At 39.1% G+C, this 57,671-nt stretch carries 42 protein-coding genes (2 of these 42 cut by a window edge); 31 read left to right on the top strand and 11 right to left on the bottom strand.

Features of this window, described 5'->3' with window-relative positions; translation table 11 throughout:
- From ruvC to J5A56_RS10380, 4 genes are all read right to left on the bottom strand, one after another.
- Positions 1 to 370: the 5' portion of a crossover junction endodeoxyribonuclease RuvC gene (gene ruvC / locus J5A56_RS10365; protein WP_021673027.1), read on the bottom strand. 206 nt of this gene lie to the left of the window's left edge; the window shows 370 of its 576 coding nt (coding positions 1-370); the start codon lies at positions 368 to 370; the stop codon falls past the left edge of the window.
- Between the two features lie 18 nt (positions 371 to 388).
- The gene (locus J5A56_RS10370; protein WP_021673028.1) at positions 389 to 1,033 is read right to left on the bottom strand and encodes an MBL fold metallo-hydrolase; all 645 of its coding nucleotides are present in this window, start codon (positions 1,031 to 1,033) and stop codon (positions 389 to 391) included.
- 66 nt (positions 1,034 to 1,099) lie between these two features.
- Complete coding sequence (gene rsmG / locus J5A56_RS10375) at positions 1,100 to 1,723, bottom strand: 16S rRNA (guanine(527)-N(7))-methyltransferase RsmG (protein ID WP_021673029.1); 624 nt, start codon at positions 1,721 to 1,723, stop codon at positions 1,100 to 1,102.
- Positions 1,724 to 1,775: 52 nt separating this feature from the next.
- Positions 1,776 to 2,546 (bottom strand): RsiV family protein, encoded by a 771-nt coding sequence (locus tag J5A56_RS10380; RefSeq protein WP_021673030.1) that lies wholly within the window; start codon positions 2,544 to 2,546, stop codon positions 1,776 to 1,778.
- 76 nt (positions 2,547 to 2,622) lie between these two features.
- Between J5A56_RS10380 and J5A56_RS10385 the strand changes: the two genes are divergently transcribed.
- The 30 genes from J5A56_RS10385 to J5A56_RS10530 all read left to right on the top strand — a co-directional run bounded on the left by J5A56_RS10385 (position 2,623) and on the right by J5A56_RS10530 (position 45,215).
- On the top strand, positions 2,623 to 3,246 hold the full coding sequence (locus J5A56_RS10385) for an HAD family hydrolase (RefSeq protein WP_021673031.1): 624 nt from the start codon (positions 2,623 to 2,625) through the stop codon (positions 3,244 to 3,246).
- Positions 3,247 to 3,356: 110 nt separating this feature from the next.
- Entirely contained in the window at positions 3,357 to 4,175 is an 819-nt protein-coding gene (panB, locus tag J5A56_RS10390; RefSeq protein WP_021673032.1) for a 3-methyl-2-oxobutanoate hydroxymethyltransferase, read from the top strand.
- 166 nt (positions 4,176 to 4,341) lie between these two features.
- Complete coding sequence (locus tag J5A56_RS10395) at positions 4,342 to 5,517, top strand: MFS transporter (RefSeq protein WP_021673033.1); 1,176 nt, start codon at positions 4,342 to 4,344, stop codon at positions 5,515 to 5,517.
- A 409-nt stretch (positions 5,518 to 5,926) separates the two neighbouring features.
- Positions 5,927 to 6,877, top strand: a complete 951-nt coding sequence (gene ftsY / locus J5A56_RS10400) for a signal recognition particle-docking protein FtsY (RefSeq protein ID WP_021673034.1) — start codon at positions 5,927 to 5,929, stop codon at positions 6,875 to 6,877.
- Positions 6,878 to 6,981: 104 nt separating this feature from the next.
- Entirely contained in the window at positions 6,982 to 8,283 is a 1,302-nt protein-coding gene (rimO, locus tag J5A56_RS10405) for a 30S ribosomal protein S12 methylthiotransferase RimO (RefSeq protein ID WP_021673035.1), read from the top strand.
- Between the two features lie 100 nt (positions 8,284 to 8,383).
- On the top strand, positions 8,384 to 8,677 hold the full coding sequence (locus J5A56_RS10410; RefSeq protein ID WP_021673036.1) for an HU family DNA-binding protein: 294 nt from the start codon (positions 8,384 to 8,386) through the stop codon (positions 8,675 to 8,677).
- Complete coding sequence (locus J5A56_RS10415; RefSeq protein ID WP_021673037.1) at positions 8,670 to 10,028, top strand: HU family DNA-binding protein; 1,359 nt, start codon at positions 8,670 to 8,672, stop codon at positions 10,026 to 10,028. Before J5A56_RS10410 ends, J5A56_RS10415 begins: the two co-directional genes overlap by 8 nt.
- Before the next feature lie 201 nt (positions 10,029 to 10,229).
- Positions 10,230 to 11,225: an AAA family ATPase gene (locus J5A56_RS10420; protein ID WP_021673038.1), complete on the top strand. Its 996-nt coding sequence runs from the start codon at positions 10,230 to 10,232 to the stop codon at positions 11,223 to 11,225.
- Positions 11,226 to 11,275: 50 nt separating this feature from the next.
- Positions 11,276 to 12,148 (top strand): DUF58 domain-containing protein, encoded by an 873-nt coding sequence (locus tag J5A56_RS10425; RefSeq protein ID WP_021673039.1) that lies wholly within the window; start codon positions 11,276 to 11,278, stop codon positions 12,146 to 12,148.
- A complete protein-coding gene (locus J5A56_RS10430; protein ID WP_021673040.1) occupies positions 12,145 to 13,188 on the top strand; it encodes a hypothetical protein in 1,044 nt (347 codons plus the stop codon). The genes J5A56_RS10425 and J5A56_RS10430 overlap by 4 nt, the downstream gene beginning before the upstream one ends.
- A 19-nt stretch (positions 13,189 to 13,207) precedes the next feature.
- Complete coding sequence (locus J5A56_RS10435; protein WP_021673041.1) at positions 13,208 to 14,164, top strand: vWA domain-containing protein; 957 nt, start codon at positions 13,208 to 13,210, stop codon at positions 14,162 to 14,164.
- A 57-nt stretch (positions 14,165 to 14,221) separates the two neighbouring features.
- The gene (locus tag J5A56_RS10440; RefSeq protein WP_036920402.1) at positions 14,222 to 15,217 is read left to right on the top strand and encodes a VWA domain-containing protein; all 996 of its coding nucleotides are present in this window, start codon (positions 14,222 to 14,224) and stop codon (positions 15,215 to 15,217) included.
- 4 nt (positions 15,218 to 15,221) lie between these two features.
- The gene (locus tag J5A56_RS10445; protein WP_036920421.1) at positions 15,222 to 15,911 is read left to right on the top strand and encodes a tetratricopeptide repeat protein; all 690 of its coding nucleotides are present in this window, start codon (positions 15,222 to 15,224) and stop codon (positions 15,909 to 15,911) included.
- 10 nt (positions 15,912 to 15,921) lie between these two features.
- On the top strand, positions 15,922 to 18,465 hold the full coding sequence (locus J5A56_RS10450; protein WP_036920422.1) for a BatD family protein: 2,544 nt from the start codon (positions 15,922 to 15,924) through the stop codon (positions 18,463 to 18,465).
- A gap of 38 nt (positions 18,466 to 18,503) precedes the next feature.
- Complete coding sequence (locus J5A56_RS10455; protein WP_036920423.1) at positions 18,504 to 19,199, top strand: phosphatase PAP2 family protein; 696 nt, start codon at positions 18,504 to 18,506, stop codon at positions 19,197 to 19,199.
- A gap of 9 nt (positions 19,200 to 19,208) precedes the next feature.
- A complete protein-coding gene (locus J5A56_RS10460) occupies positions 19,209 to 20,480 on the top strand; it encodes an S-adenosylmethionine:tRNA ribosyltransferase-isomerase (RefSeq protein ID WP_021673046.1) in 1,272 nt (423 codons plus the stop codon).
- A gap of 187 nt (positions 20,481 to 20,667) precedes the next feature.
- Positions 20,668 to 21,888 carry a DUF2027 domain-containing protein gene (locus J5A56_RS10465; protein WP_021673047.1) on the top strand — a complete coding sequence of 407 codons (1,221 nt, stop codon included), beginning with the start codon at positions 20,668 to 20,670 and terminating at the stop codon, positions 21,886 to 21,888.
- A gap of 16 nt (positions 21,889 to 21,904) precedes the next feature.
- Positions 21,905 to 23,872, top strand: coding sequence for an NAD(+) synthase (locus tag J5A56_RS10470; protein WP_021673048.1), 1,968 nt, complete (start codon positions 21,905 to 21,907; stop codon positions 23,870 to 23,872).
- Positions 23,869 to 24,381, top strand: coding sequence for a hypothetical protein (locus J5A56_RS10475; RefSeq protein WP_021673049.1), 513 nt, complete (start codon positions 23,869 to 23,871; stop codon positions 24,379 to 24,381). Before J5A56_RS10470 ends, J5A56_RS10475 begins: the two co-directional genes overlap by 4 nt.
- A gap of 631 nt (positions 24,382 to 25,012) precedes the next feature.
- On the top strand, positions 25,013 to 27,589 hold the full coding sequence (gene gyrA / locus J5A56_RS10480) for a DNA gyrase subunit A (protein ID WP_021673051.1): 2,577 nt from the start codon (positions 25,013 to 25,015) through the stop codon (positions 27,587 to 27,589).
- A 198-nt stretch (positions 27,590 to 27,787) separates the two neighbouring features.
- Entirely contained in the window at positions 27,788 to 29,050 is a 1,263-nt protein-coding gene (locus J5A56_RS10485) for a tetratricopeptide repeat protein (protein ID WP_021673052.1), read from the top strand.
- Between the two features lie 82 nt (positions 29,051 to 29,132).
- Entirely contained in the window at positions 29,133 to 30,245 is a 1,113-nt protein-coding gene (locus J5A56_RS10490; RefSeq protein WP_021673053.1) for a tetratricopeptide repeat protein, read from the top strand.
- Positions 30,242 to 31,447 (top strand): hypothetical protein, encoded by a 1,206-nt coding sequence (locus tag J5A56_RS10495; protein WP_021673054.1) that lies wholly within the window; start codon positions 30,242 to 30,244, stop codon positions 31,445 to 31,447. Before J5A56_RS10490 ends, J5A56_RS10495 begins: the two co-directional genes overlap by 4 nt.
- Positions 31,448 to 31,449: 2 nt before the next feature.
- Positions 31,450 to 32,763, top strand: a complete 1,314-nt coding sequence (locus J5A56_RS10500) for a DEAD/DEAH box helicase (protein WP_021673055.1) — start codon at positions 31,450 to 31,452, stop codon at positions 32,761 to 32,763.
- A 207-nt stretch (positions 32,764 to 32,970) separates the two neighbouring features.
- Positions 32,971 to 34,041, top strand: a complete 1,071-nt coding sequence (serC, locus tag J5A56_RS10505) for a 3-phosphoserine/phosphohydroxythreonine transaminase (RefSeq protein WP_021673056.1) — start codon at positions 32,971 to 32,973, stop codon at positions 34,039 to 34,041.
- Positions 34,042 to 34,124: 83 nt separating this feature from the next.
- Positions 34,125 to 35,042, top strand: coding sequence for an NAD(P)-dependent oxidoreductase (locus J5A56_RS10510; RefSeq protein ID WP_036920425.1), 918 nt, complete (start codon positions 34,125 to 34,127; stop codon positions 35,040 to 35,042).
- An 87-nt stretch (positions 35,043 to 35,129) separates the two neighbouring features.
- Entirely contained in the window at positions 35,130 to 36,377 is a 1,248-nt protein-coding gene (locus J5A56_RS10515; RefSeq protein ID WP_021673058.1) for a DUF1015 domain-containing protein, read from the top strand.
- 20 nt (positions 36,378 to 36,397) lie between these two features.
- On the top strand, positions 36,398 to 36,991 hold the full coding sequence (locus J5A56_RS10520; protein ID WP_021673059.1) for an IMPACT family protein: 594 nt from the start codon (positions 36,398 to 36,400) through the stop codon (positions 36,989 to 36,991).
- Between the two features lie 669 nt (positions 36,992 to 37,660).
- The gene (locus tag J5A56_RS10525) at positions 37,661 to 42,805 is read left to right on the top strand and encodes a translocation/assembly module TamB domain-containing protein (protein ID WP_021671341.1); all 5,145 of its coding nucleotides are present in this window, start codon (positions 37,661 to 37,663) and stop codon (positions 42,803 to 42,805) included.
- The gene (locus J5A56_RS10530; protein ID WP_021671342.1) at positions 42,792 to 45,215 is read left to right on the top strand and encodes a BamA/TamA family outer membrane protein; all 2,424 of its coding nucleotides are present in this window, start codon (positions 42,792 to 42,794) and stop codon (positions 45,213 to 45,215) included. Before J5A56_RS10525 ends, J5A56_RS10530 begins: the two co-directional genes overlap by 14 nt.
- Positions 45,216 to 45,663: 448 nt before the next feature.
- Here J5A56_RS10530 and J5A56_RS10535 read toward each other — a convergent pair whose 3' ends face one another.
- The 5 genes from J5A56_RS10535 to J5A56_RS10555 all read right to left on the bottom strand — a co-directional run bounded on the left by J5A56_RS10535 (position 45,664) and on the right by J5A56_RS10555 (position 53,526).
- Positions 45,664 to 46,149: a dihydrofolate reductase gene (locus J5A56_RS10535; protein WP_021671343.1), complete on the bottom strand. Its 486-nt coding sequence runs from the start codon at positions 46,147 to 46,149 to the stop codon at positions 45,664 to 45,666.
- Between the two features lie 192 nt (positions 46,150 to 46,341).
- Positions 46,342 to 47,136: a thymidylate synthase gene (locus J5A56_RS10540; protein ID WP_021671344.1), complete on the bottom strand. Its 795-nt coding sequence runs from the start codon at positions 47,134 to 47,136 to the stop codon at positions 46,342 to 46,344.
- Between the two features lie 69 nt (positions 47,137 to 47,205).
- A complete protein-coding gene (locus J5A56_RS10545) occupies positions 47,206 to 48,609 on the bottom strand; it encodes a methyltransferase RsmF C-terminal domain-like protein (protein WP_021671345.1) in 1,404 nt (467 codons plus the stop codon).
- Between the two features lie 5 nt (positions 48,610 to 48,614).
- Positions 48,615 to 50,708 carry an OmpA family protein gene (locus J5A56_RS10550; protein WP_021671346.1) on the bottom strand — a complete coding sequence of 698 codons (2,094 nt, stop codon included), beginning with the start codon at positions 50,706 to 50,708 and terminating at the stop codon, positions 48,615 to 48,617.
- Between the two features lie 109 nt (positions 50,709 to 50,817).
- Positions 50,818 to 53,526 carry an endonuclease MutS2 gene (locus J5A56_RS10555; RefSeq protein ID WP_021671347.1) on the bottom strand — a complete coding sequence of 903 codons (2,709 nt, stop codon included), beginning with the start codon at positions 53,524 to 53,526 and terminating at the stop codon, positions 50,818 to 50,820.
- A gap of 800 nt (positions 53,527 to 54,326) precedes the next feature.
- On the opposite strand from J5A56_RS10555, the gene J5A56_RS10560 reads away from it, so the two are divergent.
- The gene (locus tag J5A56_RS10560) at positions 54,327 to 56,345 is read left to right on the top strand and encodes a TonB-dependent receptor plug domain-containing protein (protein ID WP_196801650.1); all 2,019 of its coding nucleotides are present in this window, start codon (positions 54,327 to 54,329) and stop codon (positions 56,343 to 56,345) included.
- 194 nt (positions 56,346 to 56,539) lie between these two features.
- On the opposite strand, the gene J5A56_RS10565 is transcribed toward J5A56_RS10560, so the two are convergent.
- Entirely contained in the window at positions 56,540 to 57,139 is a 600-nt protein-coding gene (locus tag J5A56_RS10565) for a Crp/Fnr family transcriptional regulator (RefSeq protein ID WP_021671349.1), read from the bottom strand.
- 27 nt (positions 57,140 to 57,166) lie between these two features.
- On the bottom strand, positions 57,167 to 57,671 hold the 3' end of the coding sequence (lepA, locus tag J5A56_RS10570; protein WP_021671350.1) for a translation elongation factor 4. The gene runs 1,277 nt beyond the window's last position; 505 of the gene's 1,782 nt are visible here — the last part of the coding sequence; its start codon lies beyond the right edge, outside the window; the stop codon is at positions 57,167 to 57,169.

Genomic DNA, 57,671 nt, shown 5'->3' on the forward strand with positions numbered 1-57,671 from the left:
CATTTCCTGTGATTGCCATTTTAATTTTCAGTGGCGCATACTCTTGAATAGGGACATCATGGTTGATGGCTGCTGCAATGGCGACACCTTGTGCACGTCCGAGTTTTAACATTGACTGAACATTCTTTCCGAAGAAAGGTGCTTCGATGGCGACTTCATCGGGTAAATATTCATCAATAATACCAGTTACCCGCTCAAATATTCTACCTAATCGGAGATATACATCACACTCCTTACGCATGTCAATGACCCCCATTACAACAAGTTCGGCTTTGTTCCCGCAGACACGTAATACACCATATCCCATGACATTCGTGCCAGGGTCGATGCCGAGTAGTATCTTTTCAGGTTGTGAACTTTTTGTTTTCATCTTGTGGGGATATTTGTTTTAACGGTCCATGTAAGGGTTATGAGCAAGCTCGAAGCCGATAGAAGTCTGTGGACCATGTCCTGGATACACAACTGTCTCATCAGGTAACTGCGCAAGTTCTCGAAGACTACTGATAATCTGGAACATATTTCCACCTGGGAAATCGGTGCGTCCTATACTTCCTTTGAACAATGTATCGCCAGTGAAAAGGACATTTTCTTCTGCACAATAAAAACATACAGACCCACCAGAATGTCCTGGAGTACGCATTACCTTGAAAGTGTGAGAGCCAAAAGATATTGTTTGGTTCTCTGCTAACTTCAATTCGCCTGCTGGTAAGTCATTGTTCAGTTCCATTCCAAGCATTTGTGCTGCGGCCTGCTTAGGATTGTTCATAAAGACAGCATCACCCTCTGCAACCTCAGGTTGAAGATTAAAGGCTGCAAGTAGAGCTGCATCACCAAAGTGATGGTCAAGGTGTCCATGAGTGCCAAGGTTATGAACAGGAGTAAGTCCTTCTTCTTTGATATAATCAATGATTGCGTTTCTTTCGCTTTCAGTAAGTGCACCGCAGTCAATGATAACACATTCTTTGGTCTCGTCGCTGACAACGTAACAGTTTTCTTGGAGAGGGTTTACCTCAAAAGTATGGATGTTAAGCATAAGTGAAATTCGTGTGTGTAATGGTTGATAATTGAGATATGTTGTGCTATTAGCGTGTGAACAGAGTTATCCTGGTACGTAAATAAGGTATTTCTCCTTAAACCACTCTTCGTCAAACCATTGTGATAATTCGGTTTTCTCAGCAATGTTCTTGTATGTTTTTAATTCTTTATCAAGGTTGCCACCTTTCAAAACAATGACACCATTTGGTAAGACATTATGCTGATCTGTTGCAATATTCTTCTTAATTATCTTCATCAAATCAGGCAATGGCATAACAGCACGTGATACAATAAAGTCAAACTTACCTTTCTCCTCTTCTCCACGTATGTGAGCTGGGAGGACATTGTCAAGTCCGATAGCATCTGCAACTTCTTGTGCCACTCTTACTTTCTTTCCTGTACCATCAATAAGTTTGAAGTTAGCTTCAGGGAAGAAGATGGCAAGTGGAATACCAGGGAAACCGCCACCAGTACCAAAGTCAAGAACATTAGTACCCTCACGGAAGTTTATGCATTTAGCGATTGCCAATGAGTGAAGGATATGATGCTCATAAAGATTATCAATGTCTTTGCGTGAAATGACATTGATTTTAGCATTCCAATCATGATATAAAGCATCGAGTGCTGCAAATTGTTCTTCCTGTTTTGGAGTGAGATCGGGGAAGTATTTCTTTATTATTTCAATCATAATCTTTTTGTATAGGGATTAGTGGGGGGGTAAACGGAGTGAAAAGATCAAGTTAATTGTCAATAGCCACTCTAACTTCTTTCTGATTGATTTCGCCAGGTGTATAGATAAACACCGTTGAGTCATCAGTGAGGATGAAGTTTTCTGTAGGGTAGGGGTCTATACCAACAAAATAACCTTTTGCTTGTAACCCTGTTATATCGTCGTTTTCAAGATCCTCTCGGTCAGCTATGCGCGCAACAATTTCCTTTGTTAGCTTTTCTTTGTAGTCATCACCAAACTGCTCCTGCAGCGTGATAAGATGTCCATTTTGTGGATTGAAGTTCCGTACAATCGTATATTTTGTTAGCTGTCCGTTACCATTATTGATGGCAATATGAGATAGCGCAGTAATGTAATTACCCACAGCTGCTCTTAATTCAGTTTTAATAGTTAGCTCGCCGATAAGTCGACTCTTATCTTTCTCTCTTTGACGAACAAGTTGTGCAATCTCCATATAATCCTTTATGTACTTACGCACAAAGGCTGGGATAGCAGTTTGAGGCGTCAGTTTGTTGCTATTAATAGCGAAATAGTCTGGCTGTAAAAGCCCCATTCTCAGTAAAGAATCGTTGACAGCAGCATAATTTTTCCCTTTCAGATAGGTGAAATCAACATGCACGTGGCATTGTATTGCATCTGAAAGACGTGCTATAGTGTCTACAGAAGCCACAGCTGTCTGTATGTCCAACTTCTTTGGTGCTGATGTTTTATGTCCACAACTGCTCATAAAGAGCATTAAAATTGTGGAAAAAACAAATGTTGTAAATAACTTCTTTGTCATATATAGTCGACAAAGTTACGAAAAGTTTTTGTAACTTTGCATTATTATATAATAACAATATTTAATTGAGGATAGAATGGTAAAAGCTTGTCTGTTTGATTTGGATGGAGTAGTGTTTGATACAGAACCAATATATACGAAGTTTTGGCATAATGTTGGTGTAAAATATTGTCCGACTATCCCTAATTTTGCTCATGACATAAAAGGACAAACATTGGTGCAAATCTATGATAAATACTTTGCGGGAGAAAAAGATAAGCAAGAAGATATTACTAAGGATTTGAACGACTTTGAACGTAACATGCCTTTCGTTTATATCGCAGGCTTTGAAGACTTTGTAAAAGGATTAAAATGTAAAGGCATAAAGACTGCCGTTGTCACAAGTTCTAACCTTGAGAAGATGCAAAATGTTTATAATAAGCATCCTGAGTTCAAAGGATATTTTGATAAGATTCTTACCTCAGAGGACTTTGTAGAGAGCAAGCCATCTCCAGATTGTTATTTCAAGGCAGCTGCTCGTTTGGATGTACCTCTTGAAGAGTGTATTGTCTTTGAGGATAGTTTCAACGGTTTACAATCTGGTATTGCTTCAGGAGCACGCGTAATAGGGCTTGCAACTACCAATTCTATAGCTGAAATAGAACCATTTACAAAGGAGGTAATTACTAATTATGATGGTTTTACTTTGTCAGACCATTAAAAAGGAGTAACTTTGCAGCCCAAAACAAATAATCAAGGAGGTAAGATTAATGATATCAATATGTAAAACAGACATTGAATAGTCTTACACTTTGAATTATAAAATTGATTATGGGATATTTAACAACAGATAAGAAGAAAGTAACTGCAAAGACATTATTAGAAATGAAGGCTGCTGGTGAGAAGATTACTCAGATGACAGCCTATGACTTTACGACAGCAGGAATTATTGATGCTGCAGGAATCGATAGTATTCTTGTTGGCGACTCTGCATCGAACGTAATGGCAGGTAATCAAGATACTACACCAATTACCATTGATCAGATGATTTACCATGCCCGTTCTGTTGTACGTGCATGTCAGCATTGTCTTGTTGTTTGTGATATGCCATTTGGGTCTTATCAGGTGAGTCGTGAGGAGGGTATTCGTAATGCTATTCGTGTTATAAAGGAGACAGGTGCTGGTGCGCTTAAAATGGAAGGTGGAAAGGAGATTGTAGATACTGTTAAAGGAATTGTTGATGCAGGCATACCAGTTATTGGACACCTCGGTCTTACTCCACAGAGTATCCATAAGTTTGGTGGTTATGGTCTTCGAGCAAAAGATGAAGCAGAAGCTGAGAAGCTCATAGAAGATGCACTGGCACTTGATGAAGCTGGTGTCAGTGCAATTACCCTTGAGAAGGTTCCAGCAACGTTGGCTACTAAGGTAACATCAATGGTTAAAGCTGCCACAATTGGTATCGGTGCTGGTAATGGTACAGATGGGCAGGTACTTGTTTATGCTGACGCTCTTGGTATGACGCAAGGTTTCAAACCTAAGTTTCTTCGTCACTTTGCCAATGTCAACAAGTGTATAACAGATGGTGTACAAGAGTATATCAAATGTGTAAAGGATATGAGTTTCCCTTCGGAAGCAGAGGCATATTAATATTTGTTTGACGTAAAAATACATGGTTTAAGATTAATTTATAAGTGAAGTATGTGTCATATAATCTAAATAAGGGCAAACTTAGTTTTTCCATCCATAATTAGATTGTTTTACATATTTCAGTGTTATAACTCATAACTATATAATTCAGGCTAATATAGAAATTATGGACACTCAAAATATACCTGTTCACGTACGATTATGGAATAAGCATTTTTGGTTGTTGGCAATGGCTAATCTCTTGTTAGTCATGTCTTCCTATATACTTGTTGCTACCATCCCTTTACGTATGGTAGATAGGGGGTATTCTATGTCTCAAATTGCTTTGGTAATGGGTATTTTCTTTATTGGAATATATCTTTTTGGTAGTCTTTCTGGCTATCTTGTCCAACGCTATCGCCGTAAAAAAGTGTTTAATGTCTCAACATTATTATTGTTGGCTGTTACAGGTATGCTTTATTATTTGAGCAATTTACCTTATAACTCCTTCGATTATACATTACTTGTAGTACTTCGTTTTATACAGGGAGCTTTCTATGGACTTTCACAACTTGTACTTCTTAGCACGTTGATTATTGATACCGTAGAGGCTGTCCATAGGACAGAAGCAAATCATGCTGCTACATGGTTTGGTCGTTTTGCGATTTCTCTTGGTCCTTTAGCTGGAATCATGGTGTATCAAACGATGAATTTTGCTTCAGTACTTCTCTTATCTTGTATCTGTTTGGGCGTTTCTTTTGTTTTTGTCAACCTAATAAGGTTCCCATTTCGTATGCCAAGTGAGGATTTCTCTCGTTTTTCTTGCGACCGTTTTCTCTTGAAGGGTAGTCATTGGCTTTTTATTAATGTAGCCCTTATTACGATAGTCGTTGGAGTCCTATTGAGCATAGAACACTCTCCGCGCTTTTTTGGAATGTTGATGGTCGGTTTTGTTATTGCAATTCTTGCTGAACGTTTTGTCTTTGCAGATGCCGACCTTCGTAGTGAGGCAACGACAGGAATGATCGTAATTGGAATAGCTATCCTTCTCATGATTACGCGTAGTCAGGAAAGCGTTAGTTATGTTGTTCCAATTCTTATTGGTTTTGGTGTAGGATTAATAGGTAGCCGATTCTTACTCTTCTTTATTAAGATGTCTGATCACTGTCAGCGTGGAACCAGTCAGAGTACGTTTTTACTTGCTTGGGAAACGGGTATCGGTACAGGATTATCCCTTTCTTATGGATTATTTAGCCTTGAGCAACCGCTTATCTTGTGGCTCTGTCTTGGAATCTTAGCCGTCTCGTTGATACTATATGATACATTTATCCATAGCTGGTATGTAAAGCATAAGCATCGATAATTTTACTTAAAAAACGCTATTAAGATTCAATTGATAACCAGTATATTATAGCGTTGAGAAGGCTTGATAAGCCTCTGAAAAAGTATTAGTAGCCGTACAAACAAGCATTACTTATACATTAAGCAATGCTTGTTTGCATCAATAGGAGGTCTATATTGTAAAGTGATTAGTGCTTAGCACCACTTGTGTTTACTAATCGCACCATTGGTGCATACCATTCACACCATTGGTGCTAAGCACTAACACATTCGTAAAGAACAATAAAAAAACACTTTTTGGGTCATTCTTGTGAGTATAACTAATGCATGTGGAAAATGATAGTTGAGCAACACTAATTTATATTGTGATGTAAAGCAAATTTGCTTTTTCGTCAACTTTTTATTATCTTTGCAACAAATTAGCTAATTATATGGGATTATTCGATTTATTCGCAAAAAAGAAGAAGGAAACGCTTGATAAAGGTCTTGAGAAGACAAAAGAAAATGTCTTCTCGAAATTGGCGCGTGCAGTGGCTGGAAAGTCAAAGGTTGATGACGAGGTGTTGGACGACCTTGAAGAGATTCTTGTTACATCTGATGTTGGCGTAGACACAACTATCAAGATTATCCGCCGTATCGAGGAGCGTGTTGCTCGTGATAAGTATGTTTCTACAAGTGAACTAAATGGGATTCTAAAGAGTGAGATTACTGCATTACTCACAGAAAATAATACTGGTGATAATGGTGAATGGACATTACCAGAAGATACACATCCTTACGTAATTCTTGTTGTTGGTGTTAATGGAGTAGGAAAGACCACGACGATTGGTAAACTTGCCTGGCAGTTTAAGCAAGCAGGAAAGAAAGTCTACCTTGGTGCAGCTGATACATTCCGTGCTGCAGCTGTTGAACAGATTCAGATTTGGGGTGACCGCGTAGGTGTTCCTGTTATCAAACAGCAGATGGGAGCTGACCCTGCGAGTGTGGCTTTTGATACGCTGCAGAGTGCTAAAGCTAATGGTGCAGATGTTGTAATTATTGATACGGCCGGTCGCTTACACAATAAGATAGGCTTGATGAATGAGCTGAAGAAGATTAAGGATGTAATGAAGAAGGTTGTTCCAGAGGCTCCACATGAGGTTTTATTGGTACTTGATGGAAGTACCGGACAGAATGCTTTTGAGCAGGCTCGCCAGTTTGCCGCAGTAACGCAGATTACTTCACTTGCCATCACAAAACTTGATGGAACGGCTAAGGGTGGAGTTGTGATAGGTATTAGCGATCAATTGAAGGTCCCCGTTAAATACATTGGATTAGGTGAAGGCATGGAGGACCTGCAACTCTTTGATAAAGTGCAGTTTGTTGATAGCCTATTTAAATAGGGTGTTGGGTGTTGAATGTTGGGTGTTGATGAATTGATATTACATTCTATTTATGCAATTCATTAACATTCAACATTTAACACCTATCACCAAACAAAGAACGAATGAAGAAAAATCAGATAGATATTGTTACCATGGGCTGCTCAAAGAATCTTGTAGATTCAGAGCTAATCATGAAACAATTCGAAGAAAATGGCTTTCATTGCACTCATGATGCAAAGCGTCCACAAGGTGAGATTGCTGTTATCAATACATGCGGTTTCATCGAAGCAGCAAAGGAAGAAAGCATCAATACGATTCTTGAATTCATCAATAGAAAGAAAAACGGACAGCTTAATAAACTCTATGTTATGGGTTGTCTTTCACAACGATATAAAGATGAACTTGAAGCAGAACTTCCTGAAGTAGATAAGTTCTATGGTAAGTTTAATTATAAACAATTACTGAGTGAACTTGGGAAAGCTGATGTTCCTGCATGTAATGGTGTTCGACACCTAACGACGCCACGACATTATGCTTATGTAAAGATTGCTGAAGGTTGTGACCGTCATTGTGCTTATTGTGCTATTCCATTGATTACAGGTCGTCATCGTTCACGTCCTGTAGAGGAGGTGTTGGATGAAGTGAGAGGACTTGTGGCTCAAGGAGTAAAGGAGTTTCAGATTATTGAGCAAGAGTTGACTTACTATGGTGTAGACCTTGATGGTAAGCACCATATTACCGAACTCATCTCTCGGATGGCGGATATAGAGGGAGTTGAGTGGATTCGCCTTCATTATGCTTATCCTAATCAGTTCCCACTTGACCTTCTCGATGTAATTGCAGAAAAGCCAAATGTTTGTAAATATCTGGATATTGCTTTCCAGCATATTTCCGACCACATGCTTGACCGTATGCATCGCCATGTGAGCAAGCAAGAAACGCTTGATTTGATTGCTGAAATACGTCGTCGTGTACCTGGTATACATCTTCGCACAACTCTTCTTGTTGGTTTCCCTGGTGAGACTGATGAAGATTTTGAGGAATTAAAAGAGTTTGTAACTGAAGCCCGCTTTGAACGTATGGGAGCCTTTTCTTATTCCGAAGAAGAAGGAACATATAGTGCTAATCATTATGAGGATGATGTTCCAGAGGAAGTTAAGCAGGCTCGTCTTGATGAATTGATGTCTATTCAGCAAAGTATCTCAGAGGAGTTAGAAGCTGAAAAGGTTGGTAATATTTTTAAGGTTATTATTGACCGTAAGGAAGGGGAATACTATGTCGGTCGTACAGAGTTCTGTTCGCCAGAGGTTGATCCGGAAGTATTGATTTCATTGACAGAAAAGCCTTTACGTGTGGGTAAGTTCTATGATGTACGTATAACGGACTCTGATGAGTTTGACCTTTTTGGTGAGGTCGTAAAGTGATAATCCATAAATTCATAGTTCAATATATTGATTTTAAGAATCGAAACTTGAATGGAATTAGTTATAGGTTCTGAATTTTTGAATTAAAAGGAGAAACAGAATGAATAATAAGGAATTCATTGCAGCATTAGCATTAAAAACTGGATATACGCAGGATGAAAGTCAAAAGATGGTGAAAACTGTCATAGATTTGATGGGCAAATCTTTTGAAACAGGCGACCCTGTACCAGTTATTGGTTTTGGAACGTTTGAGGTGAAGAAACGTTTGGAGCGTGTGATGGTTAATCCTTCAACAGGTTTGCGCATGCTGGTTCCTCCCAAATTGGTTCTAAATTTCAAACCTGCTGCAACAATTAAAGGACATGTAAGAAAGGGAGGACAGGACAATGGCTAAGACAGCAATACAACAGATAATAAGTGCATTAGCTAAACAGTATAATCTGTCTGCTGCTGAAGCGTCAGCTTTTGTTGATGCCTTTTTTGAGATAGTAAGCTCTGAACTTAAAAATGGTAATCAAGTAAAGATAAAAGGACTTGGTACTTTTAAAGTTCAAGCAGTAAAGCCTCGTGAAAGTGTTAATGTTAATACGGGTGAGCGTGTACTTATAGAAGGGCATGACAAGATAAGTTTTACTCCTGATACAGTGATGAAGGAATTGGTAAACAAACCTTTCTCACAGTTTGAAACTGTCGTTATTAATGATGGTGTTGATACAGAGGAGTTAGAGCGTGTTCCTGCTGAAGAAGATATTGACGAGGTTAAGCCACAAGTAGCAGCGAATGAACGTCCAACAGGAAACATCACTGAAGAAAGACAAAACACAGTCAGCAAGAAAGAGAATATTAAGGTAGAAATTCCTGAGGTACAGAAAAAAGAAACTACAATACAGAAGGAAGATGTTACTGAAGATTCTTCTGTAAAAGAAGAGACTGTAATTGATGTTGATGATAATGTTGCTGTAGATAATCTACCTGTTGGTATCATTGAAAGCTCATCTTCTTTAGAAGAGGAAGTTAAAACAGAATTATCTGATGAATCTATAGTACAGAATAGTGTTGAAGAGGATTTGCAGCGTGTTCCTTCGGAGGAGAAAGAAGAGGCGGTAGAGTCTGAAGTTAAACTGGTACAAGCAGTTCAGACTGTCTCAAATGTTTCTGAAGAGCAGGCTGAAGCATCGAAAGAAGCGGTTGTAGAAAAAGTTGAACAACCAAAGCTTTCTGAGTCAATTCTTACTTCAAGTGCAGAAGATAATGATGTTGAAGGTTCTGAAAATGGTATGCTTAAGAAGGTTGCATTGGCTGCATTGATTGTAATTGTATGTCTTGGAATTTTTCTTTGGGTAAGAATGAATAGTACAAAATCGCAGAAGAATACGAAAGAAGTAGCTGAGCAGACGACTGCTACTGATGATAATTCTTCACTCGGTACGAAGACTATTTCTGCAGATACAACAAGAATAGCATCAATAAATCAGAAAGTTTCTGAAAAGAAAGACGTTGAAAAAGTTGATTCTTTTGCAGCATTAAATCATGATGCTCGTATCCGTTATGGTGCATATAACATCATTGGTATTGACCGCATCGTTGTGTTGAAGAAAGGTGAGACGATGGAGAAGTATAGCCGTAAAACACTTGGTGCTGATATGGTTGGATATTTCCAAGTTCTTAATGGCCGTAAAACAATGCAGGCAGGTGATACAATGAAGGTGCCAAAGGTAGAATTAAGACCAGAGTATAGAAAGTAAATATATTTTCAATATTTTCGATACAACAAAGTTATATCTTATTTCATACAGTTTAGTCATATAAAAAGCCCTTAGAATATGTTTTAAGGGCTTTTTTAATATAATTTAGACACTATTCTTAGCTTCATCCGCATTTATGTTGTACTTTTGCGAATAATAGAATAAGATAATAATAGTACAATAATAATAATTTGTAAGATAATGGCAGAATCTATTGATATTAGAGAGTTGAACGAACGGATAGAAAGACAGAGTTCTTTTGTTACCAACCTTACAACAGGTATGAATCAAGTTATTGTTGGTCAGAGGCATCTTATAGACTCACTACTTATTTCATTGCTTAGTGATGGGCATATTCTTCTTGAAGGTGTACCAGGTTTAGCAAAAACCCTTGCCATCAAGACACTATCACAGCTTGTTGATGCACGTTATAGCCGTATTCAGTTTACTCCAGATCTTTTGCCAGCTGATGTTATTGGTACGCAGATTTATTCGCAGAAGGATGAGGCTTTTCATGTAAAGAAAGGTCCTGTATTTGCTAATTTTGTTCTCGCTGATGAAATCAACCGTGCTCCAGCTAAGGTTCAGAGTGCGTTGCTGGAAGCCATGCAGGAACATCAGGTAACCATTGGTGATTCTACTTTTACACTTCCTAATCCTTTCCTTGTATTGGCTACTCAGAACCCGATAGAGCAGGAGGGAACCTATATGCTTCCTGAAGCACAGGTAGACCGTTTCATGTTGAAGGTTGTTATTGATTATCCTACATTAGAGGAGGAGAAACTCGTTATTCGTGAGAACCTTCAAGAGAGCATGCCTGTTGTACATCCTGTTGTCAGTGCAAATGATATTCTTGACGCACGTCGTGTAGTTAAGGATGTATATCTTGATGAAAAAATCATGCAATACATTGCTGATATCGTTTTTGCTACACGTTATCCTGAACGTTACCAATTGCCTGAATTGAAGCAAATGATAACATTTGGTGGAAGTCCACGTGCAAGTATCAATCTTGCAAAGGCAAGTTGTGCATACGCTTTCATCAAGCACCGTGGTTACGTTGTTCCAGAAGATGTTCGTGCGGTTGCACATGATGTATTACGTCATAGAATAGGTTTGTCATACGAAGCTGAAGCAACTGACCTTACAACGGAGAAAATCATTAGCGAGATTATTAATAAAGTTCAGGTGCCTTAATCTTTATTTATATTCTTAGAGGAGTTTAAGAAGCATTAGCATCATTGTCTATGGATACAACTGAATTACTAAAGAAAGTCCGTAAGATTGAAATCAAAACCTTAGGACTAAGCCAGAATATCTTTGCAGGTCAGTATCATTCTGCCTTCAAAGGTCGTGGTATGGCTTTTTCTGAAGTACGCGAGTATCAGTATGGCGATGATGTCCGAGATATTGATTGGAATGTAACGGGTCGTTTTCATCGTCCGTATGTCAAGGTCTTTGAGGAAGAACGCGAGTTAACAGTAATGCTACTTGTCGATGTTAGTGGATCGCTTGACTTTGGTACATCAGGTCAATTGAAACGTGAAAGTGCCACGGAGATTGCCGCAACATTGGCTTTCTCTGCTATTCAAAATAATGACAAGATAGGTATAATCTTCTTTTCTGATCATATTGAGAAGTATATTGCACCTAAGAAAGGGCGTAAGCACATTCTTTATCTTATTCGAGAGATGCTTACTTTTACTCCTGATAGTAAGAAAACGGATGTAGGTATTAGTCTTGAATATCTTAACAAGGTTATGAAACGCCGTTGTACAGCCTTTATAATCAGTGATTTTTATACACGTAAGGATTTTAGTCAAGAACTTCGAATAGCTAATAAAAAACATGATGTAGTAGCAATTCAAGTCTATGACCCCCGAGCAAAAGAAATGCCTGATGTAGGTTTGATGAAAGTTGTTGACGCAGAGACTGGTCATGAAATGTATATTGACACACATGATGCTCGCTTGCGTAAAGAACATAATAAATATTGGGAAGAACGTGAGATGCGTCTACATGATATGTTAAGTCAGAGTCATGTAGATAGTGTTGCTATAGCAACGGACGATGACTATGTAAAGAAGTTGATGACGTTGTTTTCAAAGAGGAATCGATGAGAAAATATATTGTTATACTTATATTGCTTATCCTGGCTGTTGTAAGCCATGCACAGGTTCAGGTATCGGCAAGTGTGGATTCTGCCAAGATTTTGATAGGTGGACGTTCACACTATTTCATTACTGTATATGCCCCTAAAGGAACAAAGATTTCTTTTCCTGATTATAATAAGAAAAAGGAGATTGTTCCAAATATAGAAGTACTTACTGTGCAGTCTGACACAATAGATGCAAATAATGGTGTAAGAATAAGACGCATATATACTATTACTGGGTGGGATGCCAAGCGTTATACCATTCCTGAACAGAAAGTTATCGTCAATGGTTCATCGAAAATGACAGGTAAAGTTGAGATGGAGGTTCAAGCTGTCCCCATTGATACAGTGAAGAATATGCCAATGCCACCAGATGATATCCAAAAGGTTCCGTTCATGTGGAGCGAATGGATTCCGGTGATTTTATTAACAGTACTTGCACTCCTGTTTATCGGTATTGCTTTCTATCTTTATAGAATGCTTCGTCATAAGAAGCATGGTCGGAGACCAAAGAAAGAACGTGTACTATCATACTATGAGCAGGCAAAACATGACCTTGCTAAGATAGCAGCCAATAAAATGTTATATAAGGAGCAGAAGGATTATTATACGGATGTTACGAATATTCTCAGAATATATATATCACAACGTTACAATATCAATGCTTTAGAAATGACCTCTCATGATATATTAGAAAGCATGAAAGATGTATGTGATGCTTCTAATATTGATAAATTAAAAGTGATTTTCAATACTGTTGATCTTGTTAAGTTCGCTAAATATTCAACTAATGCAACTGATATGGATTATTATTTTGATAGTATTGAACACTTTATAGACAATACAAAAATGGATGAGCCTGCAGCCGTTGTTGTTGAGCCTAAGGAGGGAAAAAAGGATACTCGTTCACGTAAGATGTTAAAGCTTTCGATAGGACTACTCATCGTTGCATCTATTGCTTTACTTCTTTACGCAGCATCTGAAGCTTATTCGCTTTTGATGTGATTTAAATAGAATAATAGAAATGGAATTTGCCAATAGTGGATATCTCCTTTTACTGCTTTTGTTGATACCGTATTTATTATGGTATTTCTTTCGTGGTAAAGGAAAAGAACCAACCATGAGGATGAGTGATACCTTCGCTTATCAGCATGCTCCAAGAAGTTGGAAGGTGAGATTGATTCACCTCCCTATGGCTTTGCGATGTATAGTCTATGCATTAGTAGTGATTGTCTTGGCTCGTCCTCAAACATATAATGCTTGGGATAATAAAGATACTGAAGGTATTGACATAATGTTGACAATGGATGTATCAGCAAGTATGTTAACAGAGGATGTTTTCCCTAATCGTTTGGAGGTTGCAAAGGACGTAGCATCCGAATTTATCAGTAGTCGTCCAAGTGATAACATTGGACTTACAATCTTTGCTGGTGAAGCCTTTACGCAATGTCCAATGACCCTTGACCATGCAGCATTATTGAATCTTCTTCATAATGTTCGTACAGATTTGGTAACAAGCGGTTTGATGCAAGATGGTACAGCTATCGGTATGGGATTAGCCAACTCTGTCAGTCGCTTGAAAGATTCTAAAGCTAAGAGTAAAGTAGTTATCTTATTAACGGATGGAAGCAATAATGTTGGTTCTATCTCCCCAATGACAGCTGCTACAATAGCAAAGAAATTCGGTATCAGAGTTTATACAATAGGCTTGGGAAGAGAGACTGGAGAAGACATCGGCGCTATTGATTATAATACTTTGCAAGATATTGCAATATTAACGAATGGCGAATTCTATAGAGCACAAAGTCAAGCAGAGTTGTTAAAAATTTATCATGATATTGATAAACTTGAGAAAACTAAGATGAGTATGAAGACATACGATCGTTTACATGAGGCTTATATGCCTTTTGCATGGTTTGCTTTATTACTCTTCTGTTTTGAGTTACTGCTTCGTTGGACAGTCTTTAGACGATTGCCATAAGACTTTTGCTCAACTATTACAATTGATAATTGCTTGTTTAACAAGAATTTTTGAAGAATGTTTAGATTTGATAATCCCATATATCTGTGGTTGTTATTACTGATTCCCTTATCAGTAATCATCTACTTATATTCCATTCGTAAGCGTAAGCAACGAATGGCAAAGTTTGGGAATACTGTACTTATCAATCAGCTTTCTCCTATGATAAGTCAGAGGAGGGAATGGATTAAATTTGTATTAGTAGAACTGGTGTTATTGCTCCTTATACTTATTGTTGCTCGTCCTCAAGTTGGAAGTAAGATTGCTTCTAACAAGGAAAGAGAAGGTATAGAGACTATTATTGCACTTGATATTAGTAATTCAATGTTGGCTGAGGATGTTGCCCCTTCTCGTTTAGAAAAGAGTAAGTTGTTGGTTGAGAATTTAATGAACAAGTTTAGTGAGGATAAGATAGGATTAATAGTCTTTGCTGGTGATGCCTTTGTTCAACTCCCAATAACAAGTGACTATGTTTCTGCCAAGATGTTTTTAGACAATATCAACCCTTCACTTATTGGAACACAAGGAACAGATATTGGTAAAGCACTTCAACTTTCAATGAATAGTTTCACACCTAACGCTAAGGTTGGTAAAGCTATCATCTTGATAACTGATGGTGAAGACAATGAGGGTGGAGCTGAGAAAATGGCAAAGCAAGCATATCGTAAAGGGATTAATGTCTTTATCTTAGGTGTTGGTTCAAAAGATGGTGCTACTATTCCAATGCCTGATGGAAGTGAATTAAAGACATCAACAGGAGAGCTTGTTAGGACTCGCCTTAATGAAGAGATGTGTAAACAGATTGCTGCAGCAGGACATGGAGTATATGTTCATGTCAATAATAGTAGTACTGCTGATGCTGTATTGAGAAGAGAACTTAGTAAACTGCAAAAAGGAAAAATAAACAATGTTGTTTATAGTGACTTTGACGAACAGTTCCAAGCATTGGCATTACTGGTTGTTATTCTATTGATTGCAGATGTCTTATTACTTGAAAGAAAAAGACGTTGGTAAAGGTATGGTTAAACGACTTTATATCACAATATGTATATTGTTTATGTTTGTTGGAGCAAATGGACAAACATCTAATCAACTCATTAGAGGGGGCAATAAGTTTTTCTCTTCAAAGAACTATGCACAAGCAGAGATACTTTATCGCAAGGCTGTTGATAAAGATGCAAAGAATGCAATTGCCAACTATAATTTAGGTAGAAGCCTACAAGCGCAGAAGAAGAATGATGAAGCTAAAAAGCTCTATGAGAAAGATGCTAAGTTAGAGAAAGACCCTGTACGTCTGTCAAGTAGTTATAATAACTTAGGAACTATTTATCAAGGTGAGCAAGACTATGCTAAAGCTATAGAAGCCTACAAAGGTGCTTTGCGTAGTAACCCTAATCATAAGAATGCTCGATATAATTTAGAACTGTGTAAACGCAAGCAGAAACAGCAGCAAAAGAAACAGCAATCATCAAATAAAAATAAGAATAAATCTGATAAGAATAAAGATAGGAAGAATCGATCCCAAAATCAGAATAAAAACAAGAATAAAAATCAGAAGAACAAACAACAGAAAGAAAATCAAGGCATGAGTAAAGATAATGCAGAGCAACTTCTCAATGCTGTTAAACAGCAGGAGAAAGAAACGCAAGAACGTTTGTCAAAAGTGATGCGTCAGCCTTCTGATAAAAAACTTGATAAAAACTGGTAATATTGAAGATATGAAAAGATATATTATTTTATTTCTATCTCTCATGAGTGTTTGTCTTTTACAAGCACAACGAGTTCGGGTGGCTGCACCTAAACAAGTAACAGTAGGAGAAGAGTTCCAAGTTGAATACATCGTATATACTCAGGATGTACGTAGGTTTCAATTGGGTAGGTTATCAAATGGACTTGAGAAAGTGTTTGGACCTGCAACTTCTTCGCAATCAAATTATCAATTCATTGATGGGCATGCAAGTAGTTCTTCTTCTATGTCGTTTACATACGTCTTTATAGCAACAAAGAAAGGAAATTTAAATATTGGACCTGCTCATATTTTTGTGAATGATCAGGAGCTTGCATCTACACCAGTGAGAATCGTTGTTACTAATGGTCCTACTAATGTTGGTCATTATGATTCGCACAATGATCCACGAACAGCACCGTCAAGAGTATCTTCTAATGACTTATTTATAAAGGTGAGTGCTAATAAGACTACTGTTTATGAGCAGGAGCCTGTTTTACTTACATATAAAGTTTATACAACAAAGAATCTACGTCAGCTCATTGGTAAAATGCCCGATTTGGTTGGCTTTCATGTACAAGAGGTAGACTTACCACAACAAAAGACTTTCCATAAAGAACGTATTGGTAAGCGTTTGTATAATTGTGTCACTTGGAGTCAGTATGTAATGTATCCACAAATAACTGGAACATTGAAGGTTCCACCATTGACATTCCATGGAGTCATACAAGAATCGAATACATTCAATCCATTTGAAGCTTTTGGTATTGATGGCGGTAGCACAAATATCAATAAAGATATTGTTGCCCCAGGATTAGCAATTAAAGTTTTGCCTTTGCCAAGTCGTCCGGCAGACTTCTCTGGTGGTGTAGGTCATTTTAATCTTTCAGCACAGTTAGATAAGAAAGAAATAAAGGCAGGTAATCCTGTTACGATTCGTGTCGTTGTTAGCGGAGCAGGAAACTTGAAGTTGATTAAGCAGCCTATAATTCAGATTCCAAAGGAATTTGAATCATACGATGTAAAGGTTACTGATAAAACGCAATTGACGACAAAAGGAGCTGAGGGAAACATGATTTACGACCAGGTTGTAATTCCTCATCAAGAGGGGCTGGTTGCCATTCCTCCAGTAAAGTTCTGTTATTACGATTTAGCACAGAGGAAGTATGTAACGCTTCAAACGTCTCCGATGGAGTTGAAGGTTTCAAGAGGTGATGGTACTTCAAAAGATATTCTGTCAGTAGATTTACCAAATGAAGATATCTTACCATTAAAGCAAGGAAGCAGCTCACTTGATAAAGTTGGTAACTTCTTCTTTGGATCAATAGCATATTATATCATTCTCATTTTGCTATTAGGAACAGGTGGAGTTCTTTCCTTCTATTATCGTGATCGTTTTGCACATCGTGTCGACATGGTTTTGAAACGTGGAAAGAACGCTAACCGTATAGCTTCCAGTCGTTTACATGCAGCAGAACTCTTAATGTTGAAGAACAAGAATCTCGATTTTTACGATGAGGTTCTAAAGACTTTATGGGGTTATGCAAGTGATAAGCTAAACCTTCCTGTTGAATTATTATCACGTGATAACATCAGCGGACAATTTAGTAAAATTAAAGTACCGTATGAAGTCATTGACAAGTATATTTCTGCTATTGATGAATGTGAATTTGAACGTTATGCTCCTGGTGACGAGAAAGGTAATATGAAAAGAACACTTGATGCTGCAATGAAGGCTATAGCTGATATGGAAGAAGCTGTTAAGAAGTTGAAACCTTCTAAGAAAAAGACATTAAACTTCTTCTTCCTTCTTATTTGTATGTCTGTATTCTCTTTACAATTATCAGCACAAACAAAGGCTGATGTTGACAAACTTTATCAAAAGGGACATTACAAGCAGGCTGTTAAGGGATATGAGAACCTATTGAGGCAGGGAGAATCTGCCGCCCTGTATTATAATCTTGGCAATAGCTACTATCGTCTTGATAACATTCCACATGCTGTTCTTTCTTATGAGCGTGCACAGCGTCTTGCTCCGAGTGATGAAGATATCCGTTTCAACCTTCAATTGGCGCAATCAAAGACAATTGATAATTTAACTCCAGAGCCAGAGATGTTTTTCGTCACATGGTATAAAGCTTTAGTTAATTTTATGAGTGTTGATAACTGGGCTATCTTAAGTCTTGTTTGCTTGTTTATCTCGCTTTTAGCACTTGTTATCTATCTATTTGTTGAGATTGAGTTTCTTAGAAAGTTGGCAAAAGTTATATTGCCGCTTTTCTTTTTCTTCTTCCTTCTCAACACATTCTTTGCTATCCAGCAAGTTTCCATGTTAGATTCAGAGTCTCATGGTATCATCATGACTCCTTCAGCAGTTGTTAGAAAGATGCCTGACCCCAAGTCTGCTGAGGCGTTTATCCTTCATGAAGGGTCTAAGGTAAGAATTACTGACAATAGTATGAGCCAATGGACGGAAATTAAATTAAGTGATGGACGTCAGGGATGGATTAAGGCTGAAAATGTTGAAGCTATATAAATCCCTATCAGTGAATTGTTTTTATATAAGACCAAATGATGAATTTAGACGTTTTACGAGAACTCGATAAATCATTATTACTCACTTTTAATGGGGGTAATAATCTTTTTCTTGACTATTTCATCTTGACGGTGACGTCTGCTTACACATGGATTCCACTTTATGCGTCTTTACTTTATCTGGTTATAAAAAACAATGAGAACTGGCAAAAAATCATGCTTATTGTCGGTATGATGGCATTGGGACTTCTGATAGTAAATGGTGTTAACATTGGTATTGTTAAGCCATTTATAGCCCGACCTCGTCCACTCAACAATCCTGACCTACAAGGATTGGTTATGACCGTAAATTATTATAAGGCTAATGGTTATAGCTTCTTTTCTTCTCATACTGCAAATGCTTTTGTTATTTCAGTCTTCTTTTGTTTATTGGTACGTGATCGTGTCTTTTCATTCGTAATGATATCTTGGAGCCTTATCGTTTCTCTCACACGTCCTTATCTTGGCGTACATTATCCGTCTGACGTGTTTGTTGGAATGATATTTGGTTCAAGCGTCGCCATTCTCATTTATTTTTTATACCTTCGCATTTACATTCGTTTCAGTGAGAAGTTGCACTATATTTCGACGAGATATACACGAACAGGTTATAACTTTGCAGATATTGACGTTGTTATCTGCGTGCTTATACTTACATTCATTTATGCGACTTTTTGTGCTGTTTTATCAATATAAATAAATATTATGTCTGAAGATACAAAACATATCTGCATTTCTGATTACAACTATCCCCTCCCTGATGCGCGCATTGCCAAATTCCCATTAGCAGAGCGCGACCATAGTAAGCTTTTGCTTTATAAGCATGGAGAAGTATCGGAGGATATATTTTATAATCTTCCTGAAAATTTGCCTAAAGGTGCATTAATGGTTTTCAATAATACGAAAGTCATCCAAGCACGTATGCACTTCCGTAAGGAAACGGGCGCACTGATAGAGGTCTTTCTTATGGAACCCGCACAACCAACTGATTATGAGTTGATGTTCCAGACAAATCATGCGTGTGCATGGCTTTGTATGGTGGGTAATCTCAAGAAGTGGAAGGAAGGAGCATTGAAACGTGAATTTGAAATCAAGGGACATAAGCTAACGCTCACAGCATCAATGGACCGCACAAAGGTTCAGATGCAGGCTGGTGGAACGAATCATTGGATTAACTTTGAGTGGGATAATTCAAACATCTCTTTTGCTGAAATCCTCGAAGCTGTGGGTGAGTTGCCTATTCCTCCCTATCTTAACCGTGCGACCGAAGAAAGCGACAAGGAGACCTATCAAACGGTATATTCCAAAATTAAAGGCTCAGTGGCAGCCCCTACGGCTGGACTTCACTTTACTGATCGGGTATTGAAAGCACTTGATGAGCATGGCATTGATCGTGAGGAGCTCACCCTTCATGTTGGAGCAGGAACTTTCAAACCTGTGAAAAGCCACGAGATTGAAGGACATAGTATGCACACAGAATTTGTCGTTGTTCGTCGTCAGACATTAGAAAAGTTGCTTAAACATCATTGTCAAGCGATTGCCGTGGGGACAACAAGTGTAAGAACATTGGAGAGCCTTTATTATATGGGTGTAAAGCTTGTGTTATCACCAGATGCAACAGAGAAGGACCTCCACGTTAATCAATGGGAACCATACGACTTGCCACATAATGCAGAGGGATTGGTTGAAAAGGATGGGAAGGTAATAACAGTAGAAGATGCCATCCGACACCTTCTCGCTTATTTGGATAAAGATGGATTAAATGTGCTACATTCAAGTACACGGATTATTATCGCACCAGGTTTTACTTACAAGATTGTCAAGGCACTCGTTACCAATTTCCATCAGCCGCAATCAACGTTATTGCTTTTGGTAAGTGCTTTCTTAAGAGGAGATTGGCGAAAGGTATATGACTACGCACTCTGTCATGATTTTCGTTTTCTTAGCTATGGTGACTCTTCATTGCTGATGCCATAGCAATGATAATGTTTTACCATAATATTAGGAATAGGAAGCAATAAATCCAATTCTTGAGGATAAGCATATTGAACAAGAGCATCCAAAGGATTGGATATATATGTCCAAAAGATTGAATAACCAAAGTTTAAGATGATGGGATGCTTTCAATAATTAAGGATAATCATAAACTTTAAGAAGGAAAAAGATGAAAATTGGAGATAAAGTTAGGTTTTTGAGTTCCACTGGTGGTGGTATCATCGCTGGATTTAAAGGTAATATCGTGCTCGTAGAAGATGAAGATGGTTTTCAGATTCCAACACCAGTCAACGAAGTTGTTGTTGTTGAGGATACTGCTTCCGATCGTGCAAAGCTCCGTATTGACCAACAGCAACGTAAGATAGAGAAAGGCGAGGACAACCGAAGCATTAAACAACTTCTTACGTCCACTAATACAGAGGATGACGAGGTTGGGGATGATTGGCGTGATGTTGATGCTAATATCGAACCTAATGATGACCCTTCCATTAACTTTGAAGCTCCTGTAAAGGAACGTTTGGGAGGTGATGAATTGTCGGTTTATTTAGCTTTTACGCCTACAGATATAAAGAATCTCACGACGACACACTTCAAGTCCTTTCTTGTCAACGACTCTAATTATCACCTTCATTTCTCTTACTCCTTGAAGCAAGACGAAAGCTGGGTATTGAAAGCTGCGGGCGAATTAGAGCCAAACACGAAACTACTCATTGAGGACTTCACACTTGCTGATCTTAATGAAATGCTCAATGGATGTGTTCAGCTTTTTAGTTATAAGAAGGATAAACCTTTTGTGCTCAAGCCTACTTGTGACCTGAAGGTAAAGATTGACGCTGTAAAGTTTTATAAGTTAAATACTTTCCACGAAAACATATTCTTCGAACAACCAGCGTTGATATATACGTTGATTGAGAAGGATAAGCCTGCCCAGCAGCCAATGTTGGAACCTATAACAAGAAAAGCAGAAGAAGAGAAGACAGAGGAGTTAAAAGTGGGATTTTCTTCTCCGAGCCGCCTTTCAAAGGAAGAGATTGACAAGAAGACGGACGAACTTGCCAAGCGCTATAAGTTTGAGCGTAAGAAGCCAGCAAAGCAGATTCTTAGTGATAACAAAATTATAATTGATCTCCATGCAGATGAACTTCTTGAGACAACAGCTGGTATGACAGCAGTTGATATTCTTGATTATCAGTTAGATGTCTTCCGTCGTACGCTTGATCAATACAAGGATCAACATGGTAAGAAACTCATCTTTATTCACGGTAAAGGGGAGGGCGTATTACGCCGTGCTATCATCCACGAACTTAATTATAAATACAAACATTGTTCTTATCAGGATGCCTCTTTCCGTGAGTACGGCTATGGTGCCACCCAAGTAACAATAAAATAAAAATAACGATTTCGATATGAAACATGGATTAATAAAGGTTGCATCAGCGATTCCTGCACTAAAGGTAGCAGACACGAAGTTCAACCTTATTGAGACCGAGAAGCAAATAGTTTCAGCTGAAGGACAAGGTGTAGAGATTATAGTCTTCCCCGAGCTTTCAATAACGGGTTATACCTGTCAGGATCTTTTCCAGCAACAGTTGCTTCTTGATGATGCTGAGCAAGCTGTTCTTGAGTTACTCGACTTTACACGTCAGTTGGATATTACCGTGATTGTAGGCGCACCGATTGCTGTTGGCGCATTACTGCTTAATTGTGCAGTCGTCATCCAGCAAGGTAAGCTGCTGGGCATCGTGGCTAAGACCTTCCTCCCTAACTACAGCGAGTTTTATGAGAAACGATGGTTTGCATCTTCACAAGACCTTCGCCCTCAGCATATTCACTTTGCAGGAACCAGAATACTCGTAACTCCAGAGTTGCAGATTTTCCGCACGTCAGAGGGTGCAACCTTTGCCATTGAAATCTGTGAAGATGTATGGGCACCAACGCCTCCAAGTAATCATCTCGCCTTGGCGGGCGCAGAAATTATCTTCAACCTTTCGGCCAGTGACGAACTTGCTGGAAAGCATACCTATTTGAAGTCGCTCCTTGCGCAGCAGAGTGCTCGAACAATTTGCGGATACGTCTATAGTAGCAGCGGCTTTGGTGAGAGCACACAAGATATTGTCTTTGGTGGAAATGCACTCATCTATGAGAATGGGACGCTCATCAAACAGGGGGAACGTTTCAAGATTGACCCTCAATTGATAGTATCCGAGATTGATATAGAGAATCTACGTGGTGAACGTCGAACCAATAGCACCTTTGTAAACGCACAACGTCCTGTAGCTACAGGGTTGGCGGGTGTTACTGGGCAGATTGGAGAACTCGCCTTACACGTTGAATGTATGCCCCCGCTCAATGCTCATGAGTTCACGCTGACACGTGCGTTCGACCAACATCCATTCATTCCTCGGGATGAGAATATGCAAGACGCTTGTGATGAAATCTTTAACATACAGATAAATGGATTGGCGAAGAGACTGGTACATACGAATTGTAAGACAGCCGTTATCGGTATCAGCGGTGGACTTGACTCTACGCTTGCGTTGCTCGTCGCTGTTAAGACTTTTGACAAACTTGGACTCAATCGTAAGGGTATCGTTGGTGTGACAATGCCAGGATTTGGAACCACGGGTCGAACCTATAAGAATGCTATGGCACTGATGGAGCATCTTGGAATAACTATCCGTGAAATCGACATAAAAGACTCAGTTTTACAGCATTTTAAAGACATTAATCACGACCCAGCGATACATGATGCTACGTATGAGAACGCTCAAGCGCGTGAGCGTACGCAGATTCTAATGGATTTAAGCAACCAGTTGAACGGGCTTGTCATTGGTACTGGCGACCTCAGTGAGCTGGCTTTGGGATGGTGTACGTATAATGGTGACCACATGAGCATGTATGCTGTAAATGCTGGTGTGCCCAAGACGTTGACACAGTATCTTGTACGCTATGCTGCGGACAGAACAAAGGACGAAAATGTACGTAGGACATTGACCGACATCGTGGAAACTCCAATCTCACCAGAACTGAAACCAGCCGATGATAAGGGAAATATAGCCCAAAAGACTGAAGACCTCGTCGGACCATACGAGCTTCACGATTTCTTCCTCTATTACGTCCTTCGCTGTGGTTTCCGTCCATCGAAAATCTATTGGATGGCGCAAAATGCTTTCCGTGGGGTTTATTCTGATGAGACAATACTTCATTGGATGCGCCTCTTCTTCCGTAGATTCTTCGCGCAGCAGTTTAAGCGTTCTTGCTTACCTGACGGTCCAAAAGTGGGCAGCGTCAGTCTATCGCCACGAGGCGATTGGAGAATGCCTTCAGATGCAATGTCAACCAACTGGCTCAATGAGTTGGAAGGACTGTCATGATGCGAAAAATCATACCTTATATACTTCTGTCGATTCCTCTGTGCCTGCGTGCGCAGGGGAATCTGCCTTTACTCCAAATACCTGTGCTCGAACTCCTGCAATATCAGGTACAGAAAGGGAAGCGGACCGTTGCACCTTATCTTTTCAGTAAGTACGGACTTAAGCAAATACCGGCAGAGTTGGTGGTCAATGGCAGTCGACAGCTTTGGGGATGGCACGTCAGTCCTAACACGGATTTTGACCCATCCAAACAACCATTTTACAGGCTCTTTGCCAAGAAGGATAATTCAAGTATTGTCATCATTGACGATAGGGGAGGCACGTTGCAGATTGTCTTTTGGGATAAGCATTATTATCGTACTTTTGTGGCGGATCTTCAGTCACATGGCTATCAGCTGCAGCCTGTAAAGCCAGCGAACAACGTTCTCCGTTTTCAGCGTGTGGGCAGTTCGCTTGTCGCAGATGTGACAGTGTGGGCAGATATGTACGTCTTAGAGCTTCACAGCTAATGACGGATTTATCTACAAAGATAAAGAAGTTTGAGCTAAACAAGCTTCTACACACCTCCTTTTTACTCTTAGTATTACTACGTTTTGCCCACAATTCATTCCCTGTCATTCATATATCATACTGAATTTAACCCTCCGCACCATATGTGCTAACCCTCCGCACAACATGTGCAGAGTATCCGCACAACAGCAAATGATAGTAAACATTCACAAACATAGTATGAATTAAGACCATAAAACATCCTATTCCGTTGGCTAAAGAGTAAAACGCTAAAACTAAACTGAACAAATAACTTCTTTCCATGAATATAACAGATGTTATTCTAATCGAGTTAAACAACCCACACGATTCGTTATGAAGCCTAAAAAATATGTTTGCATGTGTTATTATGTCTTGTGATACTCTCATGGCAATTGAATGTAAATCCTAAAATGAACACTTTGAAATAATTTGTATTGATGATATTTTTCGTTATAAGCTCTTTGCGGTATAAAAAAAAGTTCGTATCTTTACACCTTGAAAAAGTGCGAAAAAGGCTCAGAAAGGAAATAAAGGCTATTGTGGGCAATTTTAGCCTTGCAAAGATGAGCTTGTTTGAGTGATAGAATTTTATAATAGAAAAAATATATAATGGACGAAAATCAGACAATTGATCAGGACAGAATTATGAAGATCAACATTGAGGAGGAGATGAAAAGCTCCTACATCGACTACTCTATGTCGGTGATTGTGGCACGTGCCCTCCCTGATGTTCGTGATGGTTTTAAGCCTGTTCACCGCCGTATCCTCTTTGGTATGCGTGGAATTGGCAATTTTAGCAACCAGCCTTACAAGAAGTGTGCCCGCGTTGTTGGTGAGGTGCTCGGTAAGTATCACCCACATGGTGACTCTTCTGTTTACGGTGCGCTTGTGCGTATGGGACAGGAGTGGAATATGCGCTATAAGTTGGTTGATGGACAAGGTAACTTTGGTTCTGTCGATGGTGACTCTGCAGCCGCAATGCGTTATACGGAGTGCCGACTCTCAAAGATGGGTGAGCATGTCATGGACGATATCGAAAAAGATACGGTTGACATGGTTAACAACTTCGACGATACGCTTCGTGAACCTGCCGTAATGCCTACGAAGATTCCTAACCTGCTGGTAAATGGTGGTAATGGTATCGCTGTGGGTATGGCAACAAATATTCCAACACACAATCTCAGTGAGGTTATTGATGGATGTTGTGCATATATTGATAATCCAGAGATTTCAACTGATGGATTGATGGAATTTATTCCAGCTCCAGACTTCCCAACAGGTGCTTATATTTATGGTCTTCAAGGCGTCAAAGATGCTTACGAGACTGGTCGCGGACGTGTCGTTATGCGTGCTAAGGCTGAGATTGAAAGCGAGGAGAGTCATGATAAGATTGTCGTAACAGAGATTCCATACGGAGTAAATAAACAGCAACTTATTGAATATATTGCTGACCTTGTAAAAGAAGGGAAAATTGAGGGTATCTCCAACGTAAATGACGAGACTGGTCGTCAAGGTATGCGTATCGTTGTTGACGTTAAGCGTGATGCAAATGCAAATGTCATCCTGAACAAGCTTTTCAAAATGACAGCATTACAGAGCTCTTTCTCTGTGAATTGTATAGCATTGGTAGCTGGTCGTCCACGTCTGTTGAGTCTTCGCGAGTGCATTAAGTACTTCGTTGAACATCGTCACGACGTAACAATTCGCCGTGCCCAATTCGACTTGAAAAAGGCACAGGAACGCGCACACATCTTAGAAGCATTGATAAAGGCTTGTGATAACATTGATGAGGTTGTACGTATCATTCGTGCCAGCAAGACACCTTCAGATGCTCAAAAGAACCTTGAGAAGCGTTTCGACTTCGATGAGTTGCAGTCAAAGGCTATCGTTGACATGCGTCTGTCACAGCTGACAGGTCTTCGCCTTGATCAGTTGCATCAGGAGTTTGAAGAATTAATGCAGACAATTAAGGATTTGCAAGAGATTCTCAACAATCCTGAACGTTGTAAGGAGGTGATGAAAGCAGAGTTGCAGGAGGTGAAAGAGAAGTATGGCGATGATCGTCGTACAGAGATTATCCCTGATGAGCACGAGTTTAATGCAGAAGACTTCTATCCTAACGACCCAGTCGTAATCACGATTAGCCACCTTGGATATATTAAGCGTACACCGCTAACCGACTTTAAGGAGCAGGCACGTGGTGGTGTCGGGTCAAAGGGTGCGCGTACACGCGATAAAGACTTCACCGAATATATCTATCCAGCCACAATGCACCAGACAATGCTATTCTTTACACGTAAGGGGCGTTGTTACTGGATGAAGTGTTATGACATCCCAGAGGGCGATAAGAACTCAAAGGGACGTGCTATTCAGAATATGCTCTCACTTGAACCAGGCGATTCAGTAAATGCATTCTTGCGTATTAAAGGCTTGGACGATAACGATTTCCTTGATACACACTACGTTGTATTTGCTACAAAGCAGGGTATCGTAAAGAAGACCTCTCTCCGTGCTTACTCACGCCCTCGTACCAATGGTGTGATTGCTATCAATATCAATGAAGGTGATGAGGTTGTAGACGTTCGTCTGACAAATGGTCATAACGAATTGATTATGGCTGATCGCAACGGCCGAGCTTGCCGCTTCGATGAGTCAAATATCCGTACAATGGGGCGTGTTTCTACTGGTGTTCGTGGTATGCGTTTGGACGATGACGGTCAGGATGAGGTTGTCGGCATGATTGTTGTTAACGACCCTGTGAATGAAACTGTTATGGTTGTATCTGAAGAGGGTTATGGCAAGCGTTCACAGGTTGAGGACTACCGATTGACCAATCGTGGTGGTAAGGGTGTTAAGACACTGAATATTACGGAAAAGACAGGTAAGCTCGTGGCTATCAAGAATGTTACTGATGATAACGACTTGATGATTATCAACAAGAGCGGTATTGTTATCCGTCTGTCAGTGGCTGAATGCCGTGTAATGGGTCGTGCTACACAAGGTGTACGACTGATTAACCTCGCTAAGAAGAATGATGTCATCGCATCTGTATGTAAGGTGATGAGTTCAGAGATGGAATCACAAGTTGAGGAAGAAAATCATGAAGCGCTTCCAACTGCTAATGAAGAAATCAAAGGTGAGGAATCATCAGATAACGCTGAAGTGACACCTGTTGATTTTGAGTAACTCAACGAGTTGACAAGTTAACGAGTTTACAAGTAGACAAGTTTATGAGTAGACAAGTTTATGAGTAGACAAGTTTATGAGTAGGCAAGTTAACGAGTTAATTGTTCCAACGCCACAAGAATCAACGGTAATCATAATTATGAATTTTGAATTCTGAATTAAGATAAGGATTATAAACCTTTTAAATAGATAACTAATATGAAAAAATTAATGTTCGCAGCATTGATGTTACTAAGTACATCTGCTGCATTCGCTGGTGACAGTGAGCCATTGAAGGCAATTCTGAAGGCGCAGACTTATGCTGAAGCATCAGACCTTTTGAAGGCAAACATCTCACAGATTACTGACAATGCTGAGAAAGCAAAGGCTTATGACAAGCTTTTTCAACTTGCTATGAAAAAAGTAAATGCAGAGCAAGGTATTCAGCTTGAAAACCAGACTAATCAGCAGATGGGTAAGGAAGGTAATAAGCCTGTTGACGAGAAAGGTCTTTATGAGGCTGTAGGTCAGGCTTTTGATGCAGCTGAGGAAATTGTTAAGTATGACAATATGCCTAATGCTAAAGGTAAGGTTAAGCCTAAGTACACAGGTCTTGCTGATCAACTTTATCCACTTCGTGGACAGCTTATTAATGGTGGTATCTTCTATCAGGGGGCTAAAGATGATGCAAATGCTTATAAGTATCTTGCTCGTTATGTAGAATCTGCTGATGCTCCATTATTCTCAAAGTTCGATAAGTCTAAGGATGAAAACTTGAATGAGATTGCTTATTTTGCAACTTATTATGCTTATCAGAATAAGGACTATCCAAAAGCCGAGAAGTATGTAGCATATGCTTTGAAGAGCAAGGATCGTGCAAAGGATGCACAGCAGCTCCAGCTTGCTATTTTAGGTGCACAGCTTAAGACTCGTCAGGACTCTGTAGCTTATGCTGACAAGCTCGCTGGTATCTATGCACAAGATCCAGAGAATGATGCTGTATTGACGACATTGACTTCTATCTATAGCTCACTTGGCATGCAGAGCAAGGCAGAGGAAATTGTAAATGCTGCCCTTGCAAAAAATCCTAATAGCTATGGTGCGTTGGTAATGCTCGGTCAGTTTGCAAGCCAGAAGAAGGATTATGACAAGGCTGCTGACTATCTTTCAAAAGCTTTGGCACTTGCTAAGGATGACAATGCAAAGATTGCTATCAATGCATCAATCGGTCAGTGCTGGTTCTATAAGGCACAGGATCGTGTTGCTGCTGTCAAGGGCGTATTGTCACCAGCTGCTCGTGCTCAGTTTAATGAGGTATATAATAAGGCAATTTCATATCTTGAAGCTGCAAAGCAACTTGATACACTCAAAGAGCAGAAGAGCTCATGGGCTTACCCACTTTATGGATGTTACTACTTTGTAAAGGGCGCACAAGCTCCTGAAACATTGGAAGCTGCATCAATTGCTGGCGTTCAGCAGTAAATAGTCTTTAATATTCCCTCTTATATGATTCCTATTATATAGGTCATATAAGAGGGGATTTTGTGTTACTAAATTATAGCTAATGAAAAGAGTACTAATACTGATTATTTCTGTTTTTACAAGTTGGAATATTACTGAGGCACAGGAAGCATATCAACAAGCCGAATCTTTTAACCGCCTTGCAAAAGAAGCTTTCTCCCGTGTAGAGAAACATTCGAATAGGGATTCTGTAGCCATCTTCAAAGCTGTTGTTGATGGTGTAGAATATTCATTGAAAAGTGATGACTTTGACAGAATGCCTAATCGAAAGGGAAAAGTTAATCCTAAATTTGAGGAGGAGAATAAAAATCGCCTTGCCGTTCTGCACCCAATGCTTATTGATGCTGGTAAATATTTCAGCAAAGGAAGTTATACGAGAAATGAGGGGCTTGATGCCTTGAAATTATATTTAAAAACTCGTAAATCGCTATTGGTAAAAGATAATATTGATGAGTCGGGTGTTGCCGCTTACTATATTGCTTATTATTACCTCAAGGCACGTGACTTACAGAAAGCTGATGAATATGCCGACATTGCGATGCAATATGATGAAACAGCACAAGTGGCGGTCGAAATTAAGGCACAATGTATGCAAAGTAAGATGGTGACGGAAGAAGATTCTCTGCGTTATCTATCCGTAATACAGCGGCTTTATCGTACTGACCCAACAAATGAGAAATATTTCTCATGGATAATGAAGTTTTATCAGAATCCAACACCTAAATTTAACATAGAAGATTTTATTGATAGAATGCTCGAAGAGAATACAAACTCTGTCGTCCCTTGGATTCTAAAAGGTGAGATTGCTATGCACGCCGAGCGTTGGGAAGAAGCCATAGACGCATACAAGCACGCCGATGAGATAGAACCAAGTAGTATTCCTGTTGCATACAATATTGGTGTTTGTTTGAATACGATAGGCTTGGCGGCACGTGAGTCTGTTATTGAACGAAGAAAGAAGAAGGAGAACGTATCTGATAATGAGTATCTGAAATATTTTTCAGAAGCACGTACCTATCTTGAACGTGTGAGAGCGAAAGACCCACGTAGGAACAAAGTTGACTGGGTAGGTCCTCTCTATTTGGATTATACGGTATTGAACGATAAAATAAAGGCAGAAGAGCTTGAACCTCTTGTAACAAATTATAAAAAGTGAAGTCTATAAAGTTTTTTTTAATATTTATTTGTTTGCTTTTCCCATTATCAGGCATTGCACAGAAGAAGCAGCTTCAGGTTGTGCGTGATCAGATTAAAACTGGGAAAGAACTCACGAAAGCAGAAAACACACTTCGTGGATTGTTAGCTGATTCTGCGTATAAGAAGAATATCAAAGTATGGCTTCTTCTCTGTGATGCATTGATAAAACAGTATGACCAGGGTAATGAAAAATTATATCTAAAACAAAAGTATGATACAGCGGCTTTCTTCTCTTTAACAAGGAAATTGTATGATACAATGTCTCGTTTTGATTCACTTGATGCAAAGCCTGATACTAAGGGAAGAATTCGAGCAAAGTATAGAGCTAAGCATGCTGCGTTTCTGAATTCAATTCGCCCAAATATTTTCAATGGAGGAACATATTTTGTTCATAAAAAAGACTATAATACAGCTTTTGATTATTATGCTGATTACCTGCTATCTGCAAATTATCCGCTCTTTGAAGGCTATGATTATATGCAGCACGATGCGTTAATTCCACATGCAGCTTATTGGGCAATGTTTTGTGGATATAAACTTAGTGATGCGGATAAGATTATGTGTTTTAAGGATCAAGCAGAAAAAGATACTTCGATGCTTAGCTTTGTAAGGCAGTATGAAGCTGAAGCCTATTTAGTGAAGAAAGATACGGCTATGTACGTAAAGTCGTTACAAGCAGGTTTTGAACAGTATCCTAATTTTGCTTTCTTCTTTCCACGTTTGGTAGAATATTACGCTAAGATTGGAGAACACGAAAAAGCATTGGAAATCACTGAACGTGCTTTGAAAGCAGACTCAACAAGTCTTTTATTCCGATTTGCAAAAAGTACGGCATTGCTTAACCTTGGAAGATATACTGAATGTATTAATATTTGTAAGCAACTGATAAAAGACAACGACGCTTACGCGGATGCATATTATAACATAGGACTTGCTTATTTTAACCAAGCAATAGAGTTAAATAAGGATAGGCAAAAGTATCGTGCAAATAAAGAAAAGATTATAACGTTATATCAACGTTCTAAACCCTATATGGAAAAATACAGAGAGCTTGAACCAACGGCAAAGAGCAAATGGTTAGCTCCTTTGTATACAATTTATTTAAACCTGAATATGGGTAAGGAATTTGATGAAATTGATAAGATAAGAAAGGAGAAATAGATATGAACAACGATATTCTTTCCAAACTTGGCATAACCCTCAATGTTATGCAGGAAGCTACGGCTGATGCTATATTACATACGAATAAGGATGTTGTGGTATTGTCACCGACAGGCTCTGGCAAAACTTACGCTTACCTCCTGCCATTGATTCAACGATTAGATGCCTCATCAGATGCTTTGCAGGCTGTTGTCTTGGTGCCTGGACGTGAATTGGCTCTGCAATCTGCTAACGTTTTAAAGGATCTGGGTAGTGGTTTGCGCAGTATGGCATTATATGGTGGTCGTCCAACAATGGAAGAACATCGTGTGTTGAGAGATGTAAAACCACAGATAGTCTTTGCTACTCCTGGAAGATTGAATGACCATCTTGATAAATCAAATATCAATGCTGAGACGATAAAGTGGCTTGTTATTGATGAGTTTGATAAGTGTCTCGAGTTAGGCTTTCAAGATGAAATGATGAGTATCCTCTGTAAGCTCCCGAATATAGAAAGAAGAAGCTTACTATCAGCAACAGAGTCTGAGTCTATTCCTAAATTCGTTTCAATGGGTAGGACTGTTCATCTTGACTTTCGTACAGAGGAAGAAAATATTCCTGATCGTATTCGTCTCTATACGGTTACAAGTACGGAGAAAGATAAGCTTGAATGCTTGAAGAAGCTTCTACTTTCTTTAGACGATACGAGTAGTATTGTGTTTTTGAATTATCGTGACTCTGTTAAGCGTGTAGCTTTATTCCTGAAAGAAAATGGTTTTACATTAAGCTGGTTCCATGGTGGCATGGAGCAACGTGAGCGTGAATCAGCACTTTATAAGTTCTCTAATGGTTCAGCACCGATTCTTGTCAGCACCGACTTAGCTTCACGTGGATTGGATATTCCTGATGTTGATAATATCATTCATTATCATTTACCAGAAACAGGAGACAGCTATGTGCATAGAGTAGGGCGTACAGCACGTTGGGATAAGGAAGGAAGAACTTTCTTTATTCTTGGTCCTGATGAACATTTACCTGAATATGTTAGTAATGATCATGAAGAATATCAGATTCCAGAATCGTTACCGAAACCAGCTCTGCCGCGTATGGCGACAATATATATAGGAAAAGGGAAGAAAGATAAAATTTCCAAAATGGATATTGTTGGCTTTCTTTGTAAAAAAGGTGGTTTGAACTCCTCAGACATAGGAAAGATTGATGTTAAGGATCGTTTTACTTATGTTGCAGTTTTACGTGCGAAAATTAAGAAATTAATTTCGCTAACTAAAGGTGAAAAAATAAAGGGTATTCGTACCGTTGTGGAAGAAGTTAGGTGACGCATTTTACAATGTGTCACTTTTTCTTAACCTTATTGCATCACATATATAAAACAGTTGTTTTTTTGTTAGAAAAAAATATGATATATTATTTGGAAATATAAAAATAAAACTGTATCTTCGCAACATAAACTACAGAAGCCGATTACAATATTTAATACTGATAATAACTACAAAACATAAGTCAAACTTAAACTAAGCAATCAGATGAAAAAGTACAATTTTGGTGCTGGTCCATGTATCCTTCCACGTGAAGTTATTGAAAAAACAGCAAGTGCAATTTTAGATTTTAACGGAATTGGTCTCTCAATTGCAGAAATCAGCCATCGTTCAAAAGACTTCCAACCAGTAATGGATGAAGCAATGGCTTTAGTCAAGGAAATTCTAAACGTTCCTGAAGGCTATTCTGTGCTTTTCTTAGGTGGTGGTGCTTCACTTGAGTTCTGTATGATTCCTTTCAACTTCTTGGTAAAGAAGGCTGGTTATTTGAATACTGGTGTTTGGGCAAAGAAGGCAATGAAAGAAGCTAAGTTGTTCGGAGAAGTTGTAGAAGTAGCTTCATCAGCAGATGAAAACTATACCTATCTTCCAAAGAACTTTGACGTTCCCACAGATTTGGATTACTTGCATGTAACAACCAATAATACCATTTATGGTACAGAGTATCATAAAGATTTGGAGGTTCCAGTGCGTTTGATTGGTGATATGTCATCAGACATCTTTAGCCGTCCTGTAGATGTTTCTAAGTATGACTGTATCTATGGTGGTGCACAGAAGAACCTCTCTATGGCTGGTGTTACATTCGTTATCATTAAGGACGATGTCCTTGGTCGTGTACAGCGTGAAATTCCTACAATGTTGGATTATCGTACACACATTAAAAAGGGCTCTATGTTCAATACTCCTCCTGTGGTACCAGTCTACACAGCTTTAGAGAATCTTCGTTGGATTAAGGCGAATGGTGGCGTAGAAGCAATGCAGAAATTGGCTAAGGAACGTGCTGACATCGTTTATGGTGAAATCGATCGCAACAAGTTGTTCCGTGGTACAGTTAAGTGTGAGGAAGATCGCTCTTACATGAACATCTGCTTCGTTCTCAATGATGAGTATGCTGATCTTCAGGACGAGTTCTTCAAGTTTGCAACTGAAAGAGGTATGGTTGGTATCAAGGGACATCGTGATGTTGGTGGTTTCCGTGCAAGCTGCTACAATGCTATGTCTGTTGAAGGCTGCAAGGCTCTTGTTGAAACAATGAAGGAATTCGAGGCTAAGCATTAAAAATATTAGACTTAGCAGTGGAGCATATTCCATTTGCTAAGTCTAAAAACAACTTTATTATATCTAACCAAAATATTAAGGCTATGAAGGTTTTAATTGCAACTGAAAAACCATTTGCACCATCTGCTGTGCAGGGTATCACAAATGAACTAAAGAATGCAGGACATGAAGTAGTACTGCTTGAGAAATATACAGATAAAGCACAATTGCTTGATGCAGTGAAAGATGCTGATGCAATGATTGTACGTTCTGATAAGATTACTCCTGAAGTTTTGGATGCTGCTAAGCAGTTGAAGATTGTGGTTCGTGCTGGTGCTGGTTATGATTCTATCGACACTGCTTATGCAAAAGAGAAGAATGTTGTCGTTGAAAATACACCTGGACAGAACTCTAATGCTGTCGCTGAACTTGTATTTGTACTGTTGGTTTATGCTGTGCGTAATTTCTTCAATGGTAAAGCTGGTACAGAGTTGAAAGGTAAGAAATTAGGTATACTTGCTTTTGGTAATGTTGGTCGTAATGTGGCACGTATCGCTAAGGGCTTTGATATGGATGTATATGCTTACGATGCATTCTGCCCAGCAGATGCTATTGAGGCAGCTGGTGTACATGCTTGCAAAACACAGGATGAGTTGTTCCAATCTTGCGATGTTGTATCACTCCATATCCCAGCAACTCCACAGACCGTAAAAAGCATCAATTATGATCTCGTTAACAGACTCCCAAAAAATGGTATACTCGTAAATACTGCTCGTAAGGAAGTTATTAATGAGGAAGAATTGCTCAAATTGATGGCTGAACGTGAGGACTTAAAGTTTATGACAGACATTATGCCTGATGCTGATGCAGAATTTAAGAAGTTTGAAGGTCGCTACTTCTCTACACCAAAGAAGATGGGCGCTCAGACAGCTGAAGCTAACAATAATGCTGGTATTGCTGCAGCAAAGCAGATTAATGCTTTCTTTGCAACAGGTGATACTAAATTCCAAGTAAACAAATAACTTTCTAATTGATAGGGGTTGAATGCCTTAATTTTTCAATAAGGTTATGGCTTTCAACCCTATTATTATTTTCTAAAAAATAATACTATGGCAGTAATCAAACCTTTTAAAGGTGTTCGCCCTCCAAAAGACTTAGTAGAGTCTGTTGCCAGTCGTCCATACGATGTGTTGGATTCAGAAGAAGCTCGTGCTGAAGCTGGTGATAACAAGAAGAGTTTATATCATATTATCAAACCAGAAATCAACTTTGAAGTTGGTACAAGCGAATATGACTCAAGAGTCTATAAAAGTGCTGTTGAACAATTCGAGAAGTTCCAAGAAAAAGGCTGGTTAGTTCAAGATGATAAGGAACATTATTATATCTATGCACAGACAATGAATGGCAAGACTCAATATGGTCTTGTTGTTGGAGCGTTTGTTGATGATTATCTAAAAGGTAATATCAAGAAGCATGAGCTGACACGTAGAGATAAGGAAGAAGACAGAATGAAGCATGTACGCATTTGTAATGCCAACGTTGAGCCTGTATTCTTTGCTTATCCTGATAATAGAGTTCTTGATGATTTGTTAGCTCGCTATGCAGCTACAAAGCCTGAATATGATTTCGTAGCTCCTGATGATGGTTTCAGACACCAATTCTGGGTTATCACAGATGAAGCTGATATAAAGACTGTGACAGAAGAATTCAAGAAGATGCCAAGTCTTTATATCGCTGATGGTCATCATCGTTCAGCTGCGGCAGCATTAGTTGGTGCTGAGAAGGCTAAGAACAATAAAAATCATAAGGGCGATGAAGAGTATAACTACTTTATGGCTGTATGCTTCCCAGCAAGTCAATTGACAATTCTCGATTATAATCGTGTTGTCAAAGACCTAAATGGCATGGAAGTTGCAGACTTCTTAAAAGCTTTGGAGAAGAACTTCACTGTTGAGTTAAAAGGTAAGGAAGAATATCGTCCTAAAAAACTTCATGAGTTCTCATTGTATCTTGATGGTAATTGGTATAGCTTAGTTGCTAAACCTGGTACTTACGATGATAATGATCCAATTGGTGTTCTTGATGTTGATATTTCAAGTCGACTGATTTTGGACGAACTGATGGGTATAAAGGATTTGCGCTCAGATAAACGTATCGACTTTGTTGGTGGTTTGCGTGGTCTTAGTGAGTTGAAACGCCGTGTTGATAGTGGCGAAATGCGTTGGGCATTAGCACTCTATCCTGTATCTATGCAGCAGATTATGGATATTGCTGATAGCGGTAAGATTATGCCACCAAAGGCAACATGGTTTGAGCCAAAACTTCGTTCAGGTCTTGTAATCCATAAGCTGGATTAAAACAAGATTAATATTTTTGAATGGATAGCGATAAATATAAGACTATAAAAGAGAAAGCGATTAGCGAGGGATATTACTCTGAAAAACGGAGTAAGTTCCTCGCTTTTGCGCATCATGTTGAATCTGTAGAAGAGGCTTTGGAGATAGTAAAAGAGTATCGTAAGAAATATTATGATGCTCGCCATTGTTGTTATGCGTATAGAGTAGGCTTTGTAGGGACAGAATTTCGTGCAAATGATGATGGAGAGCCATCTTCAACAGCAGGTAAGCCTATCCTTGGACAAATTGACAGTTATGGATTAACCAATACGCTGATTTGTGTTATTCGTTATTATGGAGGAATAAACCTCGGTACTGGTGGCTTGATTGTTGCTTATCGTGAAGCAGCAGCAGATGCTTTAGCAAACAGTGAGATAGAAGAAAAGTTCATAGAAGAAGAAATAAAATATACATTTACTTATCCCATGATGAACGATGTTATGCGAATCATAAAAGAAATGAATCCTCGCATCGTTAATCAAGTTTTTGACAATACTTGCGAAGTCATTCTTTCCATCAGGAAGGAGAAGGCTGAAGAACTTCGTATCCGATTAAAGAATTTATCCTTTGATTAATCTTTTATTAGGCTTTATACATTCATAAGTTTAATAAAACCACTGATAGATAAATTTATGGTTCTATAACGAATCGTGTGGGTAAATAGTTTTTCCTTGCCAGCGTTCCTATGTTTAATGGCTTTATGGCTAAACAGATGAAGACGAATTAATCTACAAAGTATAAAGGAGTTTGAGCTAAACAAGCTTCTATACACCTCCTGTTTATTCTTAGTATTACAACATTTTGCTCACAATTTATCCCCTGTCATCCATATATCATAGTGAGTTTAACCCTCCGCACATGTGGTGTTAACCCTCCGCACCATATGTGCTAAGTACCTGCACCACATGTGCAGAGTATCAGCACAACAGCAAATGATGGTAAACATTCACATACTTTGTATGAATTAAGACCTTAAAACATCTTATTTTGTTGGCTAAAGAGTAAAACGCTAAAACTAAACTGAACAAATAACTTCTTTCTATGATTACAACAGATATTATTCTAATCGGGTCAAACAACCCACACGATTCGTTATAGAGCCAAATTTATCCTTTCCCTTTTGGCTTTTTTACCTTTTTAAAGTTTTCTATTCCATTTTTTTTGTGTTACTTTGCAGTTAATTCTCTTGATTTAATAATGTATAAATCCTATGAATTAAGGATATACTTTCGAATTAGCTGTTAATGACTAACATATTCAATATAAAAAGGAGCTTGAAATGGTTGATTGCTATCGTTGCAACACCAGTCATTTTGTTTCTTATCCTTGTTGCTTTGCTATATTGTCCACCCATTCAAAATTGGGCTGTAAAGCATGTTACTGCTTATGTTTCAGAAAAAACTGGGATGGAGATAAGCCTCAATCGAGTTAATCTCTCTTTTCCTTTAGACCTCCAGTTAGACGGACTAAAAATGCTTCGCTCCAATGACTCTATTCCTAATCAGAAAGATACGGTGGCAGATGTACAGCATTTAGTAGCAAAGGTTGACTTGTTACCGCTATTCAAAAGAAGAGTAGAAGTAAACGAACTAACATTTACAAAGCTGAAGGCAAACACTGTTAATTTTATCGGTGACCTTCGTATTCGTGGAGATGTGCAACGTCTACATATTGTGAGTCATGCTGTTAATTTGGTTGGTGATTCTATTCGTGTAAACAAAGCCGATATTGAAGGTGGATGGGTTGACATTGCATTAGGTGATACCGTACCCGTAGACCCAAATAAACCGAAATTACTTTGGCGTATCAATATTGATAAACTCAATCTTGCTAAAACCGATTTCCGTCTTCATATGCCTGGAGATACTATGAGCGTTCGTGCTAATTTCAAGAAAGCTATGGCAAAAGGAACTGAGCTTCTACTACACGACAATATATACAAAGTGGCAAACGTAGACTGGCAAGGAGGCAACTTAAGTTATGACAAAAACTATGTAAAACATGCAAGTGTCGTATTTGATGCTGCGCATATAGCCATGCAAGATGTCAATCTTGGAATAGATTCTTTCCAATATGCTGCTCCTAAAATCCATATGAATATTCGGACTGCCAATATGAAAGAACGGAGTGGACTGATAGTAAAGGATTTCCATGGACATTTCTCTATGGATTCTACAAGTATCAATCTACCTGATTTATATTTCCGTCTACCTGGTACAGAACTGTCAGGACGTTTTAAGATGGATATGAATGCTTTTGCAGATAAGGATCCAGGACAGATAGCTACACAATTAGATGGTTTCCTGCACCTTGATGACTTACGTCCGTTCTTAACCTCAGTACCTAAAAATATTTATCAAGCACTTCCTAATCAACGTATTATTGTAAAAGGTAAAATGGAAGGCAATCTTCGTTCAGCATCGTTTAATCAGCTTCGATTGGCTATGCCAGGTTATTTTAATCTTACAGGAACAGGCTGGATTGCTGATATGATGTCAGGTGCTGGTCATCTTCGTAGCGATTTAAAGCTGAAAGGGACAGCAAACAATTTAAGTTTTATTTCCAAGTTATTGCCACACAATGTACGCAAGACAATTGCTCTCCCACGTGGAGTAAACATAAATGGTGATGTCCATGTCAGAAAAAAACTTTATATGGGTAATATACAACTGACACAAGGTGGTGGATGCATCCGTATGAATGGAGCTTATAATTCTTCTACAGAACTATATCGTCTTACAGCTGATGCTACTGCTTTTCCTGTGCAGCGTTTTTTACCAACCATGGGATTGTCAGCTTTTTCTGGAAGTATAAGAACTCAAGGACGAGGAACGGATTTCTTGAATCCAAAATCATCTACAAATCTAAGCTTACGTATTCGAAGTTTCAAATATGGTAAATATGTACTTGACGGATTGAATGGCGATATTTCAAAACATGGAGAACAATTATCTGCTCATGTCAATAGTACGAATCGAATGTTAGGTGGTAACTTCACTTATCAAGGTAGAGTGAACAGCAATCTTGTTGATGGTCACATTCGTGGTTGGTTACATCGTGTTGACTTGCATGCAATGGGAGTTATGACAGAGAGGTATGTTGTCTCTACATGGGCTGATGTTGATATACGCTCGGATATGAAGAATAATCATTATGTGAGTGGTCCACTTCGCTCTTTTCGTCTTCTGCAAGAGGGAAGAAAGAAAAGCTATCTCCTTGCTGCTGGTAACTTTGACATACGTGCTGATGTACACTCTAATAGTCTTGAAACACATTTAAAAGGAAATTTATCTGAAGCCGATTTGCAGGCATTCGGATTTATAGATAAGCATTATATAACCTCTGCTAAAGCAGATATTACTCTTCGTTCTGATATGAAGAAGTACTATGCTGTCAGCGGAAATGTTGGACATCTATTGCTGAGTGAACTACGTAAGGGAAAGCGTGTACCATTAGTTGAAGGAAATTTTAATCTTGATGCAACAATGCGAGGTGATCAGATTGGAGGCTCAATAAATGGTGTCTTTCCACGTGTAGACCTCTATCAGTTAGGAATCGTAGACAAGGCAATGTCAAGTAGTTTTACAGCAAACACCTCATTCGCTATGTCTGGCAAAGATGATTTGAATGTTCGTGGTTTGGTTGGGAATCTTCGTATCACAGATCAAAATCGGATTTATACACCAGGCGATGTGAAAATAGATCTTATGAGCAGACGCGATGCCGTATATGCGACCTTGGATGGTGGAGACTTTCATCTTAGTACTGCATTTAATAGTAGTGTGAACCAATTGACTGAAAATGGAATGAGGATATATAAAACAATACGCAAACAACTTACAGATCGTCGTATTGACCAGCCAGCAATAATACGTCAGTTACCTTTAGGACACTTTACGTTACGCAGTGGACGTAATAACTTGCTTTCTAATTTATTAGCACAAGATGGCTATGCCTTTAGTCAGGCAGATATTAACTTAACGTCATCACCTCAAAAAGGACTTGATGGATATATTAGCGTTGATTCGTTGGTATATAATGATATTCATATTGACAGCATCAGAGCCGATCTAACCAGTGTTGATGGACAAGTGAACTATAAGCTATCAGTTGTAAACAATCCTAATAATTCTTATCCTTACCATGGTTATCTACAGGGTATCCTCTATGAACATGGTTTGCAAACACATGCAACAATCCTTGATAATAATGGAAAGAAAGGCTTTGATTTGGCAGTACAGGCTGCAATGAAGGGTAGAGGTATACAACTTTCTATTACATCCCCACAATCAATCTTAGGATATAAGTCCTTTGCTGTTAACGACTCCAACTACATCTATATAGGAAGGGATCGGCGTTTGTCCGCCGACCTTCGTCTTGAAGCTGCTGATGGAACTGGTATGCTCGTATCAACAGAAGATTCAGATACGACATCACTGCAGAATGTGACACTATCAATGAACCACTTTGAGTTGGGCAACTTACTTGCTGTATTACCATTTGCACCAAAATTGTCAGGAATGTTGGATGGTGACTATCACCTTGTACAGACAAAGAAAGAGCTCACCATTTCAAGTGATATGACTATTAAGAAGCTCATTTATGAGAATAGTTTTATGGGCGATGTTGGTACACAGTTTGTTTATATGCCTAAAGATGATGGTTCACACTATGTTGATGGTATCATAACACAGGATGGTAAAGAGGTTGGTATACTCTCAGGAACCTATAATAACGAGGGTGCTGGAGAACTCGATGCTACCTTAGAAATGAATCATTTCCCATTAAATTACGTCAACGGCTTTGTTCCTGATCAGATTGTTGGACTTGATGGATTTGGAGAAGGAACACTCACGATGAAAGGGTCATTAAAGAACCTTGATATAAATGGTGAGGTTTATCTTGATTCATCTTACTTGGTTAGTGTACCATACGGTATAAAGATGCGATTTGCAGATGATCCTGTACAAATACGCAATAGTCATATCCAATTTGAAAACTTTGAACTTTTCGCAAGTAATGGTTCTCCACTTGATATTTCAGGATACTTAGATTTCTCTAATTTCGCACATATGAAGCTTGATGCGCAAATGAGAGCAGAGAATTTCCAGATCATCAATTCAAAGAAGAATTCACGTTCAGAAGTTTATGGAAAGGCTTTTGTTGACTTTATGGGACGTATTAATGGAGAGTTAAGTAATTTACAATTGACAGGAAAGCTTGATGTTTTAGGTAATACTGATGTTACATACGTTGTGAGAGATGGTACACTGGCAACAGATAATGATTTAAAAGACCTTGTTCAGTTTACCAACTTCAATGACTCTACTACGAATGTCGTTGTCAAACGTCCTGATATTACGGGTTTCACAATGGCTCTCAATGTCGATATAGATGAGCAAGCGCATGTGTTCTGCGCATTGAATGCTGACCAATCGAATTATATTGACTTCTTAGGAGGAGGAAATCTGCTTCTTAACTATGACCCAACGAATAGTGTACAGGTACGTGGCAGATATACGTTAAATGATGGTAAAATGAAATATTCTCTACCTGTTATTCCACTTCGCACCTTTAATATAAAGGATGGTAGTTATATTGAATTTACAGGTAATCCAATGAAGCCAACACTTAATATTACTGCAACGGAAAATGTCAGGACAAGTGTATCAAGTGGTTCGGGTGAAGGCAGGATAGTTGATTTTGAATGTGGAGTAAGCCTTACCAAACAGTTTCCTAAGCCTGGAGTTCAATTTATTATCACTGCACCAGAGGATCAAGAGATGCAGAATGTTTTAAACACAAAGGGTGTTGAGGAACGCTCGAAACTTGCTGTTACGATGTTAGCATCAGGTATGTATTTTGATGGTGAGAATTCTGCGAGTGCAAATACTGCTATGAGTGGAGCATTAGCAGGCTTTTTACAGACACAGGTCAACTCTATCACGGGTAAGGCACTCAACTCTATGGGACTTGACTTGACTGCTAATATGGAAAGTGCAGCCGATGTGAATGGAAACTTACATACCGATTATACCTTCAAGTTCTCAAAACGTTTGTGGAATAATCGATTACGAATCATTATGGGAGGACGTGTGTCAACAGGTTCACAATTCTCTGAAGATAATGGTGCTTACTTTGACAATTTCTCACTTGAATATCGTTTGAATCAGAAAGAAACAAAGTATTTGAAACTTTATTATGAACGTGAAGCATACGATTGGCTTGAGGGTAATTTGAGTGAGTTTGGAGCTGGTTTTATGTGGAGGCGTAAGTTACGTCATTTTAAAGATATATTCCGTTTTAAGAATGATTCACCTGTTGTAATGCCACAGCCTGAGAAGCCCAAACGTGACACTTTAATTAATTTCGTTAATGAGAAGAAATAAGAAATATATACCTTCAATGAGTAGAAAAAGAATCATGAAACTATTATGTTTTATGGGTATCTTTTTTGTTTTTGTTGCATGTAGTACAACTTCTGCAATTCCTGATGGAGAGTATTTGTACACGGGAATGGATGAAACGAGGTATGATAACTATCAACCAAATAAGCATTTTAATGATGTAAAAGAAGAGTTAGATTTGGTTCTTGCTACCAAGCCTAATGCAGCTTGGTTTGGTAGTCCAAGTGTGCGCTCTCCTTTCCCCGTAGGCTTATGGATATGGAATGCTTTTTCGCAAGACACAACAAGACTTAGTCGTTGGTTGGTGCGTGCATTTGGTTCTGCGCCAGTTTTAATGAGCTCAACGACTCCAGATCTACGTGTGACAGTCGGAGAGAATCTTCTACGCAAACGTGGTTACTTCAATGGAAAGATAAACTATGAGAAACTTGCACAGAAAAATCCAAAGAAGATGCGTCTAAAGTATGCTGTTAACATGGGTCGTCTATGGTTACTTGATAGCATACAATACACCAATTTCCCACCTACTGCTGATAGTCTGATAGGAAAGAATCTTAAAGACGCAATCATTCACAAGGGAGATGCCTTTGATGTAGCAACACTTGAACAGGAGCGCAAGAGAATTACAGAGCTTTTCCGTAATAATGGTTACTATTATTATCAGAATAATGATGCGAGTTATCTCGCTGACACAACGAAAGTATATGGCTCTGCTTCCGTTCGTCTTCAGTTGGCTGACTCTGTGAATACAAAAGCACTAAGAAAATGGAATGTTGGGACTATGACCTTTAATTTACAACGTCAGGTTATGGACTCTCTTCATCAACAAAAGCGTTTTCGTGATATTATTGTAAATTACAATGGTTCACACATGCCACTCCGACTTCGTGCAATCGCTAATAGTTTAAAGATATGGCCTGGTACGGTTTATAATAATGAACTATTTGAAAAGACCCAGCAACAGCTGAATAATAGTGGCGTTTTCTCTGCAACGAATTTTACATTCTCTCCTTCTGATACGACGGATACATGTAATGTTTTGGATATGACTGCCAATTGTTTGTTTGATAAGCCTTATGACTTTTATATTGAAGCCTATGGAAAAGGAAAGACAAGTGGTAGATATGGTCCAGAGGCAATTATTGGTCTAACAAAACGCAATGCCTTGCGTGGTGGCGAAAAGTTTAACTTACGTGTGCATGGCTCTTACGAATGGGCATCAAGTATTGATGATAATGGTAATGATCATCTTGGAATTAACAATTACGAATATGGGGCTGAAGCGAGCCTGCAGTTCCCTCGTCTTGTTAATCCATTTGTAACACCACCACGAAAACGATGGGAACATGAAGAAAGGAAGATTGCTGCGGCGGCTGAAAAGGGACTTGTCTATAAGCCGAAACCGCCTCACACATATTACACAATACCTTCTACAACGCTCAAAGCTTCTTTTGATGTACTGAATCGTGCGAAGTATTTTAAACGACATGTTGTGTCAGGTGAGTTGATTTATCAATGGCAACCAAACGAACGCAATAGCTATTCCTTTTCGCCATTGACATTAACTTACGAATATATGCACAAGGTAACTGATCGTTATCAACAACTCATTGATAGTGTACCTTATCTTGAAGCTTCATTGGCAAACCAATTCATTCCAAAAATGGTTTTTCAATATAACTTCATGAGTCCAGCTTATTATAAGAGTCCTGTCAATATGTGGGTCACTGTCAGCGAGGCATCAAACATTCTTTCGACAGGTTATGCTGTCTTCGGGAGATCATGGAGTGAAAAAGAAAAGCAACTTTTTAAGAATCCATACGCACAGTTTGTTAAGGTAGATGCTAATTTTACAAAGGTGTGGGGTTTGGGTGATAAAAGTGGTATAGCTGCACATGCTAATTTAGGTGCACTTTGGGCATACGGAAATAGTAGGTTTGCTCCTTATACAGAACAATTTTACGTGGGTGGAGCAAATAGTATTCGTGCTTTCAATGCTCGTCAGATTGGACCTGGACGTTATCGCTCTACACAACAACGTCGTTCATATGTAGAGCAAACTGGTGATATAAAACTACAACTTAATCTTGAATATCGTCCTCACCTTATGGGCTCACTCTATGGAGCAGTTTTCTTCGATGCTGGTAATGTTTGGACAATGCATTATGATGCAGGACGACCAGGAGGGTATTTTAGATTTAAGAATCTTTTAAAGGAGATGGCACTTGGTACAGGTGTTGGACTTCGTTATGACCTTGGTTATTTCATGATTCGTTTAGACTGGGGTGTTGGTTTGCATGTACCTTATGAAACTGGTAAGACAGCATTCTATAATATCTCTAAATTCAAGGATGCACAAGCCTTTCATTTAGCAATTGGTTTACCATTCTAAGCTCTTTTTTATCAACTATTCAGCCCAGTTAATTCTATTAATGGGGCTGAATAGTTATTAGTCATGGTGAACGAAACTCTTTTATGGCAAGAAATAGATTTTTCGCATGTATTTCTTTTTTTAGTGCCAAGGCTTAGCACCATTGGTGCTAAGCCTTAACACATATGGTGTTTACCCACTGCACCACATGTGATAAGTATAAACAGAATGGTTGAATATCGTAAAAGAGATAATTGCTTTTATAACATTGTGTTGTAAGATATGAACGATGAAAGGTTAATCAGATACGAGTAAACTTTTATTGTTCAAGTGTAGCTTTTCTTTTTAGCCAGTTATAGAGCAAAAAGATGAGAAATAATATTTCTCACATTGTTTTATATAATACATAGAGAGGGGCAGAATGATTATATTTCCTTTCTATGGATAATAGGTGAGGGGGTAATAAGACTTACTTCCTCACATAGTTTACAAAGCTGTATGCTGGGTTATCACCAGTAGCAGGGAGTTCTTCGCATGATTCTACAACCCAAGTTCCATCGTTATATTCAGGGAAGAAGACATCGGCCTGTGGGGGAGTAGCGTGTATCTCTGTAAGGTAAAGGTGATCTGCTATGACAAGTGCCTCTTTGTAAAGACTCGCTCCGCCAATGATGAAAGCTTTTTCCTCAATGCCTAAATGTTTGAGTGCTTCTTCAAGTGAAGGATAAACATCACAGCCAGGGAAGTCTGTTTTTGTCCTACTAAGTACGATGTTCCTGCGGTTAGGTAGGGCACCTTTAGGTAGTGAATAAAATGTTTTACGTCCCATGATTACGGTGTGTCCCGTTGTAAGTTGCTTAAAACGTTTTAGGTCTTCACTAATATAATAGACCATATCATTCTTATAACCAATGGCGCGATTTTTTGCTACTGCTGCAATGATGTTTATTTCCATAATGGTGTTTTAGGACCTCCCCCAACCCCTCCAAAGGAGGGGAGTGCTAATTTAGCAATCAATTGGGTGAAGGATATAAAGTTCTTGACTAATTAAATTTACTATTTTAGAAGTTGAGAGAATGATTAATTTTCATACTCCAACTACTTTCTATTTGCACTCCCCTCCTTTCGGAGGGGTTGGGGGAGGCTTCTACACCGCAACCACACCAGGAATATGTGGTAACGGATTGTAATCAGTCAGTTCAAAGTCTTCGTATTTGAAGTCAAATATATCCTTTACATCAGGATTAATCTTCATCTTTGGCAGTGGATGTGGCTCACGAGTAAGCTGGAGTTTAGCCTGCTCAAGATGGTTAAGATAAAGATGTGTATCACCTGTTGTATGGATAAACTCACCAGCCTCAAGACCTGTTACCTGTGCAATCATTTGCAAAAGGAGAGCATATGATGCAATGTTAAAAGGGACACCGAGGAAACTATCTGCCGAACGCTGATAGAGTTGGAGCGATAGTCTACCATCTGCAACATAGAATTGGAAGAGACAGTGGCAGGGTGGGAGAGCCATATCATCCACCTCAGCAGGGTTCCATGCTGTGACCAACATACGACGTGAGTTTGGATTATGCTTAATCATGTCCACCACATTCTTAATCTGATCGATTGTACCTCCTTTATAATCAGGCCATGAACGCCACTGATGACCATAGACTGGACCAAGTTCACCATTCTCGTCAGCCCATTCATTCCATATTCTTACACCATGCTCTTGTAGGTATCTCACGTTTGTATCACCACGTAAGAACCATAGTAATTCATAAATAATACTCTTCAAATGAAGCTTTTTGGTTGTCAGTAATGGAAAACCTTCGCGCAAGTCAAAGCGCATCTGATGCCCAAAAATGGATAAAGTTCCCGTTCCTGTTCTATCACCTTTCTGTATTCCTTCTGTGAGAATGCGGTTGAGAAGGTTTAAATATTGTTGCATAATTGTTCGTTTATTTCTAAGATATTGTAGGGATATATTGTTTTCAAATTTTTATTATTGAGATTTACATTATAGAAGTACCATAGGTTCCTCTGGTATATGTGTACTCTTTATTCGCCATTCTTGCGGATAAAGGTTGTTCGCACGGTTTCCGAGGTTCTTTGCAAAGCCTATCGGATAGCCTTTATAAGTAAGCAGAACGATACCACGTGGGGCATCAGAAGATAGTACAATAGCCTCATGACGAAGATAAGCGATAGCTGTTTGATAATCAACCTCTATATTAGGATAAGCCGATTTTTCTGCTGAAAAGGAGAGTGCTAATGTATGATCAGGGATGACATTCTTCCCCTTTTGTATTCCTTCTTTTACTCCATGCGAGAGGATACGAAGACGTTTACGAGCTTCAGTGATTGCTTTATCAATATCAATAGTTGTCTTACTATTAAGCGCCTCATGCTCTCCACGCTTACGAATAATAGCCATAAAGATTCCTTCACCACGTGTCTTACCAGGGATGAAGCGGTAGACTGGGAAATCTCGACCGTCTTTAAGTGGATTGTCAATGAGTGACCCTGTTATATTCCATGTTTCTTCTGTAGGCACAGAGAGGAGTTCAGCATCATATTCGTTGAGAATCCACGCAATATTTTCTTCATCTTCATGTGCATTAAAGGTACAAGTAGAATAAATGAGAATACCTCCAGGCTTTAAGTTGTCCCATATATCTGCGATAATACTACGCTGTAGTTGCCAACAATTCTCTACATTCTGTGGGCTCCATTCCTCAATTGACTGTGGGTCTTTACGGAACATTCCTTCTCCAGAACAAGGCACATCAGCTATGATAACATCAAAACGAAGCTTTGTTTTCTTATAATCACGAGGATAGTTATTTGTAACAACAACATCCTCATGACCAAACTTTTGAACATTCTCTGCCAATATCTGTGCTCGTTTTCCTATTGGTTCGTTAGAGAAAAGTAAGGAACCTGCAGGTAAAGATGTACGTGCACAAGTCGTTTTCCCACCTGGAGCAGCACAAAGGTCAAGTGCCACAACAGGCTGTTTTATCCAATAATGCAGTACATAAGAAAGAAACATAGATGATGCTTCTTGCACATAATAGACTCCAGCATGGAGTAGGGGGTCGAACGTAAAGTTAGGTCTTGTTTTCAACCAGAAACCTTCCTTACACCAAAGAATTGACTGTGGGGTTAACGCTGGATTAATTTTATTGGTATCCTCTGACAACTTAAAAGGGTTCAGACGAATGCTCACAGGTGGATTCTCATCCAATCCTTTTAAGAAAGTTTGATAAAGGTCATCTCCGAAAAGGTTACGTGTATAGTCAGTAAAGGCAAGAGGAAGTCTTTTCTCCACTTTTTCTACCGTCTTTATTCCTTGCCCATCTTGAGTTGATGAACAAGGAGATTGTGTTACTTGATATGGTTGGCTATTATCTTTCATCATATCGCTTAGGGAATGTCAATGATTATCATTCCATCATCGTCAAAGTTTTCCTTCTTCTTTGGTTTTGGCTGTTGCTTTAGCTTTCCCTTCTCATCAAACATACCATATGTGGTCCGAAGGACTGTAAACTCTGTTCGGCGGTTCAACTGATTGGCTACCTCTTGCTTTTCCTTATCAAGTTTCTTGATGAAATCTTCAGTGAGTACGTCATTTTCTTTTAGCCAAGGATATTTCTCAGTTAGTTTTTTACGGATTTTCTTTGGACGCTCTTTACCATAACCTACAGGGGTAAGACGCTCTTTAACGATACCATGTGCGGTAAGATATGCCACTACTGCATCCGCACGGCGTTGTGAAAGTCGTTTGTTATAATCGGCAGAACCGAGGTAATCGGTGTGTGCGGATAGTTCTATGGTTACGTTAGGATTTTCTTTAAGGAGCTGAACGAGATTGTCCAAAGCCTTCTCTGATTCTGGACGAAGCGTTGCTTTGTCAAAGTCATAAAAGATATTGTCTATCAAGACAGGTACGTTTATTCCTGCTAAAGCAAACTGAAGTGTATGTACTTTAGACTCTTCGGTAGCATCAACCTTAACTTCTTCTTTATGGTTTAGATAACCATTGCAGGTCGCAAGGAAGATATAATTAACGCCAGGCTGTACCTCTTGTTCAAAAGAACCATCCCCTTTGACAGCCAATTTCTTATTGGTCCCATCATCACCCACCATGAATACCTGTGCTGCAGGCAACTCATAGCCATCCATTTCATAGACCCATCCCTTCACTGTCTGAATGATTTCAGGAAGTTCAAAACTGTATATATGGTCCCAACCACGACCGTCTCCACGATTTGAAGAGAAGAAACCACGGTTATGAATACCCTCGAAAGTCATCCCAAAGTCATCACCTTGCGAGTTAAGAGGATATCCTGGATGTTCCAAGTGATAGCGACGATCATTTCCAACCTTAGCTATAAAGATATCAAGTCCCCCCAATCCACCATGTCCGTTACTTGAGAAATAAAGGTCACCATTAGGTCGGAACGTAGGGAACTCTTCGTCTCCAGGAGTGTTGATGGGTTCTCCAAGGTTCTCAACACCTCCTGTTGTACCGCCTGTCAGACGTACACGCCAGATGTCAAGACCACCTTTACCTCCAGGCATATCGCTGGTGAAATAAAGCCAGTTACCATCTGGTGAGATTGCAGGGTGGGCAAAACTTGATAGGGTGTCACGGCTTATTTCTAATTTCGTTGCCTTTCCCCAAGCTGCATCAGCGCGATTACTAACAGCAATCTGAGCATAACGAGGATTACTGGGGTCGGTCAAGCACTGCGTGATATACATCTCCCTACCATCTACTGAGAATGCAGGTGTGCCCTCATCGGCCTCTGTATTCAAAGCTGACTCTATCGCCTTCGGTGTACTCCATTTGCCTTTATCATCCTTTTCACTAAGGAAGATGTCGCCAACTTTTGCACCAGTGATACCGCTCACCTCATCGCCTTTGGCTTCGTTTCGTGTAGAAGTGAAATAAAGCTGTTCGTATTTATCGCCGAAAAGCATTGGCGAATAATCCTGTCGACGTGAGTTAAACACATCCATGCGTTTCACAATATACTTTGAACTACGTTCTTTTACACCTGTAGCTATTGATGCTGCCTGCAATTCTTGGGCGATAAGTTGATTGTTAGGCATTGAATCAAGTGCAATGCGATACTCCTTAACAGCCTCCGCATAGCTACCTTCCTTCATCAGATTATCAGCCAAATGCTTATGCGTCTCACCATTATCCAATTTATATCGGATGACATTTCTATAGGCAGCAATCGCTCGTTGAGACGACGAAATACGCTCATAGCACTCAGCCATCTTCAAAGACAGCTCACCACGTTGACGTCTATCCTTTGGTGATGTGCGTTGATAAGCGGTCTTAAATTGGGTCGCAGCGTCATAATACTCGCCCAAGGAAAGGTGTTTTTCGCCTTTCTTGATATTTCTATCTATACCGCATGATGTCAGCATCAACGTGACACCAACTGCTAACAGAAGATACTGTTGCTGCCTACAAAGTATATGTAAAAGCCTTAGGTAGTTCATATTAATATTCTAACGCTTACTCTATCAATTTATTGCCTATATTCTTTATCTGTCTTCTAATAAAAAGAATAACTCGTAAACTCCTCAACTTGTTTACCTGTTAACCGCCTCAAAGTTCTACAACCGTGATACCTGCGCCACCAAACTGTACGTGTTCATCGCGATAATTTGTAACGTTAGGAACACTGCCAAGATACTGTCGGATAAGCTGACGAAGTATTCCGTTGCCTTTGCCATGAAGAATGCGCACCTGACTTGCCCCAACAAGGATAGCATCATCTATAAAGTATTGCACCTGATTTAAGGCTTCATCCGCTCTCAAACCACGTACATCCAACTCCTGACGGAACTGGTTACGATGTTTATCAATGGTCTCACGTGTCTCACGACTATAATTATAAGCTTGGAATTGCTTCTGTTCTGACTGAATAGTTGCCGCATCAACATGCTCCAAACGACTAACAGCCATCTTTGTTCTCATTCCACCAAAGATAATAGTTGCCTGCTTTCCTTCAATTGATTCAACCTTTCCAACACTTGTCAGACCCTTAATACGTACAGAATCACCTGCCATAACAGCTCCGCCGCTCTGCTGTTTTCGCACAGCGTTTTTCAAAGCTTCAGCTGCAGCTTGTTGCCTACCAGCTTTCTCTTTCAGATGTTGTTCGTGGCGTTCCTTGCGACTCTTAATCTTGTCAACCTTCTTCTGGAAATCGTCATCAGACAACAATCCGCTGCTTTTAAGTTTCTTTTTATTAGATGTTTCACCCTTGTCAGTCTTACTTCCATCTAACAATCCAGCTTCATAAGCAGCCAATTCCTGACGAATACGTTTGGTCTCCTCCTTTTCAGCTTGCTTCTCTCTGATTTCTCGGATAGCGTTTTCTATCCGACGATTACTCTCTTTAATAATCTCTTCAGCTTGTGCCTTGGCACGGTTGAGAATCTCCTTACGACTTTGTTCTAACGCAGCAATATCTTTTTCATATTGACTAATACGTTTCTCCAACTCCTTCTCATGACTGTGGATTGTCTGACGTTTGTTCTCCCAATAACGCTTATCTCGAACAATATCCTGTAAGTATTTGTCACTCTGAATATAATCAGAACCAACAATCTCTGATGCATCACGGATTACTTCTTCTGGTATTCCTGTCTTTCGAGCAATCTCAATAGCAAACGAACTACCCGGTCTACCGATTGCCAACTGGAAGAGTGGACGCATTTCATGACGGTCATAGAGCATCGCTCCATTGACTGTACCAGGATGTTCTTCTGCAAAATGCTTGAGGTTCTGATAGTGGGTTGTAATCACAGCCCACGCATGTTTCTTCCAGAACTGACGTAAGACAGACTCGGCAATGGCTCCACCTATCTGTGGCTCTGTACCTGTTCCGAACTCATCAATAAGGATGAGCGTACGATCTGATGCACGACGCATCATCACCTTCATATTCATCAAGTGTGAAGAATAGGTACTAAGGTCATTCTCAATACTCTGTTCGTCACCGATGTCTATCATGATATCAGCAAAAATACCAGTCTTAGAGCGGTCGCCAACAGGGATAGAAAGACCACACTGAAGCATATACTGAAGTAGACCGACCGTCTTTAGACAAACAGATTTACCACCAGCATTTGGACCAGAGATAATCAACAGATGCTTGTCTTTTGTGAGTTGAATATCAAGGGGAACAACACTTGAAGGAACATTACGTGTATCGTCCTCTTCTTCTAATATTGTGTCGTCCTCCTGTGTATTATCAAATTCATTAGAAACTTTATCTATTTCGGCTTTATTAGCAGACAATGAAGTGTTTAACTTATTATAATGCTTTCTTTCTAATGATAGTTGAAGTAGGGGATGAATAGCTCTAATCCAATCAATATGAGGTTCCTCTGCCACCTGTGGTTCAAAGCCCTTAAAGAGTCGAGCAAGTTCAGCTTTTGCACGAATGAAGTCTACTGCTGACATAAGATTATACGAGTCGAGAATCTCACGCACGTTTGGACGTACCTTCTTCGCAAAGTCTGTGAGAATACGAATCATCTCTCTTCGTTCCTCATTCTCAAGTTCACGAATCTTATTATTAGCTTCAACAACCTCAGTAGGCTCAATATATACTGTTCTACCCGTTGCACTTTCATCGTGTACAATACCAGAGATCTTACGTTTCAGTCCTGGTGCAACTGGTATAACCAATCGACCGTCACGCAGGGTAGGCGTGACATCTTTCTCAACAAGTCCTTCTCCCTGTGCCGCACGTAAGATACCATACAGTGTGCGCGAGATACTTCCCTCTATTCGGGCAAGTTCACGGCGTATCTGAAGCAGTTCAGGAGAGGCGTTATCACGCATCTTACCGAATTTATCAATAATCTGTGAGATGCGCTGAACAAGCAATGGAAAGGTTGCAACACCATCCGCAAGGTTGTATAGAGCAGGGTAGTAATGGCGTACTTCTCCTTGTTCAGTTTCTTCTCCACGACTTAGGAAGCTCACAATAGCAATGATAGTTTCTAATGAACGCTTCAAATCAAAGAGTTCTTCCACCTCCATGTGTGTTCCTTCCAATCGGATTCGTGCTACACTTTCGCGTACATCAAAGAAATTATCTAATGGGAACTCGTCCTGCCCTTCTTGTATTCTGCGAAACTCTCTAATCTCTTCCATCCAAATATTCACTTGAGTGGCATCAGTAGAAAAGTTCATCTCATCTATCCGTTCCTTACCTAAAGTAGACAGACAGCGTGCTCGCAGAAGTGAACGCACCTCCGTGAAACCAATTTTTTGTTCAAAGTTCTTGGGATATATCATTTGTTTATCTCTCAATTGTACTATTGCAGGCAATTAAACAATATAGTTCTCGCTAAAAAGCTGCAGAACCTACAATCTATATGTGCTAATATATGAAATCGCCTATTGAACTGCAAATTTACGAAATGTTTCTGTAATATGGATAGTATATGAGCAGAACCTTTAAAGACGATATTAAATCAAAACTTGATCTACTCCCTCCAAAGGAAGAAACTATCAAAAAATAATAGAAAACTAAACTGAATATTCGTTGTCCTTATTAGACAAAAAAATATAAATCACAGGGATTGGATTGCGAAATAACTTTACAAAAACATCAAGATATTATCGTTAAAACTGTCGTTTTTTAGCTATAATATCCACGTTTGTAATCAACAGATTATCAATAAGATACAAATCAGTTTAAGAAAAGGTGCTTAATTGGACTTCAAAAGGGCGTTAGTAAGAGCTCAAAAGGGCACCTTTTGCAAGTCAATTGGGCGTTAATTCAAAGCCAATTAAGCATCAATAAAAAATTAAGTGGTGTATTTATTTTTACAAATCAACTCTTTTAACGTCTATCTTTTACGTGCAGTTTATGCTTATTTACGCTTATAAACATATCTTTGTTGTTTTCTTATTACTCATCGTTCATCATTTATAAACAAGAACTTTGATGATTTTTAAAATATCATGTATGTTTTTCTGTATTATAATCGTATTATTTAAGATTTTTGTGTAAGTTTGCATTACACTCTACAAATATTTGTTCCCATAACAGAGAACCTATTATGAAAACTCATTCACTGACACCTGCCTATATGAGAAAACTACAATTCGTAATATTATTAATATGCTTTCAAACCTCATTGTTTGCCCAGACAAACAACGTCTTGTTGAGCCGTATTCTTCGGCAGGTACAATTATTCCCGCAGGAGAAGACATACGTATTCACTGATGCCAATAGTTATCAAGCTGGACAACGAATCCATTTGCGTGTATTTTTAGTAAATGCAGTGGTACATCAGTCGGATAGCTTGAGTCGATATGTATATGTAGAGCTCCTTAATCCAGAACGTCTTGTTGTGAAGCGGGTGCGCTTGATCAGAAGCGACCAAGGTTTTGTTGGACATATAGACATTCCTGAAGGAGCAGCAAAAGGGCGGTATGTGTTACGTAGCTATACGCAGAATATGTTAAACTTAAGTAGATATGAAAGTCTTAAAAGTATCTATATTGGTGCACAAGGAATATTGTTGTCTCATAAGTATTGTAATACTTTAAATAAGGATAATAAATATCCTTTATCACTATTGTATATCAATAAATTAGAAAATAATATTAAAGTTAATATTAACAGTTATACTGATAGTATAAAGAATGACTACTGGCTGTTTATACACTGTCGCTCCATTCCTATTTACTTTGGAAAAATAAGTAAAGAAAAGGATGTTGTTTTGCATTATGATAGTCTTTCACAAGGTGGCGTTTATTCTTTTCAACTTCTTGATGCCAATTTAAAAATAGTTGAAGAAAGATTAAGATTTTTGTATCCAGAGAAAGAACAATGTCCTATTTCAGTAAAATGGGCTGCAGATGAAACGACAGACAAGGGGTTAGTTCCTTGTTTAATCAAGTCTGATGGTCTACATAAAGGAGAAACAATGGATGTTTCTGTACGTGTAGAATATGCTGGAACAAACTATTTAGATGGACAATCGAACATCCTTTCTCATTTATTATATGATATGGACGTGGCAGATTGCCCAGAAGAGCCAGCATCTATACTTCTGAATAATGAAATCGAACCGCTACTTGACAGCTGTTGTTGGACTCGATACAGGATGGCTGATGTGATTAAAGGGGAATGCAAGAAAGGGAAGATTGGTGTTGAAAAGTCAGCTGTGATACGAGGGCGAGTAGAGATGTTGATAGGTCATAAGCCAATAAAAGAAGCTATTGTTAATCTTATTTCCCCTGACAAAGGATTTTATGCCGTCACGAAAACAGACGCACACGGACGGTTTTCATTTGCAGAAATAGACTTTCCAGAAGGTACACAGTATGTTCTTAATGCGTTTACAAAGGCAGAGAAGTCATGGGTAAAACTGTTATTGGACGAAGAGGAGTTCCCCTCTTATACAGGTCAATTCCCTCCGTTTGAATGGACGGGTCATGACACTACACGTGTAGACGCAACTTTAAAACTACAAAAAGGCGGTATTCAGATGGAGGAGGTGAGTGTCTTTAGCCATCAACCCACCTATTCTTCCCGTTCTGATTCGTACGCTCGTACTGCTGATTTCTCCTTTGGGCTGCGCGATATCGAAAGCATAGGAGCAACTTGTTTACATGAACTATTGCGTAGAGTTCCAAGTGTTACAGTTGAGTTTGGGAAATGTTATGTGCGAGGAGGTATGACAATCAATGGTAAACGTCCTGCAGCAATAGCCATAGATGGTATATTTGTTGATAATGATTATGACTTAGATAATATCCAAATGGCAGATGTTGAACGAGTAGATGTCTTTAAGGGCGGCTCAACGGTTATTTGGGGAGCTATTGGTGGTATGGGTGTTATTTCCATAACGACAAAGAAAGGAGATTTCAAAGCAACTTCTGTTCCACTGACAAATACGAAGACATTTACAACATTAGGCTATCAAATTCCACAAAGTTATACTCCTAATGCACATACACCAGTGTGGTTACCATCACTACGCGGTGCATCTTTCCGTCTACTTTTACCTGCAGAATATCGTTCGGACTATCGCCTTATCATCGAAGGTGTGACAAGTGAGGGAAGAATAATTCACTATGTGGGAGAGTTAGGGAAATAGGATAGGGGAGATTTAATAGAATAAAAAGAATATTCAGCCTTCTATTCTTCTTTCTATAAAAGGACAACAAAATAAAAGGAATTAGAGGAGTTAAGCAATTACCATCTACATTTAATATTCGCTTTACAAAGCGAACAATAGGCAATTATTTAACTCCTCTAACTCCATATACTCTTAACAAATATAAAGACTCATTAATCATCGAGCAATGTTGATGAACGAACACGGCTCAATGTTTCTGGTGTCATCTGCAGATAGCTGGCAATATAAACCAGTGGAGCACGCAAAATAACCTGTGGACTGAGTTTACACATTCTCTTATAGCGAGCCTGTGCTGTCTCAAAACGCACAAGGTCAGCATGTATCTGTGAAGTGATAAGACTCTCTTCTAATATCTTACGATAGAGAATCTGGATGTTGACATTATGAAGTGCCACCTGTTCCAACTTCTGTTTAGGCAGAGCATAAACCCATGTTGGCTCTAATGCCTCAACCTGTAGCTTAGTAGGCTCTTCACGGAAAAGACTTTCAATGCACATAAAGATACTTCTGTCCTCCCCTAAGTGTTCAGTAATCTGCTTACCGTTCTTGAAATAGAATTGGCGAATAAGACCTCTTTCTATATAATAAACGTGCTTACAGACCTCACCCTCACTGAGAATCATCTGTCCTTTAGTGAATTTCATTGGTACGAGGATACTTTCAAGTACATCCAATTCGTCATGAGTCATCGTACTATATTTACGTGCCAATTCACGCGCTATATCTCTTGTATCGTTTACCAAATCTTTCATTTTCCAATCCTTTCTTAATCTTTGATTTTAATCTAACTTCAATACGGCAAGGAATGCCTTCTGTGGAACTTGTACGTTTCCAATCTGTTTCATACGTTTCTTACCCTTCTTTTGTTTTTCAAGAAGTTTACGTTTGCGGCTGATATCACCACCATAACACTTGGCTGTGACGTCCTTACGTACTTGCTTAACTGTTTCGCGTGCAACAATCTTTGCACCGATAGCAGCCTGAATAGCAATATCAAACTGTTGACGTGGTATCAAGTCTTTCAGCTTCTCACAGATTCTTCGTCCGAAAACAACAGCATTACTCTCATGCGTCAGTGCTGAAAGGGCATCAACAGGCTCTCCATTCAAAAGAATATCAAGCTTTGCTAACTTTGATGGACGGAACGAATCAATATGATAATCAAATGAAGCGTATCCTTTTGAAATACTCTTCAACTTATCATAGAAGTCTATCACAATCTCACCTAAGGGTATCATAAAGAGAAGTTCCAGACGATTTCCGCTCACATAGTTCTGACTGATG

This window comes from Prevotella melaninogenica (assembly GCF_018128065.1).
Lineage (GTDB): Bacteria > Bacteroidota > Bacteroidia > Bacteroidales > Bacteroidaceae > Prevotella.

Coding starts and splice junctions, on each gene's coding strand:
- J5A56_RS10370 (WP_021673028.1), bottom strand. CDS start 1,033: ATGCTTAACATCCATACTTTTGAGGTAAACCCTCTCCAAGAAAACTGT.
- rsmG (WP_021673029.1), bottom strand. CDS start 1,723: ATGATTGAAATAATAAAGAAATACTTCCCCGATCTCACTCCAAAACAG.
- J5A56_RS10380 (WP_021673030.1), bottom strand. CDS start 2,546: ATGACAAAGAAGTTATTTACAACATTTGTTTTTTCCACAATTTTAATG.
- J5A56_RS10385 (WP_021673031.1), top strand. CDS start 2,623: ATGGTAAAAGCTTGTCTGTTTGATTTGGATGGAGTAGTGTTTGATACA.
- panB (WP_021673032.1), top strand. CDS start 3,357: ATGGGATATTTAACAACAGATAAGAAGAAAGTAACTGCAAAGACATTA.
- J5A56_RS10395 (WP_021673033.1), top strand. CDS start 4,342: ATGGACACTCAAAATATACCTGTTCACGTACGATTATGGAATAAGCAT.
- ftsY (WP_021673034.1), top strand. CDS start 5,927: ATGGGATTATTCGATTTATTCGCAAAAAAGAAGAAGGAAACGCTTGAT.
- rimO (WP_021673035.1), top strand. CDS start 6,982: ATGAAGAAAAATCAGATAGATATTGTTACCATGGGCTGCTCAAAGAAT.
- J5A56_RS10410 (WP_021673036.1), top strand. CDS start 8,384: ATGAATAATAAGGAATTCATTGCAGCATTAGCATTAAAAACTGGATAT.
- J5A56_RS10415 (WP_021673037.1), top strand. CDS start 8,670: ATGGCTAAGACAGCAATACAACAGATAATAAGTGCATTAGCTAAACAG.
- J5A56_RS10420 (WP_021673038.1), top strand. CDS start 10,230: ATGGCAGAATCTATTGATATTAGAGAGTTGAACGAACGGATAGAAAGA.
- J5A56_RS10425 (WP_021673039.1), top strand. CDS start 11,276: ATGGATACAACTGAATTACTAAAGAAAGTCCGTAAGATTGAAATCAAA.
- J5A56_RS10430 (WP_021673040.1), top strand. CDS start 12,145: ATGAGAAAATATATTGTTATACTTATATTGCTTATCCTGGCTGTTGTA.
- J5A56_RS10435 (WP_021673041.1), top strand. CDS start 13,208: ATGGAATTTGCCAATAGTGGATATCTCCTTTTACTGCTTTTGTTGATA.
- J5A56_RS10440 (WP_036920402.1), top strand. CDS start 14,222: ATGTTTAGATTTGATAATCCCATATATCTGTGGTTGTTATTACTGATT.
- J5A56_RS10445 (WP_036920421.1), top strand. CDS start 15,222: ATGGTTAAACGACTTTATATCACAATATGTATATTGTTTATGTTTGTT.
- J5A56_RS10450 (WP_036920422.1), top strand. CDS start 15,922: ATGAAAAGATATATTATTTTATTTCTATCTCTCATGAGTGTTTGTCTT.
- J5A56_RS10455 (WP_036920423.1), top strand. CDS start 18,504: ATGAATTTAGACGTTTTACGAGAACTCGATAAATCATTATTACTCACT.
- J5A56_RS10460 (WP_021673046.1), top strand. CDS start 19,209: ATGTCTGAAGATACAAAACATATCTGCATTTCTGATTACAACTATCCC.
- J5A56_RS10465 (WP_021673047.1), top strand. CDS start 20,668: ATGAAAATTGGAGATAAAGTTAGGTTTTTGAGTTCCACTGGTGGTGGT.
- J5A56_RS10470 (WP_021673048.1), top strand. CDS start 21,905: ATGAAACATGGATTAATAAAGGTTGCATCAGCGATTCCTGCACTAAAG.
- J5A56_RS10475 (WP_021673049.1), top strand. CDS start 23,869: ATGATGCGAAAAATCATACCTTATATACTTCTGTCGATTCCTCTGTGC.
- gyrA (WP_021673051.1), top strand. CDS start 25,013: ATGGACGAAAATCAGACAATTGATCAGGACAGAATTATGAAGATCAAC.
- J5A56_RS10485 (WP_021673052.1), top strand. CDS start 27,788: ATGAAAAAATTAATGTTCGCAGCATTGATGTTACTAAGTACATCTGCT.
- J5A56_RS10490 (WP_021673053.1), top strand. CDS start 29,133: ATGAAAAGAGTACTAATACTGATTATTTCTGTTTTTACAAGTTGGAAT.
- J5A56_RS10500 (WP_021673055.1), top strand. CDS start 31,450: ATGAACAACGATATTCTTTCCAAACTTGGCATAACCCTCAATGTTATG.
- serC (WP_021673056.1), top strand. CDS start 32,971: ATGAAAAAGTACAATTTTGGTGCTGGTCCATGTATCCTTCCACGTGAA.
- J5A56_RS10510 (WP_036920425.1), top strand. CDS start 34,125: ATGAAGGTTTTAATTGCAACTGAAAAACCATTTGCACCATCTGCTGTG.
- J5A56_RS10515 (WP_021673058.1), top strand. CDS start 35,130: ATGGCAGTAATCAAACCTTTTAAAGGTGTTCGCCCTCCAAAAGACTTA.
- J5A56_RS10520 (WP_021673059.1), top strand. CDS start 36,398: ATGGATAGCGATAAATATAAGACTATAAAAGAGAAAGCGATTAGCGAG.
- J5A56_RS10525 (WP_021671341.1), top strand. CDS start 37,661: ATGACTAACATATTCAATATAAAAAGGAGCTTGAAATGGTTGATTGCT.
- J5A56_RS10530 (WP_021671342.1), top strand. CDS start 42,792: ATGAGAAGAAATAAGAAATATATACCTTCAATGAGTAGAAAAAGAATC.
- J5A56_RS10535 (WP_021671343.1), bottom strand. CDS start 46,149: ATGGAAATAAACATCATTGCAGCAGTAGCAAAAAATCGCGCCATTGGT.
- J5A56_RS10540 (WP_021671344.1), bottom strand. CDS start 47,136: ATGCAACAATATTTAAACCTTCTCAACCGCATTCTCACAGAAGGAATA.
- J5A56_RS10545 (WP_021671345.1), bottom strand. CDS start 48,609: ATGATGAAAGATAATAGCCAACCATATCAAGTAACACAATCTCCTTGT.
- J5A56_RS10550 (WP_021671346.1), bottom strand. CDS start 50,708: ATGAACTACCTAAGGCTTTTACATATACTTTGTAGGCAGCAACAGTAT.
- J5A56_RS10555 (WP_021671347.1), bottom strand. CDS start 53,526: ATGATATATCCCAAGAACTTTGAACAAAAAATTGGTTTCACGGAGGTG.
- J5A56_RS10560 (WP_196801650.1), top strand. CDS start 54,327: ATGAGAAAACTACAATTCGTAATATTATTAATATGCTTTCAAACCTCA.
- J5A56_RS10565 (WP_021671349.1), bottom strand. CDS start 57,139: ATGAAAGATTTGGTAAACGATACAAGAGATATAGCGCGTGAATTGGCA.